The sequence below is a fragment of the Nakamurella sp. genome, from assembly GCF_044224575.1.
Taxonomy (GTDB): domain Bacteria; phylum Actinomycetota; class Actinomycetes; order Mycobacteriales; family Nakamurellaceae; genus Nakamurella.
Genome location: NZ_JBGAKE010000001.1, coordinates 169887 through 227557, shown reverse-complemented (window position 1 = coordinate 227557; position 57671 = coordinate 169887). Strand labels below are relative to the sequence as shown.

Below are 57671 nucleotides of genomic sequence, written 5' to 3'. Positions count from 1 at the left end.
GTGCGGCTGACCGACCCGCTGGTCTCCAAACGGCACGCCCGGATCACCGTCGGCGATGCCGCCGAGATCGTCGACACCGGATCCGCGAACGGGCTGATCATCGGTGGGGCCCAGGTGCCGCGGGCCGTGGTCCGCCCGCACGACCGGATCATCCTGGGGGAGACGGCGATCGGCATCACGGTGCACCGCACCGCCGCGGCGGCCCTGGCGCAGACCGCCGACGTGGACTTCAACCGGTCGCCCCGGCTGGACCCGACCTTCCCGGGGGAGGAATTCCAGGCTCCCGACCCGCCGGAGAAGCCGCAACGCCAACGGTTCCCGCTCATCGCCAGCCTCGCCCCGTTGGTGATGGGCGCCGTGCTGTTCGCGTTCACCCGCAGCGCGCTGTCCATCGTCTTCGTCGCGCTGTCCCCGCTGTTCATGATCGGCAACTGGGTCGACAACCGGATCCAGAACCGTCGGCTGGTGCGCGACGGTGACCGGGAGTTCGCCGCGGCCGTGCACCAGCTGCGCGAGGAGATCGCCACCGCGCTGGCCCGGGAACGGGTCGGACGGCTCGCCGAATGCCCGTCCACCGCCGAGGTGGTCGACGCGATGCGCCGGCAGACGCCGCTGTTGTGGACCCGGCGGCGCGAGCACGAGCGGATGCTCACCATCCGCCTCGGGGTGGGGACGCAGCCCAGCCGGCACACCGTCGAACTGCCGAACCGCAGCCGCACCCAACCCCGGCACTGGCTGGCCCTGGCCGCGGTGCGGGACGCCGCCGCCGAGGTTCCGGGTGTGCCGGTGGTCGGCGATCTGCGGGATTCGGGTTCGATCGGGGTGGCCGGGCCGCGGGCGGCGGCGGTCGGGGTGGGCCGCGGCCTGGTCGCCCAACTCGCCGGCCTGCATTCACCGGCCGATCTGACCGTCGTCGCGTTCGTCTCGGCGGACACCATCGGCGACTGGGGATGGCTGAAATGGTTGCCGCACAACGGCTCCGCCTTCTCGCCGGTCACCGGGCCGCAGCTGGCCGGGGAGGCGGCAGCCGGCTTGCGGCTGGTCGCCGAGCTCGAAGAACTGATCATCCGCCGGACCGCCGTCAGCGCGGCAGACACGGACGCCCCGCCCTGGCCGGCCGTCGTTGCGGTGATCGAGGACGCGGCCCCGGTCGAGCGGTCCCGGTTGGTCGGGCTGGCGGAGAGCGGGCCGCTGGCCGGCGTGCACGTTCTCTGGATCGCCGGCGGCCAGGAGCGACTGCCCGCCGCCTGCCGCACCTTTCTGGCCGTGGCCGACGGCAGCGGTACGGTTGCGGCCGGTTTCGTCCGGGCGGGCGCGCAGATCGCGCCCGTCGTGTGCGAAACCCTGGACGGGCCGACCGCATCGGCGGCGGCTCGCGCCCTCGCGCCGGTCGGCGACGCCGGCGTGCGGATCGAGGACGACTCGGACCTGCCCCGGTCGGTCTCGTTCCTGGCCCTGGTCGGGGCGGATCTCGCGGCCGACCCGGCAGCGGTGCTGGAACGCTGGCGCGAGTCCGAGTCGATCGTGCGGCGGGGTGGCGAGAAGCCCACGCGCCGGCGCAATCTGGGCCTGCGCGCGGTGGTCGGCCAGTCCGCCGGTGAATCGCTCACGCTGGATCTGCGCAGCCAGGGACCGCATGCCCTGGTGGGTGGGACGACCGGCGCCGGGAAGAGCGAGTTCCTCCAGTCCTGGGTGCTCGGGATGGCCGCCGGCTACAGCCCGGACACGCTGACGTTCCTGTTCGTGGACTACAAGGGCGGCGCCGCGTTCGCCGAGTGCATCTCGCTGCCGCACAGTGTCGGCATGGTGACCGACCTGTCCCCGCACCTGGTCCGGCGCGCGCTCACCTCGCTCAACGCCGAACTGCGGCACCGGGAGCACATTCTCAACGCCAAGAAGGTCAAGGACCTGCTGGAGCTGCAACGCCGCGGCGACCCCGACGCGCCGCCCAGCCTGGTCATCGTGGTCGACGAATTCGCCGCGCTGGTCCAGGAGGTGCCCGAGTTCGTCGACGGGGTGGTCAACGTCGCCCAGCGCGGGCGCTCCCTCGGCCTGCACCTGATCCTGGCCACCCAGCGCCCGGCCGGCGTGATCAAGGACAACCTGCGGGCGAACACGAACCTGCGGATCGCGCTGCGGATGGCCGACGCCGCCGACTCCACGGACGTGCTGGGCTCGCCGCTGGCGGCCGACTTCTCACCGGACATTCCCGGGCGCGGCGCGGCCAAGACCGGCCCGGGCCGGATCACCGGCTTCCAGACCGGCTACGTCGGCGGGTGGACCGGCCGCGGCGAGGAACGAGTTCAGTTGGACCTGCACGAGTTGACCTTCGGCGCCGGCCGGGCCTGGGAGGAGCCGGCCGAGGTGAGTGCGGCCGGCGGGGCCGAGTCCGGGGCGGAGCTCGGACCGACCGATATCGCCCGGTTGGTGGGCACCGTCTCCGAGGCGGCCCGCCGGGCCGAGATCCCGGAACCGCGCCGGCCCTGGCTGCCCGAGCTCGCCGGCACCTACGACCTGCAGTTCCTGCGCCAACGCACCGACCACGAGCTGATCCTCGGGGTGCTGGACGACCCGGGGCGGCAGGAGCAGCGCAGCGTCGCCTTCCAGCCGGACGTCGACGGCAACCTGGCGGTGTACGGCACCGGCGGCGCCGGGAAGTCCACGCTGCTCCGCACCCTCGGCATCGCCGCCGGCATCACCCCGCGGTCCGGGCCGTGCCACGTGTACGGGCTGGACTTCGGGTCGGCCGGGTTGCGAATGCTCGAACCACTGCCGCACGTCGGGTCGATCATCTCCGGCGACGACACCGAACGGGTCGTCCGGTTGATCCGGTTCCTGCGCGAACTGGTCGAGGAACGCGCCGTCCGGTACGCGGCCGCACGGGCCGGGACGATCACCGAGTACCGGCAGATCACCGGTCGCGCCGACGAACCGCGGGTGCTGGTCCTGCTCGACGGGCTGGCCGGATTCCGGGCCGAATACGAGTTCGCCGGCCGGGCCAACCATTTCGGGTCCCTGACGCAGGTCGCGGCCGACGGCCGGCCGGTCGGCGTGCACCTGGTGGTCTCAGCCGACCGGCCCGCCACCGTGCCGGCCGCGCTCGGTTCGACCATTCAACGGCGGGTGGTGCTCCGGCTGGCCGACGACAACGATTATCTGATGCTCGACACCGGCACCGACGTGCTGGACGCCTCGTCGCCGCCCGGTCGCGGGGTGCTGGACGGAAAGGACCTCCAGGTGGCCGTGTTCGGCGGCGCCGCCAATGTGGCCGAGCAGGCCCGGGCGATCGACCGGCTCGCCGGCACCCTGCGGTCGCGCGGCACCGCGCCGGTGCCGGAGATCCGCCGGCTGCCCGAGGTGGTCCACGCGGGCGACCTGGCCGCCGCTGTCGCCGCGGCCTCCCGGACCGGAACCCCCGGTCAGCCGGGCGGACTCGCCGGCCGGCTGGTGATCGGGCTGGCCGATGACACCCTCGGACCGGTGGCGATCGAGCCGAGCGGGGTGTTCCTGCTGGCCGGACCGCCCGGGTCGGGCCGCACGACCTGCCTCGGAGCGCTGGCCACCGCGGCGGTCCGGCGGCGACCGAACGCCGACCGGTACTACCTGGGCAACCGGCGGTCACCGCTGGCGGCGACGCTGCCCGGCCGGCTGGGGTGGACCGACGCAGCCGACAGTCCGGAGCGGGTGGCCGAACTGGCCGGCAAGCTGGCGTCGAGCCTGGCCGCGGCGCCGCCCACGCTGGTGGTGATCGAGGGGCTGACCGACTTCCTGTCCGGCCCGGCCGAGATGGCGCTGCAGGAACTGGTCAAGGTCGTCAAGGCCGGAGATCACCTGCTGCTCGCCGACTCCGAGACCTCGACCCTCACCTCGTCCTGGCCGCTGGTGCAATCCGTGCGGTCGGCCCGCCGCGGGCTGGCGCTGCAACCCGACCAGACCGAGGGTGACGCGATCTTCCGCACCAGCTTTCCCCGGATCACCCGCGCCGAGTTCCCGCCCGGCCGCGGCCTGCTCGTCGAAGGAGGCAAGACCAGGAAGGTGCAGATCGCACTGCCGGACTGAGGTCGCGGCCCGGGACCGCGTCGATGGGGACTCGTCCCCATCGACGGATCCGGATCGGACCCAGAGACTGGACCCGACGCCGCGCGAGCGGCAACCACCACACTACGGACCGAGAATGGTCCGTCCGAAGGGGAGTGAACGGTATGGCCATGTTCGGAATGGACATCAGCGAGGTCCGCACGCTGGCGACCAACCTGCAGACCGCGTCGTCGGACATCACCCACATGATCAGCCGGCTCAACGGCGAGCTGGCCAAGACCACCTGGGTCGGCCCGGACCGTCAGCGGTTCGAGAGCGATTGGCAGTCGCACCACGTCACCGCGTTGCAACAGGTGGCGCAGGCGTTGACCGACGCCGGCATGCTGGCGACGAACAACGCCCAGCAGCAGGAAGACGCCTCCAACGCCTGACGCCGCGGGCCGGCTCCGGCCTGGAGTCCGGACACCGTGACCCGAGAACCGGGGAGGGGGAGCAGATGAGTCAGATGGTCGGGGCCGACGTCGCCGAACTCCGCGCGCTGGCGGCCACGTTCGAGGGCAGCGCAGCACAGTTGGGTTCCATCGATAGCCAGGTCTCCTGGCGCATCCACTCCGCTCCCTGGCACGGGGCCGATGTCAGCCGGTTCCAGCACGACTGGACCTCCGTCCACCGGCGGTCGATCGCGAACGCGGCGACCTCGCTGGCCGCCGCCGCCCAGGTGTTGCGCGCCAACGCCGACCAGCAGGAGCTGGCCAGTGACGCAACCTTTGGCGGCCGGGTGCCCGCGGTCGGGCAGTTCCTGGCGGGGCGGCCCGACGCCGTGGACCGGGTCGACGACCGCGGTTGGATCACGCGGGTGCTGGACCTCACCGAATCGGTGCCCTGGCGGATCGTCAGCGCGGCCGACACCATCCACGACGCAGCCGAAACCGGCGTCGAGATGGTCGAGAAGTGGGGCGCGAAAGGCACTCTGGTCGAGAAGTTTCTGCAGGCCGCTCCCGAAGAGCTGACGACGCTCGGAAAGGTCGGCCGATGGCTCGGTCCCGTCGGCATGGTCGTCGACGGACTCGAGTTCGGTAACGACCTGCGGCACGGGGACGGCTGGGGGATGGCCCTGAGCGCGGCCTCCTTTGCCGTCACCGGCGTGGCCACCTTGGCCGCCTTCGGGCTCGGGGGCGCCCTGATTGTCGGCGCGGCCCCGGCGCTGGCGGTAGGGGCGGCCGTGGTGGGGCTGGCCAGCCTTGCCTACCACGAGCGCGAAGCCATCGGGAAGTTCGCCGGCGCGGTGGGGGGAACCGTGGCCAAGGCCGGGGCATGGGCGGCGGACCGGGCCGTCGATCTGGGTCGCAGCCTCGTCCAAGGAGCGGCCGACGGGGCCAGGACGGTGGCCGACACGGCCGGTGGGATCGCCCGGTCGGTCACCGAAGCCGGCCGGAACTTCGTCGACGGGATCTTCCGGAAGCCGGCGTGGACGCCGTGGTGAGTAGGACAGGGGACCGAAAATGACCTCATCCGCTGCAGACCCAGCGGCGCCGATCGGCATCACCGCGCACGAGCTTCGCTATCTGTTCAATCTGGAGCCGACCGAGGTCGCGCGGGCGAACCGGCGCCGATTCAGTTTGCCCGAGGTTGCCGACGAGTCGGACGCCATCGGCGCCGGCGCCGCGACCTTACTCGTCCGGGGCCTGGCCAGGGTCGCCGATGGCACATTGGTGCTCGACGAGATCACCGGCCTGATCGGTTACGTCATCACGCACGCACGGGTGTGGACAGAGCTGGCGCTGCTGGCTCCCGAGATCACCGATGGCGCGCTCATCCTGACTGCCGACGACCTCAGCCTGCTGTTCACCCCACGCTCCCTGGCAATCTTCGAGGTCGTTGCGTTGCGGCCGGGCAGCCCGGTCCGGGACACCGTTCTCCCCCTGGCCCGGGCCTTCCTGGACGAGTCGGACGACCGGATCGCGGTGGTCCGCGCATCGACCGACACCGGTGAGGAGTCGGCCGCGGTCGTCCGGATCGGTGGCGACCGGTGGCGCGTCGCGCACGACGTCCCCCGACCCGGTGCCCCGGAGCTTCCCGCGTCGGCCTACGTCGACCGGGACCGGGTGAGCGCGCTGGCCGACCTGGCGAAGGTGGTCACTCGATGACATCGACCATCGCCCAACCCGTTCCGACGGTCGCCCTGTCATTGCCCGAGCTCGTCTACCTGCTGCACCTGGCCCCGGCGGACGGGCAGGCGCTGACCCGGGAGCGGCTGCAGCTGGTCGCCGAACCGGATCAGGATGTGCTGCGCTCGGGGCTGTCCGCGCTCGCCGCCCGCGCCGGGGTCGGCATCACGCGCGGGTCGATCCGGCCCACGCCGGAGAACGCCGTCGTTGCCGCCGTGCTGGCCACCGCGCAGCGGTGGGTGGAGATCGGCGTGGCCGGCGGGGGACGATCCGAGGTGGTGCACGTCGTCGAGGGCAGCGGGGCCGTCCTGATCGTCAACCGCCGACCGCTGGGTGTGCTCGAATTCGCCGGCCTGCGCCCGGGAGTGGCGATCGCGGCGGCGGTACTGCAGATCCTGACCCCGCTCTCCGCAGTCGACGCGACGGGCCGGGTGGTCGTCAACGCGGTCGGCTTCGGCGGGCCGACCGCCGCCATTCACGGCGTGCGGCGAGGTGCGGGTTGGACGTTGGCCCGATGGCCCGGGGCCGAGCCGTTGGTGCCGGACGACGTCCGGCGGGCGGCGGACGGTGCGAACCCAACGACCGGGTGGGCGAACCTGGGCCACGGCAGTGCTGCGGACCTGCTGTCCTGGGCGGCCATCACCGTGGGTGGCGGCGCGCCGGCCGGGGGGCCGTCCGCATGACGATGGTCGGAGCCGACCTGGATGAGCTGGAACGGCTCGCCGCCGTCCTGGACGAGGCGGCGGGGGAGACCCGGCGGATCGAGTGGTTGGCGAGTTCAAGACTTTTCGTCGCCGAGTGGGCCGGTGCGGACATCGACGACGTCCGCCTGCGGTGGAACAGTGGCTGTCGGCCGGGTCTGCGTCGGACCACCGAGTCGTTGCACGATGCCGCCCGGCAGATCCGGCAGCAGGCCGAGCAGCAGCGCCGCGCCTCGGATGCCGGTTGGTACTACACGCGGTCGATCACGGACCGGCGCGCCATCGCGGAGGTGTTGGGGGACTGGTGGAACGGGGCCATCGGCGTCGGTCGCTCGTTCCTGCAGACCGTCGGGCGGGTGACCGGGAACCTGCTGGTCGGGCTGGGGTCGCTCGCGCTGGACGGCGCGAGCGCGGTCGCCCGGGTCGCCGCCGGGATCGGCCAGGAACTGGCCGACGCCGGCCGGTCGATCTTCGACGACGTCGTGGTCCCCGCCCTCGAGCGAGACCTGTTCGAACTGTACGACTGGGCCGCCGCCTTGCCGCTGGTCGGCGAACTGGTCGAGCAGACCGCGGGGGTGGTGCCCGCCGATTCCCTGGTCGGTGGGGTCGGCGGGCAACTCGATGTCAGCCGGATCTACGACAACCTTGCGGACAACTACGGTGGGCCGGGGCACATCGAGGTGCAGACCGTGCGCGGAGCGGACGGCCAGTTGCGCTACGTCGTTTACATCCCGGGTACCCAGGAATGGTTGCCGGGCACGAACAACCCCGCTGACGTCATGTCGGACCTCGAGGTGGGTGGGTTGCACGACGACACCCCCCTGTCCATCGCCGTCGAACGAGCGATCAAGGCGTCCGGAGTACCCGACGGCGCTGCGCTGGTACTGGCGGGGCACAGCCTGGGCGGGCTGACCGCGGTGCAGATGTCCCGCGATCCGGACTTCACCGCCCGCTATCAGGTCGAGGGGGTGTTCACCGCCGGCGCCGGAACCGACAACACGGCGCCGCCGGCCGGTGTGCAATTCCAGGCATTGCGGCACTACAACGATATCGTCTCCTGGCTGGGTGATTCCGAACCGATCGCGACCGTTCGCCCCGGTCAGCAGGAGCACTGGTCGTTCGGTCCGAGTGCGTGGAGCCCGCTGGACAACCACAACATGCCCGGCTACCAGAACGACGCCCGGCACCTGCAGGACCAGGGCGCCTTCGCGGCGACGGAGAATGCGCTGTCCGGCTTCTTCGGCCCCGGGTCGACCGTGGTGGACACCCACGGCTACGAGGCGCGCAAGCTGCCGATCATCGGTGACGATCCCCGGATCGTCCAGGCCCCGGCCTCGGCCGGTGGAAAGGCGGCGTGAATGACCCCCGGTTCCTTCTGCGGATCCTGTGGATCGGTGGTGAAGCACGGTGCGCTGTACTGCGGTTCGTGCGGGGCGCCCACTCCCGGACCGGCCGCGGCGGCGGTGCTGCCGGTCCCGCCGCCCACGATGATCGGCACCATCGGGGCCGCCCCGCCCGCGCCTGCTCCGGTTCCGCCACAGGAACTGCCGCCCGGGGGACTGCCGCCGGCCCCGCCACCCGTGATCGGATCGCCCGACGTCACCGGGTACGCGAGCTTCGGCAAGCGATCGGCGGCCTACGTCATCGATGCCATCCCCAACCTGATCCTGCTGGCCATCGGATACTCGGCGCTGATCGCGGCGATTCTCGGTCGGTCGATCGCCGGAACGCCGACCGGGCTGATTCTGGTGGTGGTCGGCCCGCTGGTGTACTTGGTCCTGCTATGGGCGATGGCCGCGAAGGGCAGCAGCCCGGGCAACGCCATCCTCGGGATCCGGGTGATCCGCGAATCAACCGGCGCTCAGCCAGGTGTCGGGCTCGGCCTGGGCCGGCTGCTGCTCAAGGGTCTGCTGATCGGGATCACGCTGACCATCGGCGGGTTCTCCCCGTTGTGGGACAAGTCCGGCCGACGCAAGGGCTGGTGGGACGCGGCATGCGGCACCGTCGTGCTGGATCGGAATGCGGTGCCCGCCTACCGGGCCGCCGTGGCCCAGACCCAGCCGCCGTCGCTGGCCGCGATGTCGCTGTCCGCCTTGCCGCACCCAGGGATTGCGGAGACCGAGTTCTCCGGGTGGGCCGCTCCGAAACCCATCGTCGATGACCGGCCCGCCTGGGACCTTCCACCGGTGTCCGCCCAGGGACGGGCCGAACCGGTTTCGATGCCCGCTGCGTCCTGGAACGACCAGCCGTTCGGGAATGATCGACCCGCCCGGGCCGATCCGCTGCCCGGGTCCGGCTGGCCCGGCCAACCCGCGAGCACGATCACCCGCGCCGCGGATTCGTGTCCGGACGCTTCGCCGAGTCCGGCCGAGGCGGAGCCACACCCGGAGGCTCGCCCGACCGACTCCCTGGCGGCGGCGGCGTTGATCCGGTCGGTGCCCGGGTTCGTGAGCGCTGGTCAGTCGCCGTCGCCGGCAGGCGTCGGGATACCGCCGCCCCTGGAACCGGACCGGCTGGACCACACCCGGATGCGGGTGGCACCCCAGGCCGCGGCGTCCCCGGTGTGGCGCGCGGCGCTTGACGATGGGCGGATGCTGACCGTGGACGGCCCGGTGATGCTCGGCCGCGATCCCAGCGCCGGCCCCGCGGAGCTCGACGCCGTTCTGGTGCCGATCAGTGACCGGGCGCGCAGCGTGTCCAAGACCCACCTGCTGCTGGAGGTCGGCCCGGCCGGAATTCAGGTGATGGATCGGCATTCCACGAACGGCGTCGTGGTGGTGACCGCCGGAGTGGAGTTGACCTGCGTGCCCGGGGTGGCCACGCCGGTGCCCGACGGTTCGACGGTTCGATTCGGCGACCGGAGCCTGGTGGTCCGCCGCGCCTGATCCGCGGGCGGCGCCCACCCGCGCTTTGTCCGGAGTGGGCCGGTATCGTCGGTTCGCAGACGGACTCGGGAACCGTCGCGGAACCGGCAGTTCGACGTCGACGAACGCGGGGGGCGCCATGGCCGGAACGCCTGGGTACTGCGCGCAGTGCGGTGCGGCGCAGTCCGGTGGTCGACACTGCGCTCAGTGCGGATCGTTGCTGGCCGGGGCTGTGCAGCCGGACGAGCCGACCGTGTCGGTCGGGGCCGCACCGCAGCTCGGCGTACCTGCGTCGATGCGGTCTGCGCAACCGGTGAGTTCGTCCCCGGCGCCGCGGAACCAACGATCGCGGACGCTGCCCGCGGTCATCGTCGTGGCGATCCTGGTGCTGGGCATCGGCAGCTTCGTCGGCACCCGGTGGTGGCTCGCCCGGGACGAGACGGCATCGGCGCCGACGCCGGCCGGCACCGCGACCGCCGAATCGCCGTCCACGCGGGGCACCCGCCCGGGCAAGCTCGCCCCGGCCCCGGCGGTGCCCTCGACGGCGCCCGCCGACTCGGCGACCACGACGGTGATCGCGACCGTCACTGCCGTGGTCACTCCGGCCACTCCGACCCCGGCGGACGCCCCGACTGGCACCTCCGCCACCACCGCGCCCACCGTCGAATCCATCGCCGGCGTGCGGCGACATGACATCGACTGCGGTGCGGGCTACATCGTGGTGCTCGGTTCCGCGCTGGACCCGGCCGGCTTCGCCGACACCGCATCGGCGCTGACGGCCAAGTACCCCGGTACGAACTACCTGATCTCGGGCTCGTCGTGCTTCAACTTCCGCTCGCAGTCCGCATTCGTGCTCTACGAGGGTCCGTATGCGACCGTGGACACGGCGTGCACGGTTCGGATCGCGGGCACCCGGGATGCCTACGTCAAGATCGCCGACCGCGGGGTCACCGACCGTACCGTCAGCTGCCTGTGCCCGGCCGGCGTCACCCCACCCGATCTGGGAGCGGGCGACAAGGGTCCGTACGTTGCCGAGGCGCAGTACGCCCTGCAGCGACTGGGCTTCTACGGCGGCGACGGAACCGGCACGTTCGACGCCGACACCGAGGTTGCGGTCCGGGCGTTCCAGACCGCGAGATCACTGCCGGTGGACGCCCGGCTGACCCCGACCACCTGGCCGGCGTTGATCACCGCGGATTGCACGGGCTGAGGAGAGTGGCGATGCCGGAATGTGGGCACTGCGGGGCGACTGGCGAGCAGGGCCGGTTCTGCACGAGATGCGGGAGCCCGGTATCGGCGACCACCAGTCTCGTGAGCCTGGAGAAGGTGCGCGGCGTCGACTCCGCAGCGCCGACCGTGCTGGGTGCGGGGTATCCGGCCTCGGGGCCGCCCGGGGTCCCGGCCGCCGCGCCGACCGTGCTGGGTGCGGGGTATCCGGCCTCGGGGCCGCCCGGGTTTCCGGCCGCCGCGCCGACCGTGCTGGGTGCGGGGTATCCGGCCTCGGGGCCGCCCGGGTCTCCGGCCGCCGCGCCGACCGGCGCCCATTCCGCACTCCCGCCGACCGGCGAATACCCTCTCCCGCCGCCGACGACGCCCCAGCCGTTGCCGGCCCGTCGGGGGCGGGGCGCGGCGGCGTTGGTGTTCCTGGCTGTCGCGGTGCTGCTGCTGGCCGGCGTCGGACTGTGGTTCACGCTTCGTCCGGTCGCGGGCGAGGCCGCCACGACCCCGACAGTACCGGCGCCGACCGTCGCGGCGGGGTCGGCGAACCCGGCCACCGACCCTTCGGCGAGGCCGGCCCCGCTCGGCCCCGGCGCCGGTAAAGGCGCGCCGGGAGACCCGAGCCCCGCGCCGGCCACCACCGTCACGACAGTGGCCACGACCACGATTGCGCCGGATCCGATGGGTGGCCCGCGTTCCGACATCGCCTGCAGCAGCGGCTTCATCGTGCAGATCGCGTCGGAGCTGGACGAGCCGACGTTCCGGAACCGGGTGGCCACCCTGCGCTCGACGGGCATGTTCCCGAACGACGCCAGGTGGACGCAGACCGCCGCCGGCTGCTCACTGTTCACCAGCCAGACCAACGTATTCGTGTCGTACGCGGGTCCGTTCGCAACGTGGGCGGACGGCTGCCCGGCCCGGTTGAGCAGCCCGCCGGATGCGTTCATCAAGTCGACGGACCCGGGCTCGGTCGACACCTTCCTGACCTGCCTGTGCCCGGCCGGCGTCGGTGATCTGCCCGCCATCACCACGGTCGGTCAACGCGGGGTATGGGTGGGTGAACTACAGCGGGTGCTCGGCGCCGGGCTGGACTACCAGGTCGGCTCCATCAACGCCGACGCGGCGGCCGGGAACCCGGGGCACTGGGGCGAGTACACCACCGAGACCGCCGCCGCGGTCGGCCGCTTCCAGGCCGACCACGGGCTGCCGAGGACGGAACAGGTGGACCGGGACACCTGGGCAGGCCTGCAGGCCGCGCGCTGCTGATCAGCCGCCCGCGACCGACGCGAGGTGGGCGGAGGTCAGAGCACGACCACCGACCGCAGCACGTCGCCGCCGTGCATCTTGTCGAACGCCGCCTCGATGCCGTCGATGCCGATGGTCTCGGTGACGAACCGGTCCAGGGGCAGCCGGCCCTGCAGGAACAGCTCCGACAGCACCGGGAAGTCGCGGCTGGGTAGGCAGTCGCCGTACCAGGCCGACTTGAGCGATCCGCCGCGGCCGAAGAAGTCCAGCAGCGGCATCTCCAGTTGCATCGTCGGGGTCGGAACGCCGACCAGGACCACGGTGCCGGCCAGGTCACGGCCGTAGAAGGCCTGCTTCCAGGTTTCCGGGCGGCCGACCGCGTCGATCGCCACGTCGACGCCGAAACCGCCGGTGGCGTCCTGGATCTGCTCGACCACGTCGCCGTCGTCCGGGTGCACGGTGTGCGTCGCGCCGAACTCCTTGGCCCACTCCAGCTTCCGGCGATCCGTGTCGACCGCGACGATGGTGTGCGCGCCGACCAGGGCGGCCCCGGCGATGGCCGCGTCACCGACGCCGCCGCAGCCGATCACGGCGACCGAGTCGTTCCGGGTGACCGCCCCGGTGTTGATCGCGGCGCCGATCCCGGCCATCACGCCGCAGCCGAGCAGCCCGGCGACCTGCGGCGGCACCCGTGGGTCGACCTTGGTGCACTGCCCGGCGGCGACCAAGGTTTTCGCCGCGAACGCACCGATGCCCAGCGCGGGGGAGAGCGGGGTGCCGTCGACGAGGGTCATCTTCTGCTGGGCGTTATGGGTGTTGAAGCAGTACCAGGGCCGGCCGCGCCGGCAGGCCCGGCACTGCCCGCAGACGGCGCGCCAATTCAGGACTACGTAGTCCCCGGGCTCGACCTCGGTCACCCCGGGGCCGACCGCGGACACCACGCCCGCCGCCTCGTGGCCCAACAGGTACGGGTAGTCGTCGCCGATGCCGCCGAGCTTGTAGTGCAGGTCGGTGTGGCACACCCCGCACGCCTGCACGTCGACCAGTGCCTCGCCGGGGCCCGGATCGGGGACGACGATCGTGGTCAGCTGGACCGGAGCGTCCTTGGCCAGCGACACCACACCCTGCACCTCGTGCGCCATGAAACGGGCTCCTTCGCCTTCGCGGATCGCGGTCGATCACCGCAGGCGAGGGTAACCCGTTCGGCGGACTCAGGCGGCCCGGCCACCCGGCGCCCTCTCGCCGGTCAGCAGTGCGGCGGCGCCGGCCAGGAGGGCGAGTTCGACCAGGCGTGGTCCGAGCCGGTATCGGCTGTCGTGATCGTGGACCAGGGCGTTCCGTCCGACGAGTTCGGCGATCATTCGGTAGGCCGTGCTGGTCGGCAGCCCGGACCGGCGCGCCAGTTCGGTCAGGGTCAGCCGTGGGTGGTTCGCGTCGAACGCGTCGAGGATGTCTGTGGCGCGGCGCAGCACGGACGCGGGGGTGTCGTCCCGGCGGGGCTTGCTCGGCACGGGTGGCCTCCTGGCCGGTCAGCCGGTGAGGGTGCCGGCCGCCGCCGAGCAGGAACTCGCGTTGTTCGGGGGTGGCGGGCGATGCAGGGAACGGGCGGGTCGTGGGACAGGCCACCGGAGGCGAGGAACAGCACGTTCTGATCGGAGTGGGCGAAGTACCGGCCGACGGCCCCGCCGAACAGTCGGATCCGCCTCACCTGGATGAACGGTGGGGCGACGCAGTTGAGGAAGACAGGGATGACGGGTTTGGCGGTGATGTCGCCGTACATCAGTTCCAGGGGTTGGACGGCGCCGTGGTCGACTTCCATCCGCAGCGAGACCGCGGTGTCCAGACCCTCATCGAGGACGAACCCGGCGAGTTCCCAGGCGGTGTCGGTGGGCACGGTGAGTGGTCCGGCCCGGGAGCCGTAGTCGCCGATGGAGACGGCGTCGTAGCCGATGCAGTACGTGGGCATGGGTTCGTAGAAGAAGCCGTTGTAGTGGTCGGGGCGAAGGTGACGATGAGGTCGGGGTCGTAGTCGTGGACGAAGCGGCGGGCGACGTCGAAGGCGTCGGTGACGGCAGCAGTGGCCTCGGGGCCGGGGTCAACGTGTTCGAGCGGGCTGTGCGACATGGACAGCAGGGCGACGGTCATGGTCAGTTCCTTCCCAGCAGGAAGTCCAGGTGGATGCGGTTGAAGGTGTCCGCGTCTTCGTATTGCGGCCAGTGCCCGCAGTTGTCCATGACGCCGAGCAGGTTGGCCAGGCCCAGGCCGGCCGGTCCGGCGCCGACGATCAGCACGTCGGCATCGAGGACCGGTCCGGGCCCGGCCGGTGCGTCGTCGGCGGGCGGGGTGTTGGTCATCGTTGACTCCCTCGACTGTCTGAGTGTTGTGCGCTATACGAACAACCATGACGAGGTCGGGAGGGTCTGCCACGAGGTCGTCCGGGGTGACCTTGCCGGGTTCCGGAATCAGCCGCGGGGGTCACGCACCTCGGCCACCCCCAGCACGACGAACCAGCCGGTGACGACCAACGATCCGGCCAGGAAAAGCGAGTCGGTGACGCCGTTCCCGCCGCCGACGGTGATCACCGCGACCGTGGCCGCGGTGAGGGTGCCGGCCGCGGCCGCCGCGGAGCGGATGACCCGACCCGGTGCGTACGGGCCGCGGTAGGCCACGGCCAGCAGCACCGGGACGACGCCGAGCACGAGCACGTACCAGATCACCGCCAGCGAGCTGTTGATCGCGGCGACCGCATCGACCGACCAGTACGGGAACGCGTTCCACTCGGGGTCCACCGCGACGAAGGCCGCGGCCTGCCGGGGAAGCCCGATGCCGTCGACACCCTGCTGGGCGATGCCGATCGTGCCGCCCACCGCCAGGGCCCACCCGGCCGCATCGAGCACCGCCGCCCGGCCGGCGGTGGCGCCCCGGCGGGCGGAGCGGCAGATCGGCACCACCCCGATCACCAGCCCCGTCAGGGCGATCCCGATGAGCAGCGTCGCGACCGGCCAGGCGATCGAATCGGCGATCATCCGGTAGGTCTCGACGCCGTCACCGGTGCTGCGGGGGTGCAGGACGTTGCCGGTCACCGCCAGCGCGGCGGACCCGATCACGATCCAGCCCTGGATCCGGTGCCCGCCGGGTGCCGCCGCCGCCGTCAGCGGCTCGCTCGGGCCGGGGGGAGTGACGGCGGACTGGACGGAGCTGTCGTTCACGATCGCCTCCGAATCGTTGGGTCGGCGACCCCGGGACGGGTCGCCCTGCCGCTCCCGACGATGGCCCGGGTACGGTGCCGGCGGATCGGGGCAGGCCTGCGATTCGGGCTCGGGGCCTGCCCCGATGCGCGGGACGGAGCGGTCGCCCACACTGGGGCGATGGTCGCCCGGGCCGAATCTTCCGACGGGCGGACGGACGTGCTCGTGGTCGACGACCACGCCGGCTTCCGCCGGCTGGCGCGACGTGTGCTCGAGTCGGCCGGTTTCACGGTGGCCGAGGCGGCGGACGGGGCGGCGGCGGCCGGGGCCGCCCGGACCTTGCGACCCCGGCTGGTGCTGCTCGACATCCAGCTGCCCGACACCGACGGCTTCGCGCTGGCCCGTCAGCTGTCCGGCACGCATCCCGAGCAAGTCATCGTGCTGACGTCCGGGCGGGACCCGGCGGACTTCGGGGGCCGGGTCGAATCGGCGCCGGCGGCCGGCTTCGTCGCCAAGGAGCGGGTGTCCGCCTCCGCGATCCGCTCGTTCCTGGGTCGGGGGTAGGGGTGTCCACCCGGCGACGGCTGGTCGGGATCGTCGGCGCGAGCGCCGCACTGATCTTCATCCTGTATTCCGCGTACTTCGGCGGCTGGCCCGATCCGTTCGGTGACCCGACGCTGTTCGTGCTGTCGTCGTGCGTGGTCGCCGCCGCCTACCTGATCGTGGGCCACCTGTCGACGGCCGAGCATCCGGACCGCCGGATCGGATTGCTGTTCAGCGTCGTTGGCTACCTCTACCTGCTGCGATCGGTCGGCTACCTGCACGAGACCTGGTCGTTCGCGGTCGGTCTGGCCACCGTGAGTGCGTACCAGGCCGCCCTCGCCCATCTGGGCCTGGCCTGGCCGTCCGGGCAACTGCGATCGCGCTTCGAGGCGGCCCTGGTGGTCGCGATCTACACGTACAACGTCGGCCACAACGTGCTCCTGCTGCTCTTCCGCGATCACCAGGCCGAGGGCTGCGCTACCTGTCCGGAGAATCCGCTGCTGGTCGACGCCGACCCGGAGGCGATCGCCCGGATCGACGGCGTCTCGATCTTCATCAGCCAGCTGTTCACGATCGCCGTGGTCGGGGTGATCGGGTGGCATTGGCGGACATCGGAGGGATACCGCCGCACGTCGATGAACCGGCTGCTGCTGGTGGCCGTGCCCATCGCGGCGTACAGCGTGGTCGTCGACCTCACCGCGCGATTCGAGCCCGACCTGCCGGATGAACTCGCCTACGCCGTGGCGCCGCTGCTCCTGCTGTCCGCTCCCGTCGCCCAATGGGTCGAGCTGCGCCGGGCCGCAGTCGCCCGCGCCGCCGTGGGACAGGCGCTGGTGGGCCTCGATCCGGGGCCCACCCCGGCGGCGCTCCAGGATGCCCTCCGCAGCGCCGTCGGCGACAACGAGATCCGGCTCGCCCTCCGGGACGGCGACCGGGACGGCGACCGGGCCGGCTACCGGGACGTCACCGGGGTCGACGTCGACCCCGGCCGGTTGCCGCCCGGGCGCACCGCGGTCCGGCTGGACACCCGCGCGGACTGGGTGATGGTGGTGGACGCGCACCTGGCCGACGAGCCCGAGCTGCTCGAGATGGTGGTGGCTGCCGCTCGACTCGCGTTGGACCACGCCCGGATGCGGGCGGAGATCGGGGCCCAGCTGGCCGAGGTCCGGGAGTCCCGGGCCCGCATCGTGCAGGCCGCGGACGCGGCCCGGCGCAAGCTTGAACGTGACCTGCACGACGGTGCCCAGCAACGGCTGGTCACCCTGAGTCTGGCGGTCGGCCTGGCCCGGGCCGGCCTTCCGGACGACGACGCGCCGACCCGGGAGCTGCTCGACACGGCAGCCGGCGAGGCGGCCGCCGCGCTGGCCGAGTTGCGTGATCTGGCCCGCGGCATCCATCCCGCGGTGTTGACCGAAAGCGGTCTGGCCGGCGGCATCCGCGCGCTGGCCGAACGCAGCCCGGTCCCGGTGACGGTCGCGGCGGTGCCCCCCGGCCGCTACCCGGCGTCGGTCGAGATCACGGCCTACTTCCTGGTCGCCGAGGCACTGGCCAACGTCAGCAAGCATGCGCCCGGCGCGGCGGCCACGGTCACGATCGGCCAGGGCGCCGCCACGCTCGACATCGAGATTGCCGACGACGGTCCCGGCGGGGCGGTCGTCCGGGCGGGATCGGGGCTGGGCGGTCTGGCCGACAGGGTCGCGGCCGCCGGTGGTCGCCTGGAGGTGCGTAGCCCGACCGGGGCCGGAACCGCGGTGCGGGCCCGCCTGCCGGTAGCCGACTCCGGGGCCGTCACCGCACCGACGGAGGTTGACCGGTGAGCGGGGGCCGGACCCGGGCGGTGCTCGCCGAGGACTCCGCGCTGCTCCGGGCGGGACTGACCCACGTGCTGGAGCACGCCGGTATGGAGGTGGTGGGGGTGGCCGGCGACGCCGACCGGTTGCTCACCCTGGTCGCCGAGCTGCGACCCGACCTGGCGATCACCGACATCCGGATGCCGCCGACGCAGACCACGGAGGGTCTGCGGGCGGCCCGACACATCCGCCGCGACCACCCGGGCGTCGGGGTGCTGGTGCTGTCCCAGCACGTGGAGACCGAGACACTGTTCGAGCTGCTCGGCGACGACCCCGCCGGCTTCGGCTACCTGCTGAAGGACCGGATCGCCGACGTCGCCGAGTTCACCGCGGCGGTCGGCCGGGTGGCGTCGGGCGGATCGGTGATCGACCCCGACGTCGTCGCCCGGCTGGTCGCTCGGGGCCGGCGGGACCGCACGCTCGACCGGCTCACCGACCGGGAACGGGACGTGCTGGGGCTGATGGCGCAGGGCCGGTCGAATCTGGCGATCGCCCAGGCGCTGGTGCTGTCGGACAAGACGGTGGAGACGCACGTCGGGCACATCTTCAGCAAGCTGGGCATCGAGTCGACCGGGCAGGAGCACCGGCGCGTGCTGGCGGTGCTGACCGCGCTGGGCCGTGGCGGATAGCCGTCCGCCGACCGGTGGATCAGTGCTCGGTCAGTTCTGGGCGCCCTCGGCCGACGCCTGCCCCAACTCGGCGGCGGCGAGCACGGCCGGCAGAGCCTGCTCGATCAGCTCCGGCCGGTAGATTACCCGCGGCAGACCCTGGAGGCCATCGTCGGCGGGCTTGCCCCGCTGTTCATCCAGTCCCTGCTGGCCACCTTCATGCTGACCTACGCGGTGTCCGCCGGGTACAGCCGGACGTCCGCGCTGATCCTGGTCACCCTTGGCCGCCCCGCACCGCGCCCGCGCCGCCCCGCCCCAGACGTTGATCATGGCGTTCTCTGTCACCCGCTCGGCGTGTCGCCGGCGTGTCGTGCAGAGAACGCCATGATCAACTTTCGGGAGGCGGATCCGTCAGCCGCGGGCGGCGATCCGGGTCATCTCCGCCCGGGAGGTCACCTTGACCCGGCCCCGGCCGGCCGGCGCGCCGGCGCCCAGCTCGTGCGCGTCGAGGCGATCCCAGCCGGCGAAGTCGGTGACCGGCAAACCCTTGCCGGCCAGCAGTGAGTCGATGTCGGCCGGGCCGCGATGCGGCGCCGGGGTCAGCTCCGGCGCGTCGGCCAACAGGTTCGCGATGGTCTCGGCGGCGTCGGACTTGGTGTGCCCGATCAGGCCGACCGGCCCGCGTTTGACCCAGCCGGTCGCGTACAGGCCCGGGATCTGCTCGCCGTCCAGGTCGAGCAGCCGACCGCCGGCGTTGGGCAGCACCAGGCGGAAGGGGTCGAACGGCAGGTCCTCGATCGCCTCGGACCGGTAGCCGACCGCCCGGTACACCGCCTGCACGTCCCAGTCGGTGAACTCGCCGGTGCCGCGGACGCTGCCGTCGCCGGTCAATTCCTGACGCTCGGTGCGCAGGCCGGTCACCCCGCCATCGGTGCCGTCCGCTCCGAGGATCTCGACCGGGTTCTCCAGGAAGTGCAGGTGGATGCGGCGGTGCGGGCCCGGCCTCGGGTCGCGCATGGCCCAGTCGGACAGCACGTCGACCACCATCCGCAGCGACTTGCTGCGGCCCAGCGCCGCCTCGGACTCCGTGTCGAACTCCATGCCCTCGGGGGCGACGACCACCTGCACGTTCGGCGAGTGGTCCAGCTCGCGCAGCTCCACCGGGGTGAACTTGGCCTGCGCGGGACCCCGCCGGGCGAACATGTGCACGTCGGTGATCGTCGAGTCTGCCAGCACCGCGTGAACGTGCGGCGGGATGTCGGTGGCCAGCAGCTCGTCGGCGGTGCGGGCCAGCATCCGGGCCACGTCCAGGCCGACATTGCCGACCCCGATGACCGCGACCGACCGCTGCTGCGACAGGTCCCAGGCCTGCTCGCGGTCCGGGTGCGAGTCGTAGAACGCGACGAAGTCGGCCGCACCGTACGAACGCGCCAGGTCCTCGCCGGGGATGCGCAACGACCGGTCCCGCTCGGCGCCGGTCGCGAAGATGACGGCGTCGTAGTGGTGCCGCAGTTCGTCGACCTTGATGTCGACACCGACGTGCACGTTCCCGATGAATCGGATCCGCTCGTTCTCCAGCACGCGGTGCAGCGCGACGATGATCGCCCTTGGTGGTCAGGATATCGGCGGCGTAGATGCCGGCCGGACCGGCGCCGACGATGGCGACGCGAAGGGGCGGTGTCATGCGGCACTCCAGGTAGAAGTTAGGTAACCCTTCCATGGTAGGCAGCGCATGACCCGCGGTGGACCGCAAGTGATCAAGGTCGCAGGGGCGCGGTGGCGACGTCGAAGAGCGCGCTGGTGTCCACCAGGGGTGTTGGCCGGGTCAGGCGCGGGTCAGCGCGAGGATCTCGTCGGTGCTCATCCCCGTGGTGGCGGTGCCTTGCAGCCGCGCGACGGCCTTGCTGCCGCGATCGTCGTCCTTCGCCGGTACCGGGACGATGGTCACCCCGCCGAGGTTACTGACTCGGAGCGGTACGAGTAGGAGTCAGTAGGCGCCGCCACCCGCCAGCGAAACCGCGCCGGTCGGGTGCCAGACGGTCTTGATCTCCAGGAAGGCGCGCAGCCGGGCGGTGCCGGGCGGCCGCCGGAAATCCTGGGGGCCGGGGGAGTAGACCCGCTTGACGGTGCCGGCCGCCGCCTTCTCCAACGCCGGCCGGGCCGCGGGCTCGACGCCCGTCAGATCGAGCGCGTTGACGTCGGCGTGCGATGCCAGATGCGGCGCCATCTCCAGCGGGTCGCCGGTGAGGATGTTGACCACCCCACTGGGGACGTCCGAGGTGGCCAGCACCTCGGCCAAGGTCACCGCGGCCAGCGGCGCCGCCGAGGACGCGAGCAGCACGCAGCTGTTGCCGGAGGTGATGATCGGCGCGAGCACCGAGATCAGCCCGAGCAGCGGGTCGTCGGCCGGCGCGACGGCGACGACGACACCGGTCGGCTCCGGGGTGGAGAACGAGAAGAACGGCCCGGCCACCGGATTCGCGCTGCCGAAGACCTGGGCCAGCTTGTCGGTCCAGCCGGCGTAGTGCACCCACCGGTCGATCGCCGCGTCCACCGTGCCGTTGTCCTCCGCGCGCCCGCCGAGCAGGTCGACGAACTGGGCGCGCCGGCCCTCCATGATCTCCGCGACCCGGTAGAGCACCTGCCCGCGGTTGTACGCGGTCGCCTTCGACCAGCCGCCGAAGGCCTTCCGGGCAGCGACGACGGCGTCCCGGGCGTCCTTACGCGAGCCCTGCGCGACGTTGGCAGTGATCGACCCGCCGGGACCGCCGGACGCCGGGTAGGTGCGGCCGGATTCGGAGCGCGGGAACTTCCCGCCGACGAACAGCTTGTACGTCTTGGTCACGGCGACCCGCCCGGAATCGGGCCCGGCCGGCACCGGGCCGGGGGACTCGGCCAGCGGTGCGAGCAGGTCCGACACCGCCTCGTCCAGTGCGGCGCCGAGAATCGCGTCGGCGGCGGACGGGTCGACCGGCCCGATCGCGCGCGGCTCGTCGTCGGTGTCGAGGTAGGCGGCCAGCCCGGCCCGCCCGCCCTCCCGGCCGAACCCGGACTCCTTGTACCCACCGAACGCCGCGGTCGGGTCGAACCGGTTGAAGGTGTTGGCCCACACCACCCCGGCCCGCAGCGCCCCGGCCATGCCCAGGATCCGTGAACCCTTCTCGGTCCACACTCCGGCAGAGAGCCCGTAGGGCGTGTTGTTGGCCTTGACGATCGCCTCGTCGGGGGTGCGGAACGTCAACACCGACAGCACCGGTCCGAAGATCTCCTCCCGGGCGATCCGCATCGATTGCGAGACGTTGGTGAAGACCGTTGGCGCGAAGAAGAAGCCGCGGTCGGGCAGCGGGCAGGGCGAGGTCCAGCGGACCGCACCCTCGTCGTCGCCGGCCGCCGTCAGAGCGCGGATCGTGGACAGTTGGCCGGCCGAGTTGATCGCGCCGACGTCGGTGTTCTTGTCCATCGGGTCGCCGACCCGCAGGGTCGAGATGCGGGCCTGCAGTTTGGCGATCACCTCGTCGGCCACCGATTCCTGCACCAGCAGGCGGGATCCCGCACAACACACGTGGCCCTGGTTGAAGAAGATGCCGTTGACGATGCCCTCGACGGCCTGGTCGATCGGGGCGTCGTCGAAGATGATGTTGGCGGCCTTGCCGCCCAGCTCCAGGGTCAGCTTTCGTCCGGTGCCGGCCAGTGACGCCTGGATCTGCTTGCCGACCTCGGTCGACCCGGTGAACGCGACCTTGTCGATGCCGGGATGGTTCACCAGCGCGGCGCCGATGTCGCCGGCCCCGGTGACGATGTTGACCACGCCCGGCGGCAGGTCGGCGTCGGCGATGATCTCGGCCAGTACCAGGATCGACAACGGGGTGGTCTCGGCGGGTTTGATGACGACGGTGTTCCCGGCGGCCAGCGCCGGCGCGATCTTCCACGCGGCCATCAGCAGCGGGAAGTTCCACGGGATCACCTGACCGGCCACGCCGAGCGGCCGGACGGCCGGGCCGTAGCCGGCGTGGGTCAGCTTGTCGGCCCAGCCGGCGTGGTGGAAGAAGTGCGCGGACGCGGTCGGCACGTCGACGTCGCGAGACTCCTTGATCGGCTTGCCGTTGTCGAGGGTTTCGACGACGGCCAGTTCGCGGGACCGTTCGGCGATGCCGCGGGCGATCCGGAACAGGTAGGTGCCGCGCTGCGCCGCGGTGAGCCGGGACCACGGCCCCTCGTACGCCGCGCGGGCGGCGCGCACCGCGTTGTCGATGTCGGCCGTCGACGCGGTGCTCACCGACGCCAGGGCCTCCTCGGTGGCCGGGTTGACCGTCTTGACGTCATCGCCCCGGCCGTCGAGAAACCGCCCACCGACGAACATCTGATACCGCTCCCGCAGCCGACCGATCGCCGCCGATTCCGGCGCCGGGTCGTACGCCCAGTCCAGGTGTGCCATATCAGTCCGTTCTCAGTCGACGGTGACGTAGTCGGCGCCCGAGTAGTGACCCAGCCGGTGCGTGCGCCGTTGCAGCAGCAGGTCGTTGAGCAGGCTGGACGCGCCGAAGCGGAAATAGAACGGGTCCAACCACTCCGGGCCGGCGACCTCGTTCACGGCGACCAGGTAGCGCAGCGCGTCCTTGCTGGTGCGGATGCCGCCGGCCGGCTTCACTGCCCGTCGCTCGCCGGTCTGGTCGTACCAGTCACGGACCGCCTGCAGCATGACGTGGGTGACCGGCAGCGTGGCGGCCGGCGCGATCTTGCCGGTGGACGTCTTGATGAAGTCCCCGCCGGCCAGCAGTCCCAGCCATGACGCCCGGCGGACGTTGTCATAGGTGGCCAGCTCGCCGGTCTCCAGGATCACCTTGAGCCGGGCATCGCCGCAGGCCTGCTTCACCGCGACGATCTCCTCGAACACGGCGGCGTACCGGCCGGCCAGGAACGCCCCCCGGTCGATCACCATGTCGATCTCGGTGGCGCCGGCGTCCACGGCGACCGCGACGTCGGCCAGCCGGACCGCCATGGACGTCCGTCCGGTGGGAAAGGCGGTGGCCACCGAGGCGATGCCGATCGACGTGCCGGCCAGCGCCTGCACGGCCGTGGCCACCATGTCCGGGTAGATGCACAGGGCGGCGACCGACGGGGTGTGCGGGTCGTCCGGGTCTGGTCGGCGGCCCTTGGCGGCCAGCGCCCGGACCTTGCCGGGGGTGTCCGCGCCCTCCAGGGTGGTCAGGTCGACCATGGAGATGGCCAGGTCGATCCCGGCCACCTTGCTCGACTTCTTGATCGACCGGGTGGCCAGTGTGGCGGCGCGGGCCTCGACACCGACCGGGTCGACCCCGGGCAGTCCGTGCAGGAACCGGCGCAACGACGAATCGTCGCGCGTCACGTCGGCCAGGTGAGCGGGCAACCCGTGCGTCGTCACCCCGGTCGTCGGCCCGGTCGTCGCTGACATGGCGCCATCCTAGGGCCGGGTGGGTTCGACCGGACCGGATACGGTTTGACCGTGACCGCAGCCCGGACGCCCCGCATCCCCGAGAACCTCGACGTCACCATCGTCGATCACCCGCTGGCCGCCGCCCGGCTGTCCACCATGCGGGACAAGACGACCGACAACACCGCCTTCCGGGCCGCGCTGCGTGAGCTGACCCTGATGCTGATCTACGAGGCGTCGCGCAATCTGACCATCCGGTTAGAACCCATCCAGACGCCCATGTCGCCGACGCTGGCGATCCGGCTGGCCAACCCACCGCTGCTGGTGCCGGTGCTGCGGGCCGGGCTGGGCATGGCCGACCAGGCCCACGCCCTGATCCCGGAGTCGCAGATGGGGTTCGTCGGGCTGGCCCGGGACGAGGAGACGTTGGAGCCGACGCCGTACATGGAGTCGCTACCCGAATCACTGGCCGACCGCCCCGTGTACGTGCTCGATCCGATGCTGGCAACCGGCGGATCGATGGTGCACACGATCGAGCTGCTCACCGGCCGCGGGGCCACCGACGTGACCGCCATCTGCGCGCTGGCCGCCCCCGAGGGGTTGGTCACGCTGGCCGCGGCGAACCTGCCGGTGCGGGTGGTGACCGCGTCGGTGGACGAACGGCTCAACGAGATCGGCTACATCGTCCCGGGTCTCGGGGATGCCGGGGATCGGCAGTTCGGCGCGGTGTGACAGGGCTCAACGCATAAGTGCGACCTCGACGCTGGCGTAGAGCTGATCGAATTCAGTCCCGCGGTGGTCCCGTGGAGTGAGCGTGTTCATGTTCGCGATCGTGTCGGTAAGACCCGCAATGGTGTTCCTTATCCGCTCATACAGGTCTAGGTCCTCGCGGATTCCATGGAGATTCTCTGCGCCGACGCCTTTCATTGCCGTCTTCAGTCGTTTGATCTGCTGTTCCCAATGCTTGACGTATTCGACGCGACTTACCGCGTCGAAGATATCGGCATCGTCCAGCACCACAGGAAAAATTCGATCGGCGAATTCCGGTCGTGCGGCGATCTCGGTGAGTTCGAACATGCAGTTCCTCGATTTCAGGTATTCCGACCCAAGGATGACCACGACCGCCCGGCCAGCACCGATCTCACGCATGAACCGGCTGACCGAGTCCTTGTACCGCAGCTCGTGCTTGTCCCGGATGACAGTGAAGCCGCGTTGGGACAGGACCCGCTGGATCTCGACGGCGAGTTCCTCACTCGCGCCGCCCCACTTATAGGAGATGAAGACCGCAGGTTTGCTCGCGGCACTTTCAATCTGACCAGACGCGAACCGTGATTGGTGATTGATCCTCTCGTCGAGCTGCAGTACGCGGAGAAGAAGGTTCGGGTCCCTAAGCTCTCTACTGATCCGGCATTGAATTCCATGTCCCGTTCGGGCAAAATCTCTGAGATCACGGACTGAGAACTTTGTTGGTTCCGACGCGCTCGAACATCCGTCGCAGTCACAAGGACGAAATGTTTCGAACTTGAGACCGGGAAAGGACCTGTGGATGACCGAAAGATTCTGGTCGATAATGCCAAGGAGGACGCGGGGATCCGGACCCTTCAAGCGCAGCCGAAGAGCGCGGCGTCGGTAATCCTCGACCACCTCAGCCGAGGTGCCCAAGTATTCCAGCACCACCCCGTTGCGCCAAACGTGGTTGCCCGGTCGAATGTGATCGTGCAGGGCTACGATTAGCCGTCGGACGATCCCTTTGGGCATAACTTCGTACTCATAGCTGATGGCCAGATCGTCCTTCTCTGGCCAATCGTATATGGGTCGGCTGGGTGAAAGCAGTTGGGGCGCGACGAAGGTGTTTGTGCCTGGAACCTGGAAACAGAGTGCAAAACGTACCATCAGTTGTAGCAGTTCGTGGCGCATCGACGAATGGGCCGGCGAACTCCAGATCCTTAGAAGGTCGACTAGGTTAAATTCGCCGAGCGACGCTGCCACCTGCGGGTCATCCAGAACGCGGTAGACGGCGTCGGTGCCCCATTCGGGTTTGAGTATGACGGTCTTGCGCAGGACTGGGTCATCTTGAAAGAACAGGCAGATTCCTAGGTCGTGCAGATACCCACCGAGTTGTTCCATGTCCTCGGTGCGGGTGAATTCGTTTGCCGAACATACTGAAAAGAACTCGTCCGCGGTGATGTGGTCCCTAGGGTCATTCTCTAAGGCTAGTCTGACCTTCCGCCAGGTTCTCGGCAGCGCAGTACCGACATGAGGCAGCCGCTCGAGTTCCCGGCGAATAATCGACACGGCCTCAGCCAAGCCGGGGTTCGTCGGGTCAGCAAGATTGAGTGGCACGGCGCCGACAAGGTTTGGGTAGAGGTGCCGCAGTGTTCCGAGGTCCACTCCATGCGCGCGGCCCTGCTTCTGGTTCTGGACGATGACCAGCGGGCTGGCGCCGCTGAGGAGGTTGACGATCTCCAGCCAATACTCGAAGTCAGTGTCTTCCTTACGCTCGTCCGTAACCAACGCATACACAGAGCGCCGGGTCAGAAAGAACTGATGCGTCGCATGATAAATCTCCTGTCCGCCGAAATCCCAAACATTCACTCGGAAGTCGCGGGGGAACCTCGGCTCCAGGGCATTCAAGACCGTTGTCGGAAATTGCCAGGTATTGACGTCGATGCCTTCCGTTGATTTCTCCTCAACGTCCAACATGTAATTTGGGTCCAGGATCTTTCGAGCTAGCGTGGTCTTTCCGGCGCCGGGTTCACCGACGATCAGCAGTTTGGCTTCCGTGAGGTAGTCCACCCCAACTTCTTGCTCTTGACGCCAGTACCGGCGGATCGCGTTCAGTCCCCGGGCCGCGACTTCAGGTGGCGGCACGATAAGCTGATCGGGTAGAGAACTGTACCTGTGGCCACCAGGACCGAGTCTTAATTCTCGCAGCCGGTCTGAACGCAGGATGTCAGCAGGTATCCTGGCAATAGGACATTCGGAGACATCTAGTACCTCCAATAGTGGTGCTTTCCAAACGTCAGTCGGTACTTCGGTGAATGGATTCTGTCGCAATGATAGGATTCTTAGGCGAGGAGCTTGTCCGACGTTTGCTGGAAGGCTGGACAGGCCATTGTAGTTAAGGTAGAGGGCCTCCAGGGCGGGAAGGTCGAATAGCCATGCGGGAATGTCGACTGGGAATGCACCCAGCAGTATCAACCTTCTAAGATGTTTAAGACCTCGGAGACCCGTCGGGACGCCGACTGGGCATCCGAACAGGATGAAAGACGATATGTCGATTTGGTACTCAAGAATGAGGTCGATGACTTCTCTGAGTGCGCCAAGTTTGGTCTTCCAATGTTCGTCCGGGTGACTCATGTCATCCCCGACTCGAATGCGCCTCCTGACGGACAGTTGACGTAGCCTGAGCGAACTGTCGCGGGCCGCGCTCCCCAACCAACCGATAGCCGTGGGGGTCGTCAACCCCGAAACTGAAACAGAGTCGACAGACAACGGGTCGATCTCCGGACATTGTACTAGAGTGTCTGCGCTGACGCCCCAGCGAACCTTCGGCAACACTGGTACGTGCTCGAGGATGCTGTCGCCAGTGTCGATCAGCTGCAGGTTAGGTAGCTCTCGGAGCCAGCTGGGAAGGGACCTGATCTTGTACGAGTCGAGCCTCAGCGTGCGCAGACCGGTCAGCAGCCGAATCCCCTCGGGGAGTTCCTCGATGCTCTCATGAGAGAACCGTCTTAGATCGAGGTCCGTGCTGCGCCCGTTGGCCACCGCTTCGAATTCCGGAGATACGACGCTCGGTCGTTCGGTGGCGCTCGTGGCCGAGTGTGATCGCGTCTTCGGATCTTTGTTGCGCCGTGATGACATCAGACCAGCGTAGGCAATCGGTACCGGATCGAGACCTTGTGGAGCCTTGTCTGGTCGATGGTTCGCATCCTGTTCTGTGATGATTCGGGCCGACAAGATGGTTCCGAGAGGCGGTTCTCGATGGTGACGGGTGCGCGGATGCGCGGAGTGTTCGGGATGCTGGGCGCGGGCGTCCTGCTCGTCGGCCTGACGGCCTGCGGATCGAGCGGGACCGCGGGCAGTGGAGGGACGACCTCGGCCTCCCCATCGCCGGCCGCGTCGGCTTCGGCCTCAGCGTCCGCGTCGGAATCGGGCCGCACCACGCGCAGTGAGCTGGACGGCAAGACGTTTGTCGCGTCCGAGGTAACGGGCAGTCACACCCAGGTGCCGGACTCGACGATCACCATCGCCTTCGAGGGTGGCTCGCTGTCGGCCAACGCCGGGTGCAACACGATGGTCGGTCGGTACACGTTGGTCGGCGGCAAGCTGACCGCCCCGCAGTTGGCGTCGACGATGATGGCCTGCCTGGGTGATCTGGGCGATCAGGACACCTGGCTGGGTACTTTCCTTGGCTCCAGCCCCACCTACACCCTGACCGGGGACACCCTCACCCTGACCAACGGCACCGACACCGTCGTGTTCGGGCCGGCGCCCAGCGGTGCCGAGGCGCTGCAGTCGACCGGCTGGAAGGTCTCCGACACGATCACGATCACCAATCAGGCGAACACCACGGCGGCGGTCGACCCGTCGCTCACCGCCTGGATGCGGTTCAAGGGCGGGGAGGTGGCCTTCAACGATTCGTGCAACGGCGGCGGGGGTCCGGCGCAGATCGGCGACGACACCATCACCTTCGGGGCGCTGCGACAGACGCTGATGGCATGCGTGGGGGCCAGCGACACGCTGGAGCAAACGATGTCCGCGGTGCTGCAGGGCGAGACCACCTACACCATCACGTCCGCGGGCGGAACGAAGTACCTGCGGATCATGTCCACCGACGGCACCAAGGGTCTGGGTCTGCTCGCCGACAACTCTGTCGGCCCGGACGCCTTCCCGTCCGGATCCGGGTCCGCGGCCGCGACGAGCACGTCCGGCTGACCCCGGTACGTCACTGAAGTCACTGCCGACTGCGGAGCATCTCCCCGGGCCAGTGGATCTCGATCCGCGGTGCAGGTTCCCCGGTGCCGTCGGGGCGGCGGATCCGGGGCCGGGGTTCCCAGGGTGCTGATTTGGGTGGGTTCGGTGGCCGGCCGTGGTGGGTGTGTCCGGTGGGTGTGGTGGTGGTGATGACGCCGGTGTCGTCGACGCGGGTGGTCCAACCGTCCAGGTCTTTGACCAGGTTGCAGTTGGTGCAGCGGCCGTTGCCGTTGCGCAGGTCGGTGGGTCCGCCCTTGCTGACCGCGACGGCGTGGTCGGCCTCGCGGATGGGGGCGCCACACCAGGGGGTGCGGCAGATCTGGTCGCGGGCGGCGAGGAACTGGCGGGCGGCGGGTGGGAAGTCGCGGCGGCGGGCGTCGGTGGCGAGCAGGTCCCCGGTGCCGGGGTCGGTGAACAGCCGCCGCACCCACACCCGGGTGCGTTCGTCTGCGGTGAGCAGGTCACGGGCGATGGGGGCGGGGACGGGTCCGTGGCCGATGAGGTGGGCGGGTTCGTCGTCCCGGTCGGCCAGGGCCCGGTCCGTCATCACCAGATGCAGTTCCACGGCGGGGTGTTCGGGCTCCCCGGCGCCGGGAGTCATCGTCCGCTTCACCAACTCGTCGGCCATGACCTGGCCTTTGCTGCGGTGGTCATCGGGGTCGCAGTGCGCGGTCATCGCGGCCCGGTGCAGCACCCCGTAGACGCCGACACCTTCCTTCATCGGGAGCAGTGCGGTCAGGTAGGTCATGCAGTCGGGGGCGGGGCGGATGGTGACCCGCCGGTCGGTGACCGCCTTACTGGCGCGGTCGGCGGCGCCCTGCGGGTCGAGGCGGTGCGCCCAGCCGCGGGCCTGGTGCGCGGTGTGCTGATCGCTCCACCCGGGCAACTGGTCGGCGATCGCCGCGTCGATCCGGGCGCGGTGCTCGACGCTGAGGTGGGCGGTTTCCCGGGCGATGAGGGTGGCCCGCCATTCGCTGGCATCGCCGCGTTCCAGGACGTGCAGCACCTGCGGCATCTCATGGACCAGGGTGTGGGCGAGGCCGACGTGCCGGTTGCCCTTGTGCGGGCTGTCCCGGCGGGCCAGCGCGATCTGCGCGCACACGGATCGGCGGGCGTCGACCGGTTTGACGCCCGCCGCGGTCAGTTCCGCGCGTTGGGACACCGCGAACGTGTCGGTGAGCCGGGCCTGCCGGGCACTGATCGCGGTCTTAAGTTGTTCCAGGGCGGTGATCTCGTCGATGAGTTCGGGGTTGGTGCCGGCGGTGTCGAGCGCGGCCAGTGTCGCGATCAACGCGACGGCCTGCTCGGTACTCGACATGTGTTCGATTGTAGCCGAAGCAACTACTCCGGTCCAGGAATCAGTGCTCGTCAAGACATATTTATCGAACACATAGATGATGCCTTTGTGTCACCGATCGGCGTGTGGAACCTTGCGCGGATCAACTCACCCCGAATGTGACGGGTGGGACGGGAGAGTGCGAGTTCGTCCGCGCCGGCGTTGTTGATCCGCGCGGCGAGGGCCCGGCCGGGGTCAGAGGCCGACGATCCGCGCGGCGAGGGCCCGGCCGGGGTCAGAGGCCGACGATCTGAGCCACCTCGGCCCGGAGGCGGTCGAGGTCGCCGGTGGCGGTTGCCCGCAGGGCCGCCAGGGTGGCGTCGTCGGCGGCGGCCGGAACGTCCGCGTGCACCTGCAGGTAGCACTTGAGTTTCGGCTCGGTGCCGGAGGGGCGGACCACGACCCGCACGCGGTCGGTCCGCCAGCGCAACCCGTCGGTCTGCGGGAGCAGATCCGTCGACTCGGTCACCGGATCGTCCAGCAGGGAGGCCGGGGGACTCGACCGCAGCCGGCGCATCGCCTGCGGGATCAGCGACAGGTCGGCCACCCGGATGGACAGCGGCCCGGTGACGAACAGGCCGTGCGTCCGGGCCAGCTCGTCCAACCGGTCGCCAATCGTCCGGCCGGCCGCGGCGAGTTCGGCGATCAGATCGCAGGCCAGCACGGCCGCGGAGATGCCGTCCTTGTCCCGCACCCGGTCCGGGTCGACGCACAGGCCCAGGGCCTCCTCATAGCCGAAAACCAGGCCGGTGCCCTCGCCGTCGCCGGCCCGCACGATCCACTTGAACCCGGTCAGCGTCTCGTCGTACCGCGCGCCGTACCCGGCGGCGATCGAGCGCAGCAGTTCGGCCGACACGATGGTGGTGGCCACCAGCGGATCCGGGTGGGCGGTCCGGTCCAGGTGCCGAAGCAGATGATCGGCCAGGAGAGCACCGGTCTCGTCACCGGTGAGCATCCGCCAGGATCCGCCCGTCGGGACGCCGATCGCGCACCGGTCGGCGTCCGGGTCGAGCGCCACCGCGACCGCCGCGTCCGTCCGCGCCGCCAGCGCCAGCAGCAGGTCGGTGGCCCCGGGCTCCTCGGGGTTCGGGAACGGCACGGTCGGGAAGCCGCCGTCCGGCACGGCCTGCTCGCTGACCACGTGCACGGTCGGGAAGCCGGCCAGGTGTAATGCCTTGACGGCGATCTCGCCGCCGACACCGTGCATGGGGGTCAGTGCCACGCCCACGCCGGTGCCGGTGTGCCCGGTACGGGCGAGCGTCGCGGCCCGCGCCAGGTAGTCGTCCACGATCGAATCGGGCCATGGCCGGACCGATCCGGTGACGACCGGGCCGAGAACCAGCGGGCCACCGGCGGTCTCGTTCACCTCGATGGACCGGGCCGCGGGGGCGGCGGCGATGGCCTGCTCGATCCGGGTGTCCAGCGGCGAGATCAGCTGCGCGCCACCCCGCAGGTACACCTTGAGACCGTTGTCCTGCGGCGGGTTGTGGGAGGCGGTGACCTGCAAACCGGCCGCGGCCCCCAGCTCCCGGACGGCGAACGCGGTCAGCGGGGTGGGGTGCGCCCGGCTACTGAGCAGGACCGAAAAGCCCTGCGCGGCAAGCACTCCGGCCGCATCGGCGGCGAATTCGGCGGACCGGCGCCGGCCGTCGTAGCCGACCACGACCACACCGTCGCGTTCGCCGGACCCCAGCAGGAAGGACCCGATGCCGTACGCGGCCCGGCGGACCACCGTCAGGTTCATTCCCGCGGGCCCCGCCCGCAGCGGCCCCCGCAGCCCGGCCGTGCCGAACGCCAGGGGCGCGGACAGGCGGTCGGCCAGGTCGGCGACCGCCTCGGCCGAACCGGCCATGGCCCCGGCGAGGACCCGCTGCAACTCGGCCCGATCATCGGGCGACGGGTCGTCGGCGATCCACCGCATCGCCGCGTCCCGCAGGTCGGGGGTCAGCCGGGACACGCCCGCGCCGGTCACGCGCGGGCCACCAACTCGGCGAGCAGGTCGCCCATCCGCGCGGCCGCCGCCCGGCCGGTGGCCAGCACCTCTTCGTGGTTGAGCGGCTCGCCGGTCATGCCGGCGGCCAGGTTGGTCACCAGGGACAGCCCGAACACCTCGGCCCCGGCAGCCCGCGCCGCGATGGCCTCCAGCACGGTCGACATGCCGACCAGATCGGCGCCCATCCCGCGCAGCATCCGGATCTCGGCCGGCGTCTCGAAATGTGGCCCGGGCAGCTGCGCGTAGACCCCCTCGGCCAGCGTCGGGTCGATCGACCGGGCCAGTTCACGCAGGCGGGGCGAGTACAGGTCCGTCAGGTCGACGAACGTCGCGCCGGTGAGCGGAGACGTCGCGGTGAGGTTGAGATGATCGGAGATCAGCACCGGATCGCCCGGTTTCATGCCCGGCCGGATCCCGCCGGCGGCGTTGGTCAGGACGATCAGCCGGGCCCCGGTCGCGGCCGCGGTCCGGACGGCGTGCGCGACCGACCCGACGCCGCGGCCCTCGTACAGGTGGGTGCGGCCGAGGAATACGAGCGCCCGTTTGTCCGCGACCGGGATCGACCGGAGGCGTCCGGAGTGTCCCTCGACGGACGGCGGCGCGAACCCGGGCAGCTCGGCCACGTCGAGCTCGACCGCGGCGGTGCCCAGGCGTTCGGCCGCGGGTAACCAGCCGGAGCCCATCACCAGGGCGACGTCGTGGCGCAAGGCGCCGGTGGCCCGGGCAATCGCCGCCGCGGCCTCCTCGGCGGTCGCTCGGGCATGCGTGGCGGGGTCGACAGACATGCCCGGGAGCGTAACCGGGCCGGTCAGACGACGGGCGGTTCGAATCCGATCGGTGCGGCGACGACGACCGTCCCCCCCAATGCCGGGGCGAGAGCCTGCGGGCCGGGAGACGCCGGTGCGATCGCCGTGGGCGGCGCGGCCGCGCTGCCGTCGGCGGCATCGGCGATGAGCCGCACCGCGAAGAAACCCGCGACGGCCGCGAGCAGGGCGACCACCACCGCGACGGCGATCCGTCTGGCGGCCGAGGGTTCCGGGGCCACGTCCGGCAGCGGCGGCAGGGCCGCGGCGTCCGCCTGTGCCCAGGGCGGTGGGGGCAGCGGCTCGGCCCGGGTGCCGAAGCCCGGCCCGGCCTGTCCGGCCGCCTGCTGGATGCCGTGCAGCGGCATGTTGCGGCTGAACTGCGCGGAGTCCTGCGGTCGAGCCGGATCGTCGGGCCGCCCGGTCGGTGACGCGGTGCCCGACGCCGGGTCGCCGGGGGGCGGACCGACCGGCGGCGCCGCGGGCCGGAAGGCGAACGAGGAATCGCCCATGGCCGGTGGACGCTGGGTCGAGTGCAGAGGTGCCCCACCGGGGCCGCCCGGGACCGGCCGGGCCGGCGACGCCGACGGTCCGGACGAGCGGACGGGCGGCAGGCTCCGGGCCGCCGGATTCTGCTGGCGCCCGGCGCCGGGTGCCGGCGGTGGCGTCATCGAGTGGGATCCGGTGGTGGCATTCCGGCCGAAACCGGGCCACTCGCTCCGCGGAATGCGGCTCACCGCCGCCAGGTACGTGCCGGACGGATCGTCGGCGATCCCGCGCATGATCTGCAACGACTTCTCGATGCGCATGCGCAGGTTCGGAGTCTTCACCAGCAGGCCGGACACCACCGCACCGAGCCGCCCGGAGTGCGGATGCGGAGGCACGGGATCCTTCACCACCGAGGTGAGCGTGGCGATCGCGGTGCCCTGGTCGAACGGCGGCCGGCCCTCCACGCAGGCGAACAGCAGGCCACCGAGACTCCAGGCGTCCGACACCGGGCCGGCCGGTGTACCGCTGGCCACCTCAGGGGCGATGTAGGCCGGTGAGCCCAACAGCAGGCCCGTCGCGGTCATCGTGTTCTCCGCCGAACTGCGGGCGATGCCGAAGTCGGTCAGCTTGATCCGCCCGTCATCGCAGATCAGCACGTTGGCCGGCTTGACGTCGCGATGGGTGATGCCGGCGGCGTGGGCCGCCAGCAGGCCCGAGGCCACCGCCACCCCGATGGTGGCGGCCTGACCGTCCGGCAGGCGACCGACCCGCTTCAGGATGTCGGCCAGCGACCGGGAATGCAGAAGCTCCATGACGATGACCGGACCGGCGGGCACGGTGAGAATGTCGAACAGCGTGATGACGTACGGGTTGGACAGCGCGGCGATCGCCCGGGCCTCCCGCAGAGTGCGTTGCTCCAGCTGCCGGCGTTCACCCGCCGGTGTGCCGACCGGGAAGTCGATCTCCTTGATCGCCACGTTGCGGTGCAACACCAGGTCGGTGGCCGCCCAGACGGTGCCCATCGAGCCCTTGCCGATCACCGAGTCGAGGCGGTACCGGTCCGCCAACACCCGCGGGGTAGGGGTCCCTCCGGGGGCGGCTGAAGCGGTCACCCGCCCATCGTGCCAAAGCCCGCGTGTGGCGGACACCGCCGCGCGGTGTGGTGTCGGCCGCAGGCCCCGTCACCGTCGGGTGTGGCGGCGGACCGGTCGGCCGGCCGGAATCGTCGACGAAGACCCGTTGATCGAGCGGAGCGCGACGGCTGACGCGACCCCGGTCGACCGAAGGCGCTCTTTCAGAGTCGGCCGAGCTTGCGAGGCCGCCATGTGGGCAGTTGGACCGGCGCAGGCAATCTGGCGACGTAGGAGCCTGATTGTTCAGCGCGGTCCTAGTATTCGTCGATGCGCGAACCTCGGTACCGCCGGCCGGCTGGCTGGATCGCCGGCCTGCTGTGCGCGACTCTGCTGGCCTCCTGCGGGACGGCACCGTCCGACGTGACGACGGTTCAATCCACCGCGGCCGGCGCCACCGGTCAGCCGGCGGACACCCCGGTCTCCTGCGCGACCCCGCTGGACGCCACGGCGCTGCTGCCCGGGTCGGCGGCGCCATCGGCCACTGCGGCCGGCCCGCCCATCCCGGTCGACCCCGAGTTCGCCCAGGTCGCCAATGTGTTGGCGACGGGCGTCGCCGCATGGGACAGCGGTGGGTTGAGTCTGGTCGGGTGGGGGCTGGGCGAGTTGCTTCAGGCCGGCCAGCAGGGCGGCGACATCGACCCCCAACTGCAGACGGCGCTGACCAATCTGTCGACCCAGATGAGCACGATCAGCAGCCAGCTCAACCAGATCTCCGGTCAGCTTGCCGGCATCACCAACCAGATCAAGGACGCCACCTACCAGACCGAGATCCAGAGCCTGACCACCGACCACATCGCGCCGATCCTGTCCATGTGGCAGGACTACTGCGAGATCACCAGCACGCAGGACACCGACGCCGCCTCCATCAAGAACTTGACGTCTGCGATCCTGGACTCGGCGAACGGCGTCACCGCGCACACCACCGCGATCACCGAGGTGTACACCGGGTCGCAGGTCACCGGCGAGGTGGCGTTGCCCGGGATGTTCTCCACATTCCTGGTCGATCAGGGCGTGCCGCCGCTGGACGACCAGCCGCTGTACCAGCAGTACGTCATTCCGTACGCCGAGTACTTCACCAGCCTGATCGTCATGGGCATGACGCTGCTGACCGAGGCCTATCACCAGCAGGGTGACACCGCGCTCGCCGAAGCCGCGGTGAACGACCTGTGGGCCGACGTCGAAGCCATCTACCGGAGCACGGGGGCGCCGGTGTCCAACGATGCCGGAGTGCTGCACATCCCGACCGGCACCGTGTGGTCGCGTTCGCCCATCTGCATCACTGCGGCATTCGACAGTTCCGACGCCCCGAACCAGCTGAACAATCCGGACATCGACCAGCAGGCGTTGGCCTGGAACGTGGTGGATCTGACGGCTAACTCCGGCTCGACCGCCGGCGCCGCATTGTCGAGCAGGATCGCCGAGGTCGCCGCGACGGCTCCGGAATCGGCCCGGGCGGCCGCGCCGACCACGCCGCCGACCGGCGTGGGCGGCCTGCCGACCAGCTTCACCTTCAAGACCGGTGACCGCGTGTGCGGCGGGCTGTGGTGGCTGTATGCCATCCCGGCCGGGAACTGGGTGCCGGAGGCGCTCACCCACGCCGGCCTGCCATCGGCCCACCTGTACGCGGGAACCGGCGATCCGAACAGTGTGTGGCGGGCGCCGGTCAGCGGGGACTACGCGGCGCTGACGGGGGCGCGGGGATCGGCAACACCACAGGACTACCTGAACGCCAACGGGTTCGCCATCCCGCAGGCCGGTGGCCTGTACGGCGTGCCGCAACTGGGTTACGACTACATCAACGACGGCGACACCGGGTACTTCGACGCCACCACCGGCACCGACACCTGCTTGTTCTTCGCCCAGTGCGCCGGCAATGCGTATCTCAGCTACCAGGTGGTGGCGACTCCCCAGTGCTTCCTCGGTTCCGCCGAATACAAGGGCCTGCCGACCGCGTGCGGGACGGACTGGCTGGCCGCCGAGTGGCCGGCCAATCCGCCCCCGCCCAAGGCTCCACCGACCACCCCTGTGACTTCCCCGGCCGGTGCCACCACCCCGACCAGCACGTCGGCGTCGTCATGACCAGGACGAGATCGAGGCGGTCTTCGATGCGTGCCCGTCAAGCCCTCGTCGTCGGCCTGAGTGCCGTGCTGCTGGTCGGGTGCTCGGCGGGGTCCGGCCAGGTTGCCGTGCAATCGACCACCGGCCTGTCCACCGCGGGCGTCGCCGACACGCCGGCGTCGTGTACGCAGACGCCCAGTCCGTCCGCGATGGTGCCCGGATCCGCCACCGCCGCACCCAACGGCGCCGCCGTGACGGATCCGTCCTCCGACGCTCTCACCGTCGCCGAGACCGTTGCCGAGGGCGTCGTCCAGTACAGCAACGGGCCCAGCAGCCTGGTCGGCTGGGCCCTGGACGAGCTGCTGGGTTCGGGTCAGAGCGGCGACCTGCCGCCGGACCTGCAGACCCAGCTGAGCAACCTGTCGGGCCAATTGACCGCGATCAGTAACGACCTGAACTCCATCGAGAGCGAGCTGTCCGGCATCAACAACCTGATCAAGGACAGCACCTACCAGTCCGAGATCACCAGCCTGACTTCGAACCACGTGGCCCCGATCCTGTCGATGTGGCAGCGCTACTGCAACATCGTCGCCACGAAGGACACCACGGCGTCCACCATCTCGCAGCTGGCCGACGACGTGCTGAACCCGGCCACCGGCATCCGCGACCACGTCACCGCCATCGCCGAGGCCTTCAAGGGCAATGCGACCACCGGTGACGTGCCGTTGCCCGGAATGTTCGCCACCTTCGTCATCGATCAGGGCGCGGCCACCTTCGACGACCGGCCCATCTACAGCGGCCCGATGCAGAACTACACGGCCTACTTCGTGAATCTGGCGCTGATGGGGATGAGCCTGATGATCGAGGCCCAGCACCAGCAGGGTGACACCGCCGCGGCCAAGGCCACCCTGGCCGACCTGTGGTCCGACATCCGCGACCTCTACCAGGCCGGCGGCACATCCGTCACGGACACCAACGTGATCGTGCACGTCCCCACCGGCACCGTCTGGGCCCGGACCCCGCTGTGCGTGACATCGCAGCTCTCGTCGGACGACATCGTCTACAACAACAACTCCGGCAGCGGGCCGATCCAGCAGGCCGTCTACGACTCGGTGCTGCGCGCCTGGACGATCGGCAACAACGGCGGCGGCGGTCCGGTGCCGCCGCCGGTTTACGAGTTCCCGGCCGGCGCCTCGGTGTGCACGTTGGGCTGGAACCCCGGCGACACCGAGCCGGCGGCCTGGGTGCCGACGGTGATCGGGCAGAGCCCGATCGCCAAGAACGCCCTCTTCGACGGCACGGGCGACCCGTCGGCGATCTGGCGGGATCCGATCGCGGCCGACTTCACCGCGCTCGTATCGGCCCGGGGCGGGGCGACCCCGCAGGCGTACCTGAACCAGAACGGGTTCACCATCCCGCCGACCGGTGGCGTCGACGGGGTGACGCAGGTGGCCTACGGGTTCTGGCGCTCCGGCGAGGCCGGCTACTACGACGTCGCCGACGGGTCGAGCACCTGCCTGTTCGCGACCAATTGCGCCGCGGGTGTCTTCCCGGGCATCCTGCCGGTGATCACGCCGACCTGCTTCCTGGGGGCCGCGTCCTACAAGGGCCTGCCCACACCGTGCGGCAGCGCCTGGGTCGACCCCAAGTGGCCGCCCACGCCACCGCCGCCGACCACCCCGACCACGCCGGTCTCGCCGTCGACCCCGACGATCTCGCCGTCGGCCTCAGCCGGCGGGTGAGCGGGCCAGCACATCGAACCTGGGTACGCCCCAGCCGGAGGCGAGGTCGAACCCGGCGGCCGCCGCGCAGCAGCCGACACTGTTGAGATCGTTGCTGCCCCGGGTCACGTCGTCGAACCAGCCGGGATCGAGTGACCGGTCGACGCCGCCGACGCCGAGCCGCAGCGGTCCGAGGCCGGCTGCGGATCGAGCCTGGCCGACCGCCAGGATGGCGCCCGCGACGAACGGCGCGGCGAAACTGGTGCCCCCGTAGGAGCGCCAGGTGCAGCCGGCAGGGCACACCGGCATCGGCGGGAGGTCCGGCGCCGAGGCCAGCATCGCCAGGTCCGGCAGCTTGCGCCCCGGGAACGCCCTGCTCATCCCACCGCCGCCGGCGCGGTGTTCCTGGGCGTTCACCCAGACCTCGCGGGAGCCGTTGCTGCCGCCGACGGCCAGGACGAACGGTGACGACGCCGGGTAGGTGACCGCCGGCGCGGTATCGCCCGGGGTGCAGGCCGCCGACCCCCGGTCCCCGGTGGCGGCCACCACACCGACCCCGGCGGCCGCCGCGGCGGCCAGCACGTACTCGGTCAGGGTCCGTGCGGGCGCGGACACCGAGTCTTCGCAAAACACGATCGACGAGCTGATGACCTGCGGTGGGCCCGCCGGATCGGTCAGCGCCGTCTCGAGAGCGTCGCCCACCCAGTCGGTGTCGTCCGCGCCGACGAGGGTCACCGCAGCCAGCGCGGGCAGCGTCAACGTGAGTGCCGCCAGGTCGGTCTGCGCCTCGGCGGATCGCAGGTCCGGGGCACCGTCGCGAACCGGGAGCAGATGCACCGCCACCGGTTCGTGGCCGATGCACTGCAGCCACGCCTCGAACGCGGTCGGATCGAAGCGGGTCACCGCGATCACGCTCACCCGCGCGCCGGTGCCGCGAGCGCCGGCTGCCTGAACCGCGTCCAGGCCCTGCGCCGCGACCACGTCCGCGCCGGCCTGCCGGGCCTGCGCGCAGCCGGGCGCCGCCGTCAGATCCGTGAGCTGTGCCGTCGGGGCCGATGCGGATGCTGATCGCGACGCCGGATCGGTGGGCAGAACGCGTGACAGGGGGATCACCTCGGTCACCGCGTCGCGCAGGTCGGCGGGTGGGTCGGGCGCACCGGCCGGAACCAGCACCCGCCGGCCGGCGACGGTGCTGATGTCCCACCGAATACCCAGGGCCGACGCCGCGCCCAAGGTGGTCCGCCAGCGGGCCAGGCCGCCGGTCGCGGAGAAGGTCACGGACGACGCCCCCAACCGGTTCGAAACCTCCTGCCGCACGGCGAGGCCGGCGCCGAACCGGGCCGCGATGTCGGGCAATGGCAGCACCGGGCCGCCGCCGGCCGCGTAGGCCTGCAGGCCGGCCTGGTCGCGGGTGAGCCCGAACACGACCTCGACCGGCTGGTCGTCGGGGATGTCGACCGAGCCGGCCGGCGCCGCGGGGACCCGGCGCAGGATCACGATGACGACCACCGCGGCGATGAGCACGATGACGCCCGTGAGGATCAGCGCGACACGGCGTCCACGACTCGAGCGTGCACGCGTCCGCACCATGGTGGGCCATTATCCCGCCACCCGGCTCACCCCCGGGGGATGAGGGCGGTTCACCCTGCCTCGCGGTTCACTGCTCGCGCCGGTGATCGGCGCGCAGCAGGTGATTCGACCCGGCGACAGGATGAGGGGCCCGAAGCGACAATGACGGGGATCAGCGGCGAATCGGCGCCCACGGTGCTGGTCTGGTGCGCGGTTGCCGGGGTGCTGGCGTTTGCGGTGGGGTTGGTGCTGACGGTCGGGGTTCGTCGGCTCACCGCTCGGTTCGGGCTGGATGTCGAGCACACGCGGCTGCGGCGGTCGCCGATCGTGCTGCTGTGTGCGCTCATCGCGGTGCGAGTCGTCCTGCAGGGCCCGGCGCAGCGTCAGGAGTGGGCGTCCTGGGTGGCCGCGGTGATCGACATCGCCATCATCGGCGCGGTCGCCTGGCTGCTGGTCGACATCGTCCTGGTGATCGAGAAGGCGGCACTGGCAAAGCATCCCGCCTCCGGGATGGGCGACTTGAAGGCACGTCACGTCCGTACCCAGATTACCCTGATCCGCCGCATCGCGGAGGCGGTGATCATCACGCTCGGGGTCGCCGCGGCGTTGTGGACGATCCCGGCGGTGCGGGAGATCGGTGCCGGGATCTTCGCCTCGGCCGGCGTGGTGGGCATCATCGCGGGCCTGGCCGCGCAGACCTCGTTGGGGAACGTGTTCGCCGGGATCCAGATCGCCTTTGCCGACAGCATCCGGATCGACGACATCGTCGACATCGACGGCGTGTGGGGCCGGATCGAGGAGATCAAGCTGACGTATGTGGTACTGCGGGTCTGGGACGGGACCTGCCTGATCCTGCCGTGCACCTACTTCAACACCACCAACTTCCGGAACTGGACACATAAGGGCACCGCGACCAGCGGCGAGGTGCGGCTGTGCGTCGATTGGTCCGTCCCGCTGGATGCGTTGCGCGAGGAGCTGAACCGCGTCGTCGACCGGTCCCAGTACTGGGATCGCCGCACCGCCAACCTGGTCGTCGATGATGCGAGCGGTGCCGCGCTGGAGCTGCTGGTCGTCGTGTCGGCGGTGGACGGGGATGCGATCACACCCCTGCGCTGGGAGGTCCGAGAGGCGTTGGTGAAGTACCTGCGCCGGTTCCATCCGGCCAGCCTGCCCCGGAACCGGCAGGAATCGGTCGACCCGGCCTGGCCCGTGCGGTCGGATTCCGACACCACCGAACCGGCCGAGCGCTGACGATCGTCAACCATCGAAATCCCGACGAAGGAGGGACCCCCGTGCGAGGCGTCAACCTGGGCAACTGGCTGGTGCTGGAGAAGTGGATGAATCCGCAGCTGTTCGCGGATACCACAGCCCCGGACGAGACCAATCTGTGTCGGCAGCTCGATGAGCCATTGCGGCGCGAACGGTTCCGGGCGCACCGCGGAACCTGGATCACCGAAAGGGACTTCGCCTACCTGGCGAACCACGGCTTCGAACTGGTGCGCCTGCCCATCCCGTATTTCGTCTTCGGCGACGTCGAGCCGTTCATCGGCTGCATCGACTTCGTGGACCGTGCCTTCGACTGGGCGGACACGTACGGAATCAGCGTGCTGGTCGACCTGCACACGGTGCCGGGCAGTCAGAACGGTTTCGACAACGGCGGTCTGGCCGGGGTGTGCACGTGGCACACCGACCAGCGGAACGTCGGCGCCGCGCTGGACGTGCTGGAGCGGGTGGCCGCCCGGTACGCGGGACGCGACGCGTTCTGGGGGCTCGAGGTGCTCAACGAGCCGATCTCGCCGGCTCTGTGGGAGTTGATCGATGTGCCCAGGCGGTATCCCGCGGCCGTGCCCGCGGAGGGCGAGGGTTCCGGACCGGTGCCCACCGACGTGCTCTTCGACTACTACCGGCGGGCCTACGACCGCATTCGCGCGGTGGCGCCGGATCTGCGGGTGGTCTTCCATGACGGCTTCCGCATACCGGAGCTGATCGGATTCCTCGACGGCTCCGATTTCCAGAACATCACGGTGGACACCCATCAGTACCTGATGATGTACACGCTGCGGGCGGGCTCCCGGTCCCTGGATGAGTACGTGGAGTTCGTCCATACCGCGATGGCCGCGGAACTGACCGAACTATCCGCCCATGCCCCGGTTCTCGTGGGGGAGTGGTCGCTCGACACCGCGGTCAGGGAGCTGGATCAACGGTCGCTGCCGGAGCGAAGGGCCTACTACCGGGCGATCGCCGGTGCGCAGCTGGAGGTCTTCGACCGGGCCGAGGCGTGGACCTACTGGGCGTACAAGTTGCTGGACGACAGCCCGAAGGCGGACTACTGGGACCTGGGTCGGGCCATCGAACTGGGCCTGTTTCCCATCGGCGAACGGGCCGCCACGGGCGGCTGAGCCGACCAGCGGATCCGGACGACCAGGCTGGCGTTCGGGCAACCCGCACGAACCGACCAGCCACTGTCCCGAAGGGTTGACATGAGTACCACAACAACCACATCCTCCGAGAAGTTCGCCGACCTGCAGTCGCAGGTGGACCAGGCCGCCGAACGCGTCCGCGCGTCCGCAACGCAGACCAAGGACGCGATCAGCGGTCAGGTCGCCAAGGCGCGGGCATCCGTGGAGGCCTCGGTCGAACAGGCCGGCTCCGCCGCCGACCACGTGCTGGATCGAGCCGCCGGCCACTGGGCCGAGGTCAGGCAAAGCTGGCACGCCCAGGTTGAGGCGATGCGCGGCAAGCTCGCCGATCGGCAGGCCCAGCGCAGCGCCGACGCTGCGCTGCGCGAAGCGCAGGACGCCGAACGGTATGCGGTGGCCGCCATCGAGTTCGCGGCCGACGCGATCAACGAGGCCGAGTATGCGGTGTTCGAGGCCGTTCTGGCCCGGCTCGACGCCGAGGTGGCGACCGGGTCGGTGTGATCCCGGCGCCCTGCTGACGCCGTACCGACGCCCGGTCTGCGGCCGCGGTCCCTGGTGGTTCCCGGGGCCGCGGCCGTTTTCGTGGCGCGGAGATCCTCCGGCCCGAGGCGCACCGCGAGATGACCGCGGTCGGGCGCCATGATTGGCCACCGATGGGTCGGCCCCTGGTCAATCGCCCGGCGCCCGGGTCGGCCTGGCGGTGCTGGTTTCCGGCCGTGCGCCCTCAGCGGGCGTCGGAACCCCGGTCGGATTGTGGTGGACGGGTGGCGGCGGCCAGCCGGCGTTGCTGCCAGGTCACGTAGGGCTTGGTGACGAACCCGATGACGATCCCGTAGAAGACCAGGGTCGCGGTGAAGCTCTCGGCGGGGAAGACCGTCGCGGCGATCGCGATGGCCATGCCGGGGTTGCGGTTCGCGCAGGCGATGGCCAGCACGACCGAGTGGTCCGGGTCGGGGCCGCCGAGGAAGTGTCCGACCGCGAGTGCGGCCGCGATGAACACGATCATCGCCAGCAGCGTTCGGATGTCCAGGATCCGCCAGATGGCTGGGGCCAGGGCGACCAGGGCGATGAGAATGGCTACCCACAGCACGATGTCGGCGATCCGGAGCATCGGCGGACCGATCCGGTCGGCCAACCGGGGCCACAGCCGAGCGGTCAGCATCCCGACGGCCAGCGGCACCAGGACGGTGGTCGCGATGGTCACCGCGATCGTGCCCGGCGGCAGGTCGAACGGCCGGGACATGACCCGTCCCAGGAAGTTCGCCATGGCGGGCACGATCGCGATGGACAGCGCGTACACCACGAAGGACAGTCCGTAGGCGAAGGACGGGCGCCCGCCGGAGGCGATCTCGGTGCGGGGCAGCAACTGCGAGATCGGCGTCAGGGCAAGGACGACCAGGCCGGCCCGGGCCGGGTACGGGAAGTCGAAGTACACGTCAAGGGCCAGCGCGATCACCGGCACCACCACGAACATGGCGATCAGGCAGATGACCAGCAGCCGGGGCCGCCGGAACACGTACATGATGTCGTCGTTGGTCGCGCGCAGGCCGTAGCTGAACACGGTGACCGCGATGCTCGCGGTGAACATGATCGGCATCAGCGCCAGCAGCAGGCTGGTCATGGTCGGCCCTCCGGCCGGTTCGAGGCCGCCGGGACGCTCATAGGTCGGGGCAGTCGTCGGTCGCCGGTGCGCCGGCGAGACGGTCCTCGGTCCAGCTCAGCAGGTCCGGGATCAGCGGTGAATCGGCCGCGACCACACCCACGTGGTCCCGCCCGGGGTAGGTGCGGTACTGAAGGTGCTGACCCGCCGCGCACTGTTGCTGCACGTACGCGAGCTGGACCTGCGGCAGGACCAGCGCGTCGGCCGCACCCTGGGCGACGAACAGGGGCGCCTGGATCAGCCCGCGGGGGATGTTCTGGGTCAGCCGCTGTCCGAAGGCTCCATCCCCGGGCTCCCGGTCGAAGACCGGCTGGTCCAGCGGGAGTCCGGCGATCACCGAGACGAGCGCGGACTTGCCCAGGCATCGGGTGGCGGCCTGGGTCACCAGCGTGCGGGCGGACGCGCGGATGTAGTCGTCGATCTGCACATCCGGGTAGGTCTTGGTGTAGCCGTCGACGACGTAGGCGGCGAAGATCGACCCGCCCGGGACGGCGGACAGGTTGTCGACCAGCCCGACCAGGTCCGAGGCCGGGGCGAGCGCGGCGACCCCGATGACGTTGACGTCCGGGGCATAGGTCGGCGCCAACCCCCCGGTCCACAGCGCGGCGTGCCCGCCCTGCGAGTGCCCCCAGACCACGGTCCGGTCCTGCAGTTCCACGTCGCCGAGTTGCCGGGCGGCGCGGACGGCGTCCAGCACCGACCGGCCTTCCGGTTGCCCGATGAGGTACGGGTGTGGCGCGTCCACGCCGAGCCCGACGTAGTCGGCGGCCACCATCGCCCACCCGCGTTCGAGCACCTGATCCTGGACGAACATGGCGCCGCTGGTGAACGGGTCGGCCAGCAGCGAGGGGGCGCAGGTGATGTCGGTGCCGGTGGTGCCGTGCGCCCAGGCGATGACGGGTCGCGGCCCGGGCGGGGCGTCCTTGCCGACCATGACCAGGCCGCTGGCGACCGCCGGTTGCCCGTCGTCCCGGGTGGTCGTGTACAGGATGCGCCAGTCGTTGGCGTTCTCCGGAATCCCGTTCGTCATGGGTTCGCTGCTCAGCAGCACACCGGGCTCGGCCGGCACGGCCTCGGGGGCCGCATAGAAGTCGGTGACTGACGGGTTCGTCTGGATGATCCGGATACTCACCACGGCCAGGATGACGGCCAATGCGAGAGCCACCGCCGAGCCGATGACCCGGGCCCAGCGACGCCACCGACCCCGCCGGACCGGCGGTACGGACGTCTCGGTCGGCTCGGTGGTCGTCGTGGGGTCACCGGCGAACGCGGCACCGATCCGGCTGGCCCCGAGCAGCACCACCCGGGCCCCGAACACCACCGCGATCACCAATACCGTGATGTCCGGCCAGACCAGCGCCAGCACACCGAAAACGACACCGGCCAGACCGCCGATCACCGCGGCCAGCCGTTCGTCGGTGCTGCCCCGGATGCCCGAGACGACGTCGATGGCACCGGTCACGATCAGCGCACATCCGACGACGACGGTGAGCAGCCCGATGGTGATGCCCGGCCACGCCAGAACCAGCACGCCGGCCACGCACCAGCCGATTCCGGCCACGATCCGCAGCCACGGACGCGGCGCCGCGCCGGCCTCGACGAACTCGGACACCCCGCCGATCAGGGCGCCGATCCCGACGAGCAGGGCCAGCACGGACAGCGAGGTGAAGGGTCGCAGGATCAGCACGGCGCCCACTGCCACCGCGGCCACGCCCACCACCGCCGACAGCCACCGAGGCAGGGAGATGCCCCGTCGTTCGGGCCTCATCTCGCGTCACCGTCCTCGGTTGGTGCGGCCAGACTCCGGATCCCCACCAGGTCCAGGCCGAGGGCCTGTAGCCGGTCCAGCACGCCGTACAGCTCGGCCTGATCTCGCAGGGAACCGTGCAGCACGGTTTCCGCGGGCTCGAGCGCCGCCGCCATCGGCCCGATCGCGGCGACCGTCTCGGGCCGAAGATGGCCCCGGACCCGGATCTCATACTCCGTCGACATGTCGAGATGGTCCCGGGCCGGAGGGTGAGTTGAGGTCATCCTCCCGGGATGACTGATCGGTCAGCGGCCGGCGAACAGATTCTGCTCCCGGGCCACCCGGACGGCCTCCCGGCGCCCGTCGACCCCGAGCTTGCGGTAGATCGACCGCATATGCGTCTTGACCGTGTTCACCGACAGATACAGCCGGGCGGCGATGTCCTGGTTCGACATGATCCCCGGAAGGAGGCCGAGGATCTGAAGTTCCCGGGCGCTGAGCGGTTCGGTGAGTCGTGCGCTCGTCCGGACCGCGGGTGACCGGCCCTCGATCAACATGATCGCCCGTTCGGCCAGATCGCCGTGCCGGGTGCCGCCGCGGGTGTGCCGGTTCAGCAGCGGCAGGAGCGCCCGGTCGTGGGAGAGCAGCGGCCGGATCAGCTCGGCCGGTGCGGCCAGGTCAAGCGCCCGCTCGAGATGCTCGACCGCCGCGGCGGGCTCGTCGAGAGCATCCCGGGCCATTGCGGCCACCAGGTGCAGGTCCATCAGCACCGACGGGAACAGGAGTGGCCCGGCTCCGATCCGATCTTCGACGAGGGCGGCCGCGCCGCGCGGATCGCCGTCGTCGAGCAGCATCCGCGCCCGGGTCGCCACCACCAGCGCACCGGCGGGCCGCGCCCGATCCAGGACGGCTCTCGCCTCGGCGGGACCACCGAAGGCCCCGGCCAGGCGGGCCTGCCAGGCATGCAGAGCGTCGGTGACCATCTCGTCGACCGGGAAGGTGCCGATCTCCTCGATGGCCTCCCGAGCCAGGTCGTAGGCCTCACCGTGCCGGCCCTGGACCGACAACAGGATCAACCGGGGAAGCGCGGTCGCAGCGCGCATGGGACGGTCCTGCGGGCGGAAGGTGGCCGCCTCGGCCGTTCTGGTCAGTGCTTCCGCCTCGTCGAACCGGCATTGCAGGGTGGCGATCAGGGCAGCCATCATGGCGGCGGCACCGGCGGGCGACGTCCGCTCCCAGCCGTGCCTGTGGACGATGGCCAACGACTGTTCGGCGCGCCGCTGCGCCGCCCGCATGTCGCCGCACTTCGCCTCGGCGTGGGACAAGTGCGCCAGCGCCAGCATCCGCAGCCACGGAGACCGGGCGTCGTCGGCGGCCGCCAACGCGCTGCGCAGGTGCTCGCGGGCCTGGGCCGGCCGGCCGGTCCAGGATTCGGCGGTGCCGACATTGGTCAGCACCATGCTACGAAGTGCGGGGTCGATCTCGACGGCGTCCACTCCGGAGGCGGTCAGCGCCCGGGCCGCGGCCACCGATGCCGCCCCCGCGTCGCCGACGTACCGGGCGTACATCAATTCGACCAGGACGAGTCCGGTCGTGGTGACCGGGTCGTTGCTCGACCGACCCGCCACCACCTTCGCGCGGGCCAGGCGGTTGCGGGCCCGATCCCGGGATTCGGTTTCCAGGCTCACCACCGCCAGGGCCACCGCAAGCGGGAGCGAGTCGTCCACGACATGACTCGGAACCGCGTCCAGCAGTGGTGCCAAGGTGTGGATCTCGCCCCGTAGCAGCAGGTCGACCCAATGATCCGCGGCGATCGCCACGGCCAGATCCCAGTCGCGGGCCGCGACGGCATGCCGGGCGGCCCGTTCCGCATCGTCGTTGTCGTGGTACCAGCGAGCCGCTCGCCGGTGCAGATCCGTCTCCAGTTCCGGCGCGTAGAACCGCAACCGGGCCCGCAGCAGTTCCGCGAACAGGCTGTGGTACCGGAACCACCGCGACCTCGCATCGACCGGCGTGACCAGCACGCCGCCGGCCACCAGCGCCGCCAGCTGACGGTGCCCGTCGGTGCGGCCGGTCAACGCATTCGCCAGCCGGCCGTCGAGCACCTCGACCACCGATGTCCGGACCAGGAACTCCTGCACCTGCTCGGATTGCCTGGACAGCACCTCGGCCATCAGATAGTCGCTGACCAGCGCGTCCTCCCCGCCGAACTGATCGATCAGCCGCGCCGGTTCCGGGCTGGTCCGCAGGCTGATCGTGGCGAGCGTGACACCGGCCATCCATCCTTCGGTGCGCATCCACAACGCGGTCGTCGCCGGCGTCGGCAGGTCGACCCCACCGCCGCGGACGACCGCCATCGTCTCCTCCTGGGTGCAGGCCAGATCGGTGGCGCGAATCTCGGTGACCGCACCGGCCAACCGCAGCCGGCCCAGCCGCAGGCCCGGATCGTGCCGCGCGATGAACACCATCCGCAGCGCCGGCAGCGGGTAGGCCAGCAGCCGGTCCATCTCCCCGCACACCTGGGCGTCCAACTCGTGGAAGTCGTCCAGCACGACGTACACCGGGTCCACCAGATCGGCCAGTGCGGCGGTGATCTCGACCAGCAGCGCGCCGAAATCACGCTTGAGCCACGCATCGGGGGCCGGCAATCCGATCACCCCGGCGGCCCGCAGGGCTTGCACGAACCCAGGCCAGAACCGGTTCGACGAGCTGTCGATGGATTCCGGAGTGAACCAGCCGACCGGCGCGCCCACCGTGACCGTCCAGTCGGTCACCAGCACGGTCTTGCCGGACCCGGGCGGACCAACCACCAGCGTCAACGGGCCTTTGGTGCCCGCCTCGACCGCCCGAACCAGCCGATCCCGGTGCACCATGGCAGCCGGCAAACCGGGCGGTCGCAGCTTGGCGGCGGCCAGCTCATGGGAGATCCTCGTGCGAGCGGCCACCTGCTTCCCCTCCGGCATCGATCGACGGCGATGTGGTCGGCCGGACATATCATGGCATTTCGGACCGTCGCGGTCAGCCTGCCTCGACCGGTCAACCCCGTTCGTCGAAGGCGCGCAGGATGGCGTCGGCGGCGGCCGGCGCCGGCAGGGTGCCGGCCACCACCTCCGGCCGGATCCGGGCCGCGGTGTCCGCCACGACGGGCGACCGGCGCAGCCGCTGGTCCAGCTCGTCCCGCACCAGCGCCCAGGTCAGCTCCCACCGTTGCGCGGACCGTTTGTCGGCCAGGCCGTCCGGGCCCAGCGCCGTGCGATGCCGGTGCACCGCATCCCAGACGCCGTCGATGCCGTCCCCGGTCAGCCCGGAGCAGGTGAGCACCGGCACCGACCAGCCGGATGCCGCGGAGTGCGCGCCGCCGTGCACCGAATGCCGGCCGTGCACCAGCCGCAACGCCCCGGCGAGGTCCCGGGCCGCGGCCTTCGCCTCGACCACCCGGTCGCCGTCGGCCTTGTTGATGGCGATCACGTCGGCGATCTCCAGCACGCCCTTCTTGATGCCCTGCAGCTGGTCGCCGGAGCGGGCCAGGGCCAGCAGCAGGAAGGTGTCGACCATCCCGGCGACGGTGGTCTCGGACTGGCCGACACCGACGGTCTCGACCAGCACGACGTCGTACCCGGCGCCCTCCAGCAGGGTGATGGTCTGCGCGGTGGCCCGGGCCACCCCGCCCAGCGTGCCGGCGCTCGGCGAGGGCCGGATGTAGGCGAGCGGGTCGGCGGCCAGCCGTGGCATCCGGGTCTTGTCGCCGAGCACGGACCCGCCGGTGCGGATGCTGGAGGGATCGACGGCCAGCACCCCGACGCGCAGTCGGCGGCCGGTGAGCATCGTGCCCAGGGATTCGACGAAGGTGGACTTGCCCACCCCCGGCACCCCGGAGATGCCGACCCGGACGGCGTCGGCGGGATGCGCGGACAGGGTGGTGAGCAGCGAGCGGGCGACCTCGCGGTGGTCGTCCCGGGTCGACTCCACCAGGGTGATCGCCCGGGACAGCGCGGTGCGGGACCCCGTGGCGATCTCGCCGGCCAGCTGGTCCGGATCGATCGGCCGACGCGTGCTCAGCCCGGCACCTCCCAGGTGTGCACCGGCTCGTTGGAGTGCATGCCCTTGGAGTAGAGCTTGAGCATCTCGGTGAGGGCGGCGTCCCGGGACAGGCCGCCGCGCTCCAGCGCGGCGACGGTCTCGGCCTGCCACCAGGACCCGTTGCGCCGGGTGACGCAGCGGTCCCGCACGACCCCCAGGTAACGCTCCCGGACCTCGTCGTCGACGCCCCAGCGGGCCAGCCCCTCATGGGCCTTGGGCAGCAGGTCGCGCAGGATCAGCTCGTCCCAGGTGACCTGGCCGAAGCCGGGCCAGTAGAACACCGCGTCGGTGCCGAGCTGGGCGCCGGCGTCGAAATTGGCCTCCGCGGCGTCGAACGACATCTTGGTCCAGATCGGCCGGTCCTCGGTGGCCAGCACGGTCAGTGCCCCGTAGTAGAAGGCGGCGTTGGCCAGCACGTCGACGACGGTCGGCCCGGCCGGCAGGACCCGGTTCTCCACCCGCAGGTGCGGGCGCCCGTCGACCACGTCGTACACCGGCCGGTTCCAGCGGTAGACGGTGCCGTTGTGCAGCCGCATCTCCTGCAGCTTGGGCGCCTTCCCGGCGGCCAGCACCGCCTCCGGATCCTCGTCGGTGCACTCGGGCAGCAGCGCCGGGAAGTAGCGGACGTTCTCCTCGAACAGGTCGAAGATCGAGGTGATCCAGCGCTCCCCGAAGAACACCGGCGGCCGCACCCCCTGGTTGCGCAGCTCGGGTGATCGGGTATCGGTGGCCTGCAGGAACAGTTCGGTGCGGGTCTCGGCCCACAACCGCTTGCCGAACAGGAACGGCGAATTCGCGCCGAGCGCCAGCTGCGGCCCGGCCAGCACCTGGGCGGCGTTCCAGCAGGCCGCGAAGTCGGCGGGGGACACCTGCAGGTGCAGCTGGACCGACGTGCACGCCGACTCGGGCGCGATGGTGTCGGCGTACATCTTCAGGTGCTCGGCGCCGCGGATGTCCAGCTCGAGGTCTTCCCGGCGGGCCGCGAAGACGGCCTCGTCCAGCGCCTGGTACCGCGGGTTGGCACTCATCCACTCGGTCTCGAAGTGCTCGGTACGCAGCGTCGGCAGGATGCCGATCATGATGATCTCCGAGCCGGTGCGGTTGGCCCGTTCCTCGGCGTGATCCAGCGAGGCCCGCAGCTGCTGCTCCAACTCGGCCATCGAGGCCCCACCCAGCTCGCGCGGGGCGACGTTGAACTCGATGTTGTAACGGCCGAGCTCGGTCTGGAAGTCGGGGTCGGCGATCGCCTCGAGCACGCGGGCGTTGGCCATGTCCGGCTGCCAGTCACCGTCCACCAGGTTCAGCTCGATCTCCAGGCCGGTCATCGGCTGGCCGAAATCGAAGGCGTGCTCGACCAGCATCCGCTCGAACACGTCCAGGCACCGTCGGACCTTCGTCCGATAGGCATGCCGCTGCTCGCGGGTATAGGTCGTGGCCGCGATGTCGTCGCCCATGGGTCCTCCTGCGCTCGCGCCCGGCGGTGCGGCAAGCCAACCACATCGTTTCTCGTAAAGTACGTCGGGACCTGCACCCGAGGAAGGCGAGGCGAGCATCGACACCGACGACCTGTTGACGCGCCCGCCGTTCGTGCCGGCACCGGAACGGGTCGAGGACCTGGGCGCGGGCCTGGGCCCGCTCTGGCTCGACGACTACCTGCGCGCCGGGTTGCCCGATCTGGTCCGTCTCCGGCGGCAGGTCCATGCCCATCCCGAGCTGGGGCACCGCGAGTCGGCCACCACGGCGATGATCGTCCGGGCGCTGGACGCCGACGGCATCCCGGCCGCCGTGCTGCCGACCGGGACCGGGGTCATCGCCGAGATCGGTTCGGGGGAGCGGGTCGTCGGTCTGCGGGCGGACATCGACGCGCTGCCGATCCGCGAGGCGACCGGGCTACCGTTCTCCTCGACCCTGCCGGACGTCTGCCACGCCTGCGGGCACGACGTCCACCTCACGATCCTGATCGGTGCGGCGCTCGCCCTGCACCGGGCGGGCGACCTGCCGGGTCGGGTCCGGCTGATCTTCCAACCGGCCGAGGAGGTCTTCCCCGGCGGTTCCCACGACGTGATCGCGGCCGGCGGCCTGGACGGGCTGTCCCGGCTGTACGCGCTGCACTGCGACCCGCGCCTGCGGGTCGGGCTGGTCGGGCTGAAGGTCGGGCCGATCACCTCGACCTCGGACCAGATCGAGCTCCGGGTGCTCGGACCCGGCGGGCACACCTCGCGCCCCCACCTGACCACCGACCTGGTCTTCGCATTGGGCACGGTCATCACCCAACTGCCGGCCCTGCTGACCCGCAAACTCGACCCCCGCGCGGCCGCGGTGATGGTCTGGGGAGCGGTGCAGTCGGGCCAGGCGGCCAACGCGATCCCCCGGGAAGGGGTGCTGCGCGGCACGCTGCGGCTGATGGACCGGCGGGCCTGGGACTCCGCCGAGGGGCACGTCCGCGACATCATCGGTCAACTCCTCGGGCCGCTCGGCGCGCAGTACGAACTCGACTACCTGCGCGGCGTCCCGCCGGTGATGAACGAGGCTCTGTCCACCGAGCTGATGCGCACCGCCGCGCAGCGGGCGCTCGGCGCGGCGGCGGTCCGGGACGCGGAGCAGTCCACCGGGGCCGAGGACTTCGCGGTCTTCCTGGACAAGGTGCCGGGGTCGCTGGCCCGGCTGGGCGTGTGGGACGGGATCCAGCCGAAGGTCGACCTGCACTCGTCCCAGTTCGTCGCCGACGAGCGGGCGATTGCCGCCGGCGTCCGGCTGATGACCCACACCGCGCTGGCCGCCCTGCACCACTGACCGGCCCGGCGGCGCCCCGGTCAGCTCGACGAGCGGCGGGGCCGGTTCCGGATGCCGACGACGTACTCGGCGGGCGCGTCGGCCGCCTCGGCCGCGTCGGCGATCACCCCGAGGTAGCGGGCCGACGGCAATCCGCCCTCGTAGGCCTGCAGCGCGTACAGCCAGGCCAGCACGTCACCGTCGAGCGTGTGCACCCGGAGCCGGATCTTGCTGTACAGGCCCAGATCGGTGCCCTCCCAGGAATCCAGCGACTTCTCGTCGGTCTCGGCCATGTCGTACAGCACGACGAACACCGAGGACTCGGGGTCCTCGACCACGGTGGCCAGGGCGCCGTCCCACCCGATGTCCTCCCCGCCGAAGGTCAACCGCCAACCCGGCAGCCAGCCGGTGCCGGCGACGGGCGACGAGGGGCAGCGCTGGAGCATATGGGCGGGGTCCATGTTGGAGCCGTAGGCCGCGTACAAAGCCATGGGTGGAGAGCGTAGTGGTGTGGCGGGCGCCACCCGCACGGCGGAGCGGGCCCGCCCGGGGCCCGTTACGGTCGGGGGGCCGATCCAGGGGAGAAGGAGCAGCGGTGACCCGAATCGTGATCATGGGTGGCGGGCCGGGCGGGTACGAGGCCGCCCTGGTCGCGGTGCAGTACGGCGCCGACGTCACGTTGATCGAACGGGACGGCCTCGGCGGCGCCTGCGTCCTGTCGGACTGCGTGCCGTCCAAGACGTTCATCGCGTCCGCCGGCGGCCGGACCGCGGTGTTGGATGCCGCCAGCCTGGGGGTGACCGTCGACCCGGGCCAGGTCGGCATCGACGTCGCGACGGTGCACGGCCGGGTGGCCGGCCTCGCGCTGGCCCAGTCCGCGGATATCCGGGCCAAGCTGATCGCCGACGGGGTGCGCATCGTGGACGGCACGGCCCGGCTGGCCGACGCCGGCTCCGGGCTGGCCACCCACACGGTCGTCGCGACCGCACCGGGCGGCGCCGAGACCGACCATCCCGCCGACGTCGTCCTGGTCGCCACCGGGGCCAGCCCACGGGTGCTGCCCGAGGCCGTGCCGGACGGCGAACGCATCCTGACCTGGCGGCAGGTGTACTCGCTGGATGTGCTGCCGGAGCATCTGATCGTCATCGGGTCGGGGGTGACCGGCGCCGAGTTCGCCTCCGCCTACACCGAGATGGGGGTGATGGTCACGCTGGTGTCCAGCCGGGACCGGGTGCTGCCGTCCGAGGACGCCGACGCGGCGGCCGTCATCGAGCAGGTCTTCTCCGCCCGCGGCAGCGTGCTGGCCAAGCGGGCGCGGGCGAAGTCGGTGCGCAACACCGGGGGCGGCGTCGTCGTCACCCTGGAGGACGGGCGGGAGATCGCGGGCTCGCACGCGTTGCTGACGGTCGGGGCGGTGCCCAACACCCGCGGCATCGGGTTGGAGAAGGCCGGGATCCGGTTGAACCAGGGCGGGTTCATCGAGGTCGACCGGGTGTCCCGGACATCGGTCGCCGGCATCTACGCGGCCGGCGACTGCACCGGCGTCTTCATGCTCGCCTCGGTCGCGGCGATGCAGGGCCGGATCGCGATGTGGCACGTGCTCGGCGAGGGTGTGGCGCCCTTGCGGCTCAAGACCGTGTGCAGCAACGTGTTCACCCACCCGGAGATCGCGACGGTCGGTTACTCGGAGGTCGAGGCGGAGACCGGGCCGGCCCTGGCCCAGACCCAGATCATCCCGCTGGCGACCAATGCCCGGGCCAAGATGCTCGGGCTGGAGGAGGGCTTCGTCAAGATCGTCTCCCGCCGGCTCACCGGCATCGTGATCGGCGGGGTGGTGTGCGCCCCGTCGGCCTCCGAGCTGATCCTGCCGATCGCCGTCGCCGTCCAGAATCGGCTCACCGTCAAGGATCTGGCGTACACGTTCAGCGTGTACCCGTCCCTGTCGGGCTCGATCACCGAACTCGGCCGGCGACTCATGCACTCCGACACCGAAGGGATCTGACGCCGTCAGGCCCGGGCCAGCTCCGGGTACATCACACTGAGCGGCTCGCTGAGCCGGGCCTTGACGAACCGGCTGGTGTCGTCGGCCAGGACCTCGTGGCTGCCGGTCTCCAGTCCGTTGTAGACCTCCCGGACGACGTCCGCCGGGTCCTCCTTGTGCACGTCCAGGGCGGCGATCATCGGGGTGTCGGTGTACCCCAGGTGCACCCCGACCACCTGGGTGCCCTGCGCGGACAGTTCCAGCCGCAACGAGTTGGTGAGCGACCACAGCGCCGCCTTGGACGCGCTGTAGGCGCCGCCGCGGGCCAGCCAGGACAGTGCCGAATGGATGTCCACCAGCGCGCCGCCGCCGTTCCCGGCGAGCACCGGCGCAAACGCCTGGGCCACGGCCAGTGGCCCGAAGACGTTGGTCTCGAAGAGGTTCCGCACGTCGTCCAGGTCGGCGTCGAGCAGCGCGCCGGGCCCGGTGGTGCCGGCGTTGTTGATCACCACGGTGACGTCCGGGGCGGCCGCCGCGGCGGCGTCGACGGAATCCGGATCGGTGACGTCCAGCGGCAGGGTGGTCACCCGGGAGTCGTCCCAGGCGCGCGGCGCGCGAGCGGAGGCGTACACCTTGCGCGCGCCGCGCGCCAGGGCCTGCCGCACGAACTCGCGGCCCAGGCCGCCGTTCGCGCCGGTGATCAGGACGACGGCGCCGTCGAGTGTGGTCATGGGAGCTCCTCAGCTAGGTTGGCAATTCCAATCTAGCATCTGAATTGGAAAAGGCAATTCAGCCGGTAGAGTGATGGTCATGACGGCGACGACGGGACTGACAGCGGCCTGCCCCATCGCCCGCAGCCTGGCGGTGGTGGGCGAGAAATGGGCGCTGCTGATCGTCCGCGACGCCCTCGCCGGCGCCAGCCGGTTCGCCCAGTTCCGCACCTCGCTCGGCATCGCCCCGGACATGCTGGCCGATCGGCTGGGCAAGCTCGTCGAGCACGGCATCCTGGAACGGCGCAGCTACCGGGAGCCGGGCGAGCGGGCCCGGGAGGAGTACCTGGTCACCCCGGTGGGGCGGGAGCTCGCGCCGGCGCTCGCCGCGCTCGGCGGCTGGGGCCTGGCCCACCTGCCGGTCGCCGACTCCTCGCCGTTCCGGTTCGTCGATGCGGCGACGGGCGCGCCCGCCGTGGCCGGCTTCGTCGACGCCGCCGGGCGGCCGGTCCCGCTGGAGAGCGTGCGGCTCGAACGGATCGCCGGACCCGTGGTCACCGGGCCGGCCCGATGACGGGTTGCGCCCCGAACATCCTTGGGTAGCGTCGGGACCGGCACAACGACGAAGGGGTCGAGCTCCCATGACCGGTGACGGCATCTCCACCAGCGCGCGGCTCGGTCCGCAGGAGCGCGCGGCCAACTTCGACCGGCTCGGGGCCGAGACGTTCGACGTGGTGATCATCGGCGGGGGCGTGGTCGGGGCCGGGGCCGCGCTGGACGCGGCGACCCGGGGCCTGTCGGTCGCCCTGGTCGAGGCGCGGGACATCGCCTCCGGCACGTCCTCCCGGTCGTCCAAGCTGTTCCACGGCGGCCTGCGCTACCTGGAGATGTTCGAGTTCGGGCTGGTCAAGGAGGCGCTGGCGGAGCGCGAACTCATGCTCACCAAGATCTGCCCGCACCTGGCCAAGCCGGTCTCGTTCCTGTATCCGCTCTCCACGTCCGTGGTCGAGCGCCCGTACGTGGGCAGCGGGCTGATCCTCTACGACACGATGGGCGGCGCCCGGTCGGTGCCGCGGCACAAGCACCTGACCCGGGCCGGCGCACTGCGCCTGGTTCCGGCGCTGCGCCGGGACGCACTGGTCGGCGGCATCCGGTACTACGACGGGCAGGTCGACGACGCGCGGCACACCCTGTCCGTGGCCCGGACCGCGGCGAGCTACGGCGCCGTCATCCGCAACTCCACCCAGGTGATCGGCTTCGTCAAGGAGTCGGACCGGGTTGCCGGGGTGCGGGTGCGGGACGTGGAGACCGGCGCCGAGACCGAGGTCAAGGCGCGGGTGGTGATCAACGCGACCGGGGTCTGGACCGACGAGTTGCAGCGGCTGTCCGGCGGGCGCGGGCGGTTCAAGGTCCGGGCGTCCAAGGGCGTGCACCTGGTGGTGCCGCGGGACCGGATCTCGTCGGAGAGCGGCATCATCCTCAAGACCGAGAAGTCGGTGCTGTTCGTCATCCCGTGGAAGTCGCACTGGATCATCGGCACCACCGACACCGACTGGCACCTGGATCTGGCCCACCCGGCCGCCACCAAGGCCGACATCGACTACATCCTCGAACACGTCAACAAGGTGCTGGCGGTGCCGGTGACCCACGACGACATCGAGGGCGTCTACGCGGGGCTGCGGCCGTTGCTGGCCGGGGAGAGCGACCAGTCGTCCAAGCTGTCCCGCGAGCACGCCGTCGCCCGGGTGGCGCCGGGCCTGATCGCAATCGCCGGCGGCAAGTACACGACCTACCGGGTGATGGGCGCCGACGCCGTGGACGCGGCGGGCGAGGACCTGCCGGGACGGATCAACCCGTCCTGCACGGCGGACGTTCCGCTGGTCGGCGCCCTGGGCTACCAGGCACTGGTCAACCAGGCCGACCGGCTGGCCGCGCAGCACGGGGTGCACCCGTACCGCATCCGGCACCTGCTGGACCGGTACGGCTCGGAGATCCACGAGCTGCTCGCCCCGGCAGCCGGTTCGGACGGCGACAAGTCTTTGCTGCAGCCGATTCCCGGCGCGCCGGACTATCTCCAGGCGGAGGCGTTGTACGCGGTGACCCACGAGGGCGCGCTGCACGTCGAGGACGTTCTCGCCCGCCGCACCCGGATCTCCATCGAGTACGCGCACCGGGGCACCGAGTCGTCCCGGCGGGTCGCCGAGATCATGGCCGCCGTGCTCGGCTGGTCGGGCGCGCAGGTGGACGAGGAAGTGGCGGCCTACCAGGCGCGGGTCGACGCCGAACGCCGGTCGCAGACCGAGCCGGACGACGACGCCGCCGACAAGGCCCGGCTCGAGGCCCCGGAGGTGCGCGGCCGGCTGGCCTCCCCGGTCGCCTAGCCCGGCCG

Annotated in this window: 44 protein-coding genes and 4 pseudogenes (1 of these 48 only partly in view); 23 read left to right on the top strand and 25 right to left on the bottom strand. The window is 70.9% G+C overall.

All coding sequences use genetic code 11. The features are described from left to right. The 9 genes from ACILSK_RS01040 to ACILSK_RS01000 form a co-directional block, all read left to right on the top strand. Positions 1 to 4059 carry the 3' portion of an FtsK/SpoIIIE domain-containing protein gene (locus ACILSK_RS01040; RefSeq protein ID WP_395725246.1) on the top strand. It extends 426 nt beyond the left edge of the window, so the window shows 4059 of its 4485 coding nt (coding positions 427-4485); its start codon lies off the left edge, out of view; its stop codon occupies positions 4057 to 4059. Between the two features lie 143 nt (positions 4060 to 4202). After that, positions 4203 to 4469 carry a WXG100 family type VII secretion target gene (locus ACILSK_RS01035; protein ID WP_395725245.1) on the top strand — a complete coding sequence of 89 codons (267 nt, stop codon included), beginning with the start codon at positions 4203 to 4205 and terminating at the stop codon, positions 4467 to 4469. A 65-nt stretch (positions 4470 to 4534) separates the two neighbouring features. After that, positions 4535 to 5521 (top strand): hypothetical protein, encoded by a 987-nt coding sequence (locus tag ACILSK_RS01030; RefSeq protein WP_395725244.1) that lies wholly within the window; start codon positions 4535 to 4537, stop codon positions 5519 to 5521. 19 nt (positions 5522 to 5540) lie between these two features. After that, the gene (locus tag ACILSK_RS01025; protein ID WP_395725243.1) at positions 5541 to 6185 is read left to right on the top strand and encodes a hypothetical protein; all 645 of its coding nucleotides are present in this window, start codon (positions 5541 to 5543) and stop codon (positions 6183 to 6185) included. Beyond that, a complete protein-coding gene (locus tag ACILSK_RS01020; RefSeq protein ID WP_395725242.1) occupies positions 6182 to 6889 on the top strand; it encodes a hypothetical protein in 708 nt (235 codons plus the stop codon). Before ACILSK_RS01025 ends, ACILSK_RS01020 begins: the two co-directional genes overlap by 4 nt. Further along, positions 6886 to 8265 (top strand): hypothetical protein, encoded by a 1380-nt coding sequence (locus ACILSK_RS01015; RefSeq protein WP_395725241.1) that lies wholly within the window; start codon positions 6886 to 6888, stop codon positions 8263 to 8265. The genes ACILSK_RS01020 and ACILSK_RS01015 overlap by 4 nt, the downstream gene beginning before the upstream one ends. Before the next feature lie 36 nt (positions 8266 to 8301). Continuing rightward, positions 8302 to 9792, top strand: coding sequence for an RDD family protein (locus tag ACILSK_RS01010; protein ID WP_395725240.1), 1491 nt, complete (start codon positions 8302 to 8304; stop codon positions 9790 to 9792). Positions 9793 to 10084: 292 nt separating this feature from the next. Beyond that, positions 10085 to 10981 carry a peptidoglycan-binding protein gene (locus ACILSK_RS01005; RefSeq protein ID WP_395725239.1) on the top strand — a complete coding sequence of 299 codons (897 nt, stop codon included), beginning with the start codon at positions 10085 to 10087 and terminating at the stop codon, positions 10979 to 10981. Positions 10982 to 11082: 101 nt separating this feature from the next. Continuing rightward, on the top strand, positions 11083 to 12255 hold the full coding sequence (locus tag ACILSK_RS01000) for a peptidoglycan-binding protein (RefSeq protein ID WP_395725238.1): 1173 nt from the start codon (positions 11083 to 11085) through the stop codon (positions 12253 to 12255). Between the two features lie 35 nt (positions 12256 to 12290). Here the strand turns inward: ACILSK_RS01000 and ACILSK_RS00995 are convergent, their stop codons facing one another. The 5 genes and pseudogenes from ACILSK_RS00995 to ACILSK_RS00975 form a co-directional block, all read right to left on the bottom strand. Then, positions 12291 to 13376 (bottom strand): S-(hydroxymethyl)mycothiol dehydrogenase, encoded by a 1086-nt coding sequence (locus ACILSK_RS00995; RefSeq protein ID WP_395725237.1) that lies wholly within the window; start codon positions 13374 to 13376, stop codon positions 12291 to 12293. A 69-nt stretch (positions 13377 to 13445) separates the two neighbouring features. Continuing rightward, entirely contained in the window at positions 13446 to 13745 is a 300-nt protein-coding gene (locus ACILSK_RS00990; RefSeq protein WP_395725236.1) for a helix-turn-helix domain-containing protein, read from the bottom strand. Between the two features lie 31 nt (positions 13746 to 13776). After that, positions 13777 to 14379: pseudogene (locus tag ACILSK_RS00985) on the bottom strand (3-carboxyethylcatechol 2,3-dioxygenase); the annotation flags it as partial. Between the two features lie 2 nt (positions 14380 to 14381). Then, positions 14382 to 14471: pseudogene (locus tag ACILSK_RS00980) on the bottom strand (alpha/beta hydrolase); the annotation flags it as partial. A 225-nt stretch (positions 14472 to 14696) separates the two neighbouring features. Then, positions 14697 to 15443 carry a hypothetical protein gene (locus ACILSK_RS00975; protein WP_395725235.1) on the bottom strand — a complete coding sequence of 249 codons (747 nt, stop codon included), beginning with the start codon at positions 15441 to 15443 and terminating at the stop codon, positions 14697 to 14699. A 159-nt stretch (positions 15444 to 15602) separates the two neighbouring features. Between ACILSK_RS00975 and ACILSK_RS00970 the strand changes: the two genes are divergently transcribed. From ACILSK_RS00970 to ACILSK_RS00960, 3 genes are read left to right on the top strand one after another with little or no spacing between them, the layout of a single operon-like run. After that, the gene (locus ACILSK_RS00970; protein WP_395725234.1) at positions 15603 to 15986 is read left to right on the top strand and encodes a response regulator; all 384 of its coding nucleotides are present in this window, start codon (positions 15603 to 15605) and stop codon (positions 15984 to 15986) included. A gap of 2 nt (positions 15987 to 15988) precedes the next feature. Further along, positions 15989 to 17782 (top strand): sensor histidine kinase, encoded by a 1794-nt coding sequence (locus ACILSK_RS00965; RefSeq protein ID WP_395725233.1) that lies wholly within the window; start codon positions 15989 to 15991, stop codon positions 17780 to 17782. Beyond that, positions 17779 to 18444, top strand: a complete 666-nt coding sequence (locus ACILSK_RS00960; protein WP_395725232.1) for a LuxR C-terminal-related transcriptional regulator — start codon at positions 17779 to 17781, stop codon at positions 18442 to 18444. The genes ACILSK_RS00965 and ACILSK_RS00960 overlap by 4 nt, the downstream gene beginning before the upstream one ends. A 30-nt stretch (positions 18445 to 18474) precedes the next feature. Here ACILSK_RS00960 and ACILSK_RS00955 read toward each other — a convergent pair whose 3' ends face one another. The 6 genes and pseudogenes from ACILSK_RS00955 to deoC all read right to left on the bottom strand — a co-directional run bounded on the left by ACILSK_RS00955 (position 18475) and on the right by deoC (position 23854). Beyond that, on the bottom strand, positions 18475 to 18768 hold the full coding sequence (locus ACILSK_RS00955) for a hypothetical protein (RefSeq protein WP_395725231.1): 294 nt from the start codon (positions 18766 to 18768) through the stop codon (positions 18475 to 18477). A 66-nt stretch (positions 18769 to 18834) separates the two neighbouring features. After that, positions 18835 to 20107, bottom strand: a pseudogene (locus ACILSK_RS00950) (FAD-dependent oxidoreductase). Between the two features lie 141 nt (positions 20108 to 20248). Next, the gene (locus ACILSK_RS00945) at positions 20249 to 20371 is read right to left on the bottom strand and encodes a hypothetical protein (protein ID WP_395725230.1); all 123 of its coding nucleotides are present in this window, start codon (positions 20369 to 20371) and stop codon (positions 20249 to 20251) included. A gap of 39 nt (positions 20372 to 20410) precedes the next feature. Beyond that, the gene (locus ACILSK_RS00940; RefSeq protein ID WP_395725477.1) at positions 20411 to 21268 is read right to left on the bottom strand and encodes an aldehyde dehydrogenase family protein; all 858 of its coding nucleotides are present in this window, start codon (positions 21266 to 21268) and stop codon (positions 20411 to 20413) included. Between the two features lie 156 nt (positions 21269 to 21424). Further along, positions 21425 to 22858, bottom strand: a pseudogene (locus tag ACILSK_RS00935) (aldehyde dehydrogenase family protein); the annotation flags it as partial. Between the two features lie 12 nt (positions 22859 to 22870). Beyond that, positions 22871 to 23854 (bottom strand): deoxyribose-phosphate aldolase, encoded by a 984-nt coding sequence (deoC, locus tag ACILSK_RS00930; protein ID WP_395725229.1) that lies wholly within the window; start codon positions 23852 to 23854, stop codon positions 22871 to 22873. Between the two features lie 51 nt (positions 23855 to 23905). Between deoC and upp the strand changes: the two genes are divergently transcribed. Beyond that, the gene (upp, locus tag ACILSK_RS00925; RefSeq protein WP_395725228.1) at positions 23906 to 24565 is read left to right on the top strand and encodes a uracil phosphoribosyltransferase; all 660 of its coding nucleotides are present in this window, start codon (positions 23906 to 23908) and stop codon (positions 24563 to 24565) included. 6 nt (positions 24566 to 24571) lie between these two features. On the opposite strand, the gene ACILSK_RS00920 is transcribed toward upp, so the two are convergent. Then, positions 24572 to 27697: a COR domain-containing protein gene (locus ACILSK_RS00920; RefSeq protein ID WP_395725227.1), complete on the bottom strand. Its 3126-nt coding sequence runs from the start codon at positions 27695 to 27697 to the stop codon at positions 24572 to 24574. 138 nt (positions 27698 to 27835) lie between these two features. On the opposite strand from ACILSK_RS00920, the gene ACILSK_RS00915 reads away from it, so the two are divergent. Continuing rightward, positions 27836 to 28771 carry an META domain-containing protein gene (locus tag ACILSK_RS00915; protein ID WP_395725226.1) on the top strand — a complete coding sequence of 312 codons (936 nt, stop codon included), beginning with the start codon at positions 27836 to 27838 and terminating at the stop codon, positions 28769 to 28771. A gap of 19 nt (positions 28772 to 28790) precedes the next feature. Here the strand turns inward: ACILSK_RS00915 and ACILSK_RS00910 are convergent, their stop codons facing one another. The 4 genes from ACILSK_RS00910 to ACILSK_RS00895 form a co-directional block, all read right to left on the bottom strand. Continuing rightward, a complete protein-coding gene (locus ACILSK_RS00910; RefSeq protein ID WP_395725225.1) occupies positions 28791 to 30128 on the bottom strand; it encodes a DUF222 domain-containing protein in 1338 nt (445 codons plus the stop codon). 253 nt (positions 30129 to 30381) lie between these two features. Continuing rightward, positions 30382 to 32067, bottom strand: coding sequence for a phospho-sugar mutase (locus ACILSK_RS00905; RefSeq protein WP_395725476.1), 1686 nt, complete (start codon positions 32065 to 32067; stop codon positions 30382 to 30384). Positions 32068 to 32114: 47 nt separating this feature from the next. Beyond that, positions 32115 to 32924 carry a purine-nucleoside phosphorylase gene (locus ACILSK_RS00900; protein ID WP_395725224.1) on the bottom strand — a complete coding sequence of 270 codons (810 nt, stop codon included), beginning with the start codon at positions 32922 to 32924 and terminating at the stop codon, positions 32115 to 32117. A gap of 23 nt (positions 32925 to 32947) precedes the next feature. Continuing rightward, complete coding sequence (locus tag ACILSK_RS00895; protein ID WP_395725223.1) at positions 32948 to 34543, bottom strand: protein kinase domain-containing protein; 1596 nt, start codon at positions 34541 to 34543, stop codon at positions 32948 to 32950. Between the two features lie 288 nt (positions 34544 to 34831). Between ACILSK_RS00895 and ACILSK_RS00890 the strand changes: the two genes are divergently transcribed. Continuing rightward, positions 34832 to 36643 (top strand): hypothetical protein, encoded by a 1812-nt coding sequence (locus ACILSK_RS00890; protein WP_395725222.1) that lies wholly within the window; start codon positions 34832 to 34834, stop codon positions 36641 to 36643. A gap of 26 nt (positions 36644 to 36669) precedes the next feature. Then, positions 36670 to 38364 carry a hypothetical protein gene (locus ACILSK_RS00885; protein WP_395725221.1) on the top strand — a complete coding sequence of 565 codons (1695 nt, stop codon included), beginning with the start codon at positions 36670 to 36672 and terminating at the stop codon, positions 38362 to 38364. On the opposite strand, the gene ACILSK_RS00880 is transcribed toward ACILSK_RS00885, so the two are convergent. Further along, positions 38350 to 39933 carry a S8 family serine peptidase gene (locus ACILSK_RS00880; protein WP_395725220.1) on the bottom strand — a complete coding sequence of 528 codons (1584 nt, stop codon included), beginning with the start codon at positions 39931 to 39933 and terminating at the stop codon, positions 38350 to 38352. The two genes, ACILSK_RS00885 and ACILSK_RS00880, sit on opposite strands and share 15 nt — an antisense overlap. A gap of 141 nt (positions 39934 to 40074) precedes the next feature. Between ACILSK_RS00880 and ACILSK_RS00875 the strand changes: the two genes are divergently transcribed. From ACILSK_RS00875 to ACILSK_RS00865, 3 genes are all read left to right on the top strand, one after another. Continuing rightward, positions 40075 to 41163 (top strand): mechanosensitive ion channel family protein, encoded by a 1089-nt coding sequence (locus ACILSK_RS00875; RefSeq protein ID WP_395725219.1) that lies wholly within the window; start codon positions 40075 to 40077, stop codon positions 41161 to 41163. A gap of 41 nt (positions 41164 to 41204) precedes the next feature. Then, complete coding sequence (locus ACILSK_RS00870; RefSeq protein ID WP_395725218.1) at positions 41205 to 42311, top strand: glycoside hydrolase family 5 protein; 1107 nt, start codon at positions 41205 to 41207, stop codon at positions 42309 to 42311. 81 nt (positions 42312 to 42392) lie between these two features. Continuing rightward, positions 42393 to 42833: a hypothetical protein gene (locus ACILSK_RS00865; RefSeq protein ID WP_395725217.1), complete on the top strand. Its 441-nt coding sequence runs from the start codon at positions 42393 to 42395 to the stop codon at positions 42831 to 42833. A gap of 223 nt (positions 42834 to 43056) precedes the next feature. On the opposite strand, the gene ACILSK_RS00860 is transcribed toward ACILSK_RS00865, so the two are convergent. The 6 genes from ACILSK_RS00860 to ACILSK_RS00835 form a co-directional block, all read right to left on the bottom strand. Next, positions 43057 to 43953: a bile acid:sodium symporter family protein gene (locus ACILSK_RS00860; protein WP_395725216.1), complete on the bottom strand. Its 897-nt coding sequence runs from the start codon at positions 43951 to 43953 to the stop codon at positions 43057 to 43059. Positions 43954 to 43990: 37 nt separating this feature from the next. After that, the gene (locus ACILSK_RS00855; protein WP_395725215.1) at positions 43991 to 45760 is read right to left on the bottom strand and encodes a lipase family protein; all 1770 of its coding nucleotides are present in this window, start codon (positions 45758 to 45760) and stop codon (positions 43991 to 43993) included. Then, complete coding sequence (locus tag ACILSK_RS00850; protein WP_395725214.1) at positions 45757 to 45984, bottom strand: hypothetical protein; 228 nt, start codon at positions 45982 to 45984, stop codon at positions 45757 to 45759. Before ACILSK_RS00850 ends, ACILSK_RS00855 begins: the two co-directional genes overlap by 4 nt. A 60-nt stretch (positions 45985 to 46044) precedes the next feature. Continuing rightward, positions 46045 to 48684 carry a LuxR C-terminal-related transcriptional regulator gene (locus ACILSK_RS00845; RefSeq protein WP_395725213.1) on the bottom strand — a complete coding sequence of 880 codons (2640 nt, stop codon included), beginning with the start codon at positions 48682 to 48684 and terminating at the stop codon, positions 46045 to 46047. Between the two features lie 91 nt (positions 48685 to 48775). Continuing rightward, complete coding sequence (gene meaB / locus ACILSK_RS00840) at positions 48776 to 49798, bottom strand: methylmalonyl Co-A mutase-associated GTPase MeaB (RefSeq protein ID WP_395725475.1); 1023 nt, start codon at positions 49796 to 49798, stop codon at positions 48776 to 48778. Then, positions 49795 to 51273, bottom strand: coding sequence for a glutamate-cysteine ligase family protein (locus tag ACILSK_RS00835; protein WP_395725212.1), 1479 nt, complete (start codon positions 51271 to 51273; stop codon positions 49795 to 49797). The genes meaB and ACILSK_RS00835 overlap by 4 nt, the downstream gene beginning before the upstream one ends. Positions 51274 to 51388: 115 nt before the next feature. On the opposite strand from ACILSK_RS00835, the gene ACILSK_RS00830 reads away from it, so the two are divergent. Beyond that, entirely contained in the window at positions 51389 to 52612 is a 1224-nt protein-coding gene (locus ACILSK_RS00830) for an amidohydrolase (protein ID WP_395725211.1), read from the top strand. A gap of 20 nt (positions 52613 to 52632) precedes the next feature. On the opposite strand, the gene ACILSK_RS00825 is transcribed toward ACILSK_RS00830, so the two are convergent. Next, positions 52633 to 53082: a gamma-glutamylcyclotransferase family protein gene (locus ACILSK_RS00825; RefSeq protein ID WP_395725210.1), complete on the bottom strand. Its 450-nt coding sequence runs from the start codon at positions 53080 to 53082 to the stop codon at positions 52633 to 52635. 104 nt (positions 53083 to 53186) lie between these two features. On the opposite strand from ACILSK_RS00825, the gene ACILSK_RS00820 reads away from it, so the two are divergent. After that, a complete protein-coding gene (locus tag ACILSK_RS00820) occupies positions 53187 to 54593 on the top strand; it encodes an NAD(P)H-quinone dehydrogenase (RefSeq protein WP_395725209.1) in 1407 nt (468 codons plus the stop codon). A gap of 5 nt (positions 54594 to 54598) precedes the next feature. Here the strand turns inward: ACILSK_RS00820 and ACILSK_RS00815 are convergent, their stop codons facing one another. Then, on the bottom strand, positions 54599 to 55303 hold the full coding sequence (locus ACILSK_RS00815; RefSeq protein ID WP_395725208.1) for an SDR family oxidoreductase: 705 nt from the start codon (positions 55301 to 55303) through the stop codon (positions 54599 to 54601). Between the two features lie 79 nt (positions 55304 to 55382). Here ACILSK_RS00815 and ACILSK_RS00810 point away from each other — a divergent pair, with 79 nt between their 5' ends. Further along, positions 55383 to 55856 carry a winged helix-turn-helix transcriptional regulator gene (locus ACILSK_RS00810; RefSeq protein ID WP_395725207.1) on the top strand — a complete coding sequence of 158 codons (474 nt, stop codon included), beginning with the start codon at positions 55383 to 55385 and terminating at the stop codon, positions 55854 to 55856. Positions 55857 to 55923: 67 nt separating this feature from the next. Next, positions 55924 to 57663, top strand: a complete 1740-nt coding sequence (locus ACILSK_RS00805; protein ID WP_395725206.1) for a glycerol-3-phosphate dehydrogenase/oxidase — start codon at positions 55924 to 55926, stop codon at positions 57661 to 57663. Positions 57664 to 57671: the final 8 nt, after the last annotated feature.

Coding starts and splice junctions, on each gene's coding strand:
- ACILSK_RS01035 (WP_395725245.1), top strand. CDS start 4,203: ATGGCCATGTTCGGAATGGACATCAGCGAGGTCCGCACGCTGGCGACC.
- ACILSK_RS01030 (WP_395725244.1), top strand. CDS start 4,535: ATGAGTCAGATGGTCGGGGCCGACGTCGCCGAACTCCGCGCGCTGGCG.
- ACILSK_RS01025 (WP_395725243.1), top strand. CDS start 5,541: ATGACCTCATCCGCTGCAGACCCAGCGGCGCCGATCGGCATCACCGCG.
- ACILSK_RS01020 (WP_395725242.1), top strand. CDS start 6,182: ATGACATCGACCATCGCCCAACCCGTTCCGACGGTCGCCCTGTCATTG.
- ACILSK_RS01015 (WP_395725241.1), top strand. CDS start 6,886: ATGACGATGGTCGGAGCCGACCTGGATGAGCTGGAACGGCTCGCCGCC.
- ACILSK_RS00995 (WP_395725237.1), bottom strand. CDS start 13,376: ATGGCGCACGAGGTGCAGGGTGTGGTGTCGCTGGCCAAGGACGCTCCG.
- ACILSK_RS00970 (WP_395725234.1), top strand. CDS start 15,603: ATGGTCGCCCGGGCCGAATCTTCCGACGGGCGGACGGACGTGCTCGTG.
- deoC (WP_395725229.1), bottom strand. CDS start 23,854: ATGTCAGCGACGACCGGGCCGACGACCGGGGTGACGACGCACGGGTTG.
- ACILSK_RS00920 (WP_395725227.1), bottom strand. CDS start 27,697: ATGTCATCACGGCGCAACAAAGATCCGAAGACGCGATCACACTCGGCC.
- ACILSK_RS00915 (WP_395725226.1), top strand. CDS start 27,836: ATGCGCGGAGTGTTCGGGATGCTGGGCGCGGGCGTCCTGCTCGTCGGC.
- ACILSK_RS00910 (WP_395725225.1), bottom strand. CDS start 30,128: ATGTCGAGTACCGAGCAGGCCGTCGCGTTGATCGCGACACTGGCCGCG.
- ACILSK_RS00905 (WP_395725476.1), bottom strand. CDS start 32,067: ATGCGGTGGATCGCCGACGACCCGTCGCCCGATGATCGGGCCGAGTTG.
- ACILSK_RS00900 (WP_395725224.1), bottom strand. CDS start 32,924: ATGTCTGTCGACCCCGCCACGCATGCCCGAGCGACCGCCGAGGAGGCC.
- ACILSK_RS00890 (WP_395725222.1), top strand. CDS start 34,832: ATGCGCGAACCTCGGTACCGCCGGCCGGCTGGCTGGATCGCCGGCCTG.
- ACILSK_RS00885 (WP_395725221.1), top strand. CDS start 36,670: ATGCGTGCCCGTCAAGCCCTCGTCGTCGGCCTGAGTGCCGTGCTGCTG.
- ACILSK_RS00880 (WP_395725220.1), bottom strand. CDS start 39,933: ATGGTGCGGACGCGTGCACGCTCGAGTCGTGGACGCCGTGTCGCGCTG.
- ACILSK_RS00875 (WP_395725219.1), top strand. CDS start 40,075: ATGACGGGGATCAGCGGCGAATCGGCGCCCACGGTGCTGGTCTGGTGC.
- ACILSK_RS00865 (WP_395725217.1), top strand. CDS start 42,393: ATGAGTACCACAACAACCACATCCTCCGAGAAGTTCGCCGACCTGCAG.
- ACILSK_RS00860 (WP_395725216.1), bottom strand. CDS start 43,953: ATGACCAGCCTGCTGCTGGCGCTGATGCCGATCATGTTCACCGCGAGC.
- ACILSK_RS00855 (WP_395725215.1), bottom strand. CDS start 45,760: ATGAGGCCCGAACGACGGGGCATCTCCCTGCCTCGGTGGCTGTCGGCG.
- ACILSK_RS00850 (WP_395725214.1), bottom strand. CDS start 45,984: ATGTCGACGGAGTATGAGATCCGGGTCCGGGGCCATCTTCGGCCCGAG.
- ACILSK_RS00835 (WP_395725212.1), bottom strand. CDS start 51,273: ATGGGCGACGACATCGCGGCCACGACCTATACCCGCGAGCAGCGGCAT.
- ACILSK_RS00825 (WP_395725210.1), bottom strand. CDS start 53,082: ATGGCTTTGTACGCGGCCTACGGCTCCAACATGGACCCCGCCCATATG.
- ACILSK_RS00815 (WP_395725208.1), bottom strand. CDS start 55,303: ATGACCACACTCGACGGCGCCGTCGTCCTGATCACCGGCGCGAACGGC.
- ACILSK_RS00810 (WP_395725207.1), top strand. CDS start 55,383: ATGACGGCGACGACGGGACTGACAGCGGCCTGCCCCATCGCCCGCAGC.
- ACILSK_RS00805 (WP_395725206.1), top strand. CDS start 55,924: ATGACCGGTGACGGCATCTCCACCAGCGCGCGGCTCGGTCCGCAGGAG.